The 42,372-nt window shown below is 60.9% G+C and carries 34 protein-coding genes and 6 pseudogenes; 13 read left to right on the top strand and 27 right to left on the bottom strand.

Translation table 11 applies throughout. The features are described from left to right. Window positions 1-523 precede the first annotated feature (523 nt). Window positions 524-1,305, bottom strand: a pseudogene (locus SB772_RS37635) (patatin-like phospholipase family protein). Window positions 1,306-1,996: 691 nt separating this feature from the next. Between SB772_RS37635 and SB772_RS37630 the strand changes: the two are divergent. Beyond that, window positions 1,997-2,402, top strand: a pseudogene (locus tag SB772_RS37630) (IS6 family transposase); the annotation flags it as partial. 131 nt (window positions 2,403-2,533) lie between these two features. On the opposite strand, the gene SB772_RS37625 reads toward SB772_RS37630, so the two are convergent. The 5 genes from SB772_RS37625 to SB772_RS37605 form a co-directional block, all read right to left on the bottom strand. Next, window positions 2,534-3,901, bottom strand: a complete 1,368-nt coding sequence (locus tag SB772_RS37625) for an MFS transporter (RefSeq protein WP_410838183.1) — start codon at window positions 3,899-3,901, stop codon at window positions 2,534-2,536. A 136-nt stretch (window positions 3,902-4,037) separates the two neighbouring features. Continuing rightward, on the bottom strand, window positions 4,038-5,687 hold the full coding sequence (locus SB772_RS37620; RefSeq protein WP_410838182.1) for a 3-(methylthio)propionyl-CoA ligase: 1,650 nt from the start codon (window positions 5,685-5,687) through the stop codon (window positions 4,038-4,040). A gap of 334 nt (window positions 5,688-6,021) precedes the next feature. Next, complete coding sequence (locus SB772_RS37615; RefSeq protein WP_410838181.1) at window positions 6,022-6,501, bottom strand: 2,4'-dihydroxyacetophenone dioxygenase family protein; 480 nt, start codon at window positions 6,499-6,501, stop codon at window positions 6,022-6,024. Window positions 6,502-6,613: 112 nt separating this feature from the next. Further along, window positions 6,614-7,576, bottom strand: a complete 963-nt coding sequence (locus SB772_RS37610) for a TauD/TfdA dioxygenase family protein (RefSeq protein ID WP_410838180.1) — start codon at window positions 7,574-7,576, stop codon at window positions 6,614-6,616. A 312-nt stretch (window positions 7,577-7,888) separates the two neighbouring features. Then, a complete protein-coding gene (locus SB772_RS37605) occupies window positions 7,889-8,923 on the bottom strand; it encodes an AraC family transcriptional regulator (protein WP_410838179.1) in 1,035 nt (344 codons plus the stop codon). Between the two features lie 157 nt (window positions 8,924-9,080). Here SB772_RS37605 and SB772_RS37600 point away from each other — a divergent pair, with 157 nt between their 5' ends. The 5 genes and pseudogenes from SB772_RS37600 to SB772_RS37580 form a co-directional block, all read left to right on the top strand. Then, a complete protein-coding gene (locus tag SB772_RS37600; protein ID WP_410838178.1) occupies window positions 9,081-10,067 on the top strand; it encodes an alpha/beta fold hydrolase in 987 nt (328 codons plus the stop codon). 209 nt (window positions 10,068-10,276) lie between these two features. Beyond that, window positions 10,277-11,560 carry an MFS transporter gene (locus tag SB772_RS37595; RefSeq protein WP_410838177.1) on the top strand — a complete coding sequence of 428 codons (1,284 nt, stop codon included), beginning with the start codon at window positions 10,277-10,279 and terminating at the stop codon, window positions 11,558-11,560. A gap of 363 nt (window positions 11,561-11,923) precedes the next feature. Continuing rightward, window positions 11,924-12,781: a TauD/TfdA dioxygenase family protein gene (locus tag SB772_RS37590; RefSeq protein ID WP_410838176.1), complete on the top strand. Its 858-nt coding sequence runs from the start codon at window positions 11,924-11,926 to the stop codon at window positions 12,779-12,781. A gap of 125 nt (window positions 12,782-12,906) precedes the next feature. After that, window positions 12,907-13,491, top strand: a complete 585-nt coding sequence (locus tag SB772_RS37585) for a hypothetical protein (RefSeq protein ID WP_410838175.1) — start codon at window positions 12,907-12,909, stop codon at window positions 13,489-13,491. Between the two features lie 254 nt (window positions 13,492-13,745). Next, window positions 13,746-13,852: pseudogene (locus tag SB772_RS37580) on the top strand (transposase); the annotation flags it as partial. A gap of 177 nt (window positions 13,853-14,029) precedes the next feature. Here SB772_RS37580 and SB772_RS37575 read toward each other — a convergent pair. From SB772_RS37575 to SB772_RS37490, 18 genes and pseudogenes are all read right to left on the bottom strand, one after another. Then, window positions 14,030-14,707 carry a glutathione S-transferase family protein gene (locus SB772_RS37575; RefSeq protein WP_410838174.1) on the bottom strand — a complete coding sequence of 226 codons (678 nt, stop codon included), beginning with the start codon at window positions 14,705-14,707 and terminating at the stop codon, window positions 14,030-14,032. Window positions 14,708-14,976: 269 nt separating this feature from the next. Continuing rightward, window positions 14,977-15,810, bottom strand: coding sequence for a poly(3-hydroxyalkanoate) depolymerase (phaZ, locus tag SB772_RS37570; RefSeq protein ID WP_410838173.1), 834 nt, complete (start codon window positions 15,808-15,810; stop codon window positions 14,977-14,979). A gap of 73 nt (window positions 15,811-15,883) precedes the next feature. Beyond that, entirely contained in the window at window positions 15,884-16,309 is a 426-nt protein-coding gene (locus SB772_RS37565; RefSeq protein ID WP_410838172.1) for a phasin family protein, read from the bottom strand. A gap of 65 nt (window positions 16,310-16,374) precedes the next feature. Then, window positions 16,375-18,081, bottom strand: a complete 1,707-nt coding sequence (locus tag SB772_RS37560; protein WP_410838171.1) for an alpha/beta fold hydrolase — start codon at window positions 18,079-18,081, stop codon at window positions 16,375-16,377. Window positions 18,082-18,127: 46 nt separating this feature from the next. Further along, complete coding sequence (locus tag SB772_RS37555) at window positions 18,128-18,592, bottom strand: MaoC family dehydratase (protein ID WP_410838170.1); 465 nt, start codon at window positions 18,590-18,592, stop codon at window positions 18,128-18,130. 23 nt (window positions 18,593-18,615) lie between these two features. Next, window positions 18,616-20,259, bottom strand: a complete 1,644-nt coding sequence (locus SB772_RS37550) for a fatty acid--CoA ligase (protein WP_410838169.1) — start codon at window positions 20,257-20,259, stop codon at window positions 18,616-18,618. A 118-nt stretch (window positions 20,260-20,377) separates the two neighbouring features. Further along, window positions 20,378-20,654, bottom strand: a pseudogene (locus SB772_RS37545) (hypothetical protein); the annotation flags it as partial. A gap of 91 nt (window positions 20,655-20,745) precedes the next feature. Then, on the bottom strand, window positions 20,746-21,006 hold the full coding sequence (locus SB772_RS37540; protein WP_410838168.1) for a hypothetical protein: 261 nt from the start codon (window positions 21,004-21,006) through the stop codon (window positions 20,746-20,748). A gap of 192 nt (window positions 21,007-21,198) precedes the next feature. Next, on the bottom strand, window positions 21,199-23,001 hold the full coding sequence (locus tag SB772_RS37535) for an acyl-CoA dehydrogenase (RefSeq protein WP_410838167.1): 1,803 nt from the start codon (window positions 22,999-23,001) through the stop codon (window positions 21,199-21,201). Between the two features lie 99 nt (window positions 23,002-23,100). Continuing rightward, window positions 23,101-23,478, bottom strand: a complete 378-nt coding sequence (locus SB772_RS37530; RefSeq protein WP_410838166.1) for a BON domain-containing protein — start codon at window positions 23,476-23,478, stop codon at window positions 23,101-23,103. A 35-nt stretch (window positions 23,479-23,513) separates the two neighbouring features. Then, complete coding sequence (locus SB772_RS37525) at window positions 23,514-24,665, bottom strand: porin (RefSeq protein WP_410838165.1); 1,152 nt, start codon at window positions 24,663-24,665, stop codon at window positions 23,514-23,516. Between the two features lie 245 nt (window positions 24,666-24,910). After that, the gene (locus tag SB772_RS37520; protein ID WP_410838164.1) at window positions 24,911-25,267 is read right to left on the bottom strand and encodes a Rieske (2Fe-2S) protein; all 357 of its coding nucleotides are present in this window, start codon (window positions 25,265-25,267) and stop codon (window positions 24,911-24,913) included. Further along, window positions 25,267-25,968 (bottom strand): DsbA family oxidoreductase, encoded by a 702-nt coding sequence (locus SB772_RS37515; protein WP_410838163.1) that lies wholly within the window; start codon window positions 25,966-25,968, stop codon window positions 25,267-25,269. Before SB772_RS37515 ends, SB772_RS37520 begins: the two co-directional genes overlap by 1 nt. Window position 25,969: 1 nt before the next feature. Further along, window positions 25,970-26,530, bottom strand: coding sequence for an RBBP9/YdeN family alpha/beta hydrolase (locus SB772_RS37510; RefSeq protein WP_410838162.1), 561 nt, complete (start codon window positions 26,528-26,530; stop codon window positions 25,970-25,972). Between the two features lie 18 nt (window positions 26,531-26,548). Continuing rightward, window positions 26,549-27,312 (bottom strand): annotated as a pseudogene (locus SB772_RS37505) (TauD/TfdA dioxygenase family protein). A 10-nt stretch (window positions 27,313-27,322) separates the two neighbouring features. Continuing rightward, complete coding sequence (locus tag SB772_RS37500) at window positions 27,323-28,303, bottom strand: quinone oxidoreductase family protein (protein WP_410838161.1); 981 nt, start codon at window positions 28,301-28,303, stop codon at window positions 27,323-27,325. Between the two features lie 225 nt (window positions 28,304-28,528). Further along, on the bottom strand, window positions 28,529-29,851 hold the full coding sequence (locus SB772_RS37495) for an MFS transporter (RefSeq protein WP_410838160.1): 1,323 nt from the start codon (window positions 29,849-29,851) through the stop codon (window positions 28,529-28,531). Between the two features lie 59 nt (window positions 29,852-29,910). Beyond that, window positions 29,911-30,966, bottom strand: a complete 1,056-nt coding sequence (locus SB772_RS37490; RefSeq protein WP_410838159.1) for a 3-keto-5-aminohexanoate cleavage protein — start codon at window positions 30,964-30,966, stop codon at window positions 29,911-29,913. 273 nt (window positions 30,967-31,239) lie between these two features. Here SB772_RS37490 and SB772_RS37485 point away from each other — a divergent pair, with 273 nt between their 5' ends. The 7 genes and pseudogenes from SB772_RS37485 (at window position 31,240) to SB772_RS37455 (ending at window position 36,989) form a co-directional block, all read left to right on the top strand. After that, window positions 31,240-32,241 carry an AraC family transcriptional regulator gene (locus SB772_RS37485; RefSeq protein ID WP_410838158.1) on the top strand — a complete coding sequence of 334 codons (1,002 nt, stop codon included), beginning with the start codon at window positions 31,240-31,242 and terminating at the stop codon, window positions 32,239-32,241. A 198-nt stretch (window positions 32,242-32,439) separates the two neighbouring features. After that, the gene (locus SB772_RS37480) at window positions 32,440-32,604 is read left to right on the top strand and encodes a hypothetical protein (RefSeq protein WP_410838157.1); all 165 of its coding nucleotides are present in this window, start codon (window positions 32,440-32,442) and stop codon (window positions 32,602-32,604) included. 335 nt (window positions 32,605-32,939) lie between these two features. Continuing rightward, a complete protein-coding gene (locus SB772_RS37475) occupies window positions 32,940-33,512 on the top strand; it encodes a DUF2254 family protein (RefSeq protein ID WP_410838156.1) in 573 nt (190 codons plus the stop codon). Next, window positions 33,463-34,123, top strand: a pseudogene (locus tag SB772_RS37470) (DJ-1/PfpI family protein). Before SB772_RS37475 ends, SB772_RS37470 begins: the two are co-directional and overlap by 50 nt. A 589-nt stretch (window positions 34,124-34,712) precedes the next feature. Further along, entirely contained in the window at window positions 34,713-35,762 is a 1,050-nt protein-coding gene (locus SB772_RS37465) for an SAM-dependent methyltransferase (RefSeq protein ID WP_410838155.1), read from the top strand. Between the two features lie 334 nt (window positions 35,763-36,096). Further along, window positions 36,097-36,363, top strand: coding sequence for a hypothetical protein (locus tag SB772_RS37460; RefSeq protein ID WP_410838154.1), 267 nt, complete (start codon window positions 36,097-36,099; stop codon window positions 36,361-36,363). An 80-nt stretch (window positions 36,364-36,443) separates the two neighbouring features. Beyond that, window positions 36,444-36,989 (top strand): hypothetical protein, encoded by a 546-nt coding sequence (locus SB772_RS37455; RefSeq protein WP_410838153.1) that lies wholly within the window; start codon window positions 36,444-36,446, stop codon window positions 36,987-36,989. Window positions 36,990-37,608: 619 nt separating this feature from the next. Here the strand turns inward: SB772_RS37455 and SB772_RS37450 are convergent. The 3 genes from SB772_RS37450 to SB772_RS37440 all read right to left on the bottom strand — a co-directional run bounded on the left by SB772_RS37450 (window position 37,609) and on the right by SB772_RS37440 (window position 42,237). Beyond that, complete coding sequence (locus tag SB772_RS37450; protein WP_410838152.1) at window positions 37,609-39,165, bottom strand: phospholipase D family protein; 1,557 nt, start codon at window positions 39,163-39,165, stop codon at window positions 37,609-37,611. 940 nt (window positions 39,166-40,105) lie between these two features. Continuing rightward, a complete protein-coding gene (locus tag SB772_RS37445) occupies window positions 40,106-42,025 on the bottom strand; it encodes an AAA family ATPase (protein ID WP_410838151.1) in 1,920 nt (639 codons plus the stop codon). 74 nt (window positions 42,026-42,099) lie between these two features. Then, window positions 42,100-42,237, bottom strand: coding sequence for a hypothetical protein (locus SB772_RS37440; protein ID WP_410838150.1), 138 nt, complete (start codon window positions 42,235-42,237; stop codon window positions 42,100-42,102). Between the last annotated feature and the right edge of the window lie 135 nt (window positions 42,238-42,372).

Here is a 42,372-nt window from a genome sequence, read left to right as displayed (position 1 = left end):
CGGCACGAACACACCGCTTGTCGCCGACGATCCGCGCTACGCGAATCAGGCGAGCTAAGTCGCATCCTGAAGTGGGGCCGCGTTTCTGAAGCCTGAGAACCTTCACAGCTGCCGGTGCCCATTTGCGAATTGCGGAAGCGGCCTCTCGCGGCGGCCATGATCGGCAAAACGCGAACGGTCAGTATGGCCGATGCGCGGCTGACACGGACCTCCGCGAAGGGCCGCTGTCTGACCGGAACAGCCGCTCGAAAGACCGCAAGACGGCGATGGCGAGCGGCGGCAATTGGCCGGCAGTACGCGTTCGTACAAACCGCCGGAAAGCTGCCATTGAGAATTCCAACGTCCTCACGGCGGCACGTTCATCGAACTGGTGCTATCGGCCACTTCCAGCCGTTCGCCTGTGGTCTAAGACGGACATTCGAATGTCGGCTCGATTCACATAGCGGACCATTGGCAGCCAGTCATGCGCGTCGGGTCACTGGCCCCTGGCACAAAGTAGCTCGTCAGTTTCTTGCTTGCACCGTTAACGCGCGGCGTGCTCATGCTCGCGCAGCTCGCCGGGAATCAAATCGCGCTCGAGGCCACCATCGCTGAGCCATGCGCGCGTCTTCTGCGCAGCTCGGTCGATCAGTTGCGCGCACTGCGTATAGTCGTAAGGCGAGACATCGAGTGGACACAACGGCGGAACGACATAGATCTGCGCACGCGTCGAATAGAACTCAAGGTCGCGCACGAGCTGGCGTGCGATGACGAGCGTCAGCGCATGCAGGGCCTGCGCGATCGCGCTACGCGGCGGCGCATGCAACGCACACGCGAAGCCGGCCGACAGCACGATGATGCGCGTCGCACCGAGCGTGACCGCCACCGAGATCGGCGTGTTGTTGGCGACGCCGCCATCGATGAGATCCACACCGTCGATACGCACCGGCGGGAACACGCCAGCACGGCGCTCACCACAGGACCGGTAGAAAGAACGATTTCGTCGCCGGTAAGCATATCGGTTGCGGCGATGTGAAGCGGCAAGGTCGCCTGCTCGATCCGCTCATACGACAGATGCGTCTCCAGCAGCTGACGCAACGCGTTCGCCTCAACGAGGTGCGCACGACTGCGCAGGAGCATCGCGAGCAGCCCGAGCATGGAAAACGGCATGATGTCCTGCCGCCGGATCTTGCACCAGAGCGCTTCGAGCATTGCTACGCCACCGCCGTCCGGTTGTCCCGCGAAATACGCTGCGTTGATCGCGCCTGCGGAGGCGCCCACCACGCAGCCCGGATGCTCACCACGTTCGAGCAGTTCGCGCAGCATGCCAACCTCGATCGCGCCAAGGCTGCCACCGCCAGCGAACACGAAGGCGGTCAAACCCGAAAGATGGGAGTTCAAGGCTTATTCGAAACGTCTGCCCGCGGTCAACGCCACTTGCGCCGGCAGCAGCATGCTGAGGCAACCGCATACAAGCGCCTGTATAGCGCATCCAACACAGCCTCAGCAATTCACCGCCGCCGCGACGTCTTTGTCCTTTGATCAGATCCAGCAGTTCAGTCTGCATGGTATGCCCCTCTCAAGGTATCCACCAAACGTCTGTAAGATCAGACGAGATCCCTTGGTTTTTCTGGTAAGCGTACATCCACATTAAGGTGCTGCGCGGCCTCAAGTGGCAATTCGCGACCGTCCGGGGATTTGCCCGGCGCCGAAGGCGCGGTCGACCGTCGGACCCAGGAAGCTGTCATTGAAGTGGACCCGGTTCCAGTGGCCGGAGCGGGTCGTCATGCGCCGACCGCATCCGGCAGTACGCGGCCAACATCGGCCATTCGCCGGCATTTTCATACAGCCATACAAACGTCGCCTCAGCCTTGGCAACGGACATTTGAGCGGCAATTGCGCCGCCGCCGCGACCGCAGTACCGGGCCCGCTTAAGGCGATCAGCCACACTGAACGAACAAACAAGGTATTGTCACGTTGTAGGCGGGTTGATGGAAAAGCGGCGACAATCGCGCGCATGAAACGAACCACTTTGCCGCAACGCGCGCCAGCCACCGACACCAATTCCTACGCCGGCTACCAGTTTCCGCCCGATGTGATCAGCGACGCGGTGTGGCTGTACACCGTTTCCCGCTGAGCCTGCGCATGGTCGAGGAACTGCTGGCCCGCCCGTGGCATCGATCTGACGTACGAGACAGTGCGACGCTGGTCGGTAAAGTTCGGGCTGGGCATTGCCCGGCGTATCCACCCCCGCCCCGGCGCGAGGCGACGAGTGGCACCTCGATGAGGTGCTCGTCAGGATCAATGGCAATAAGCACTGGCTGTGGCGTGCGGTGGACCAGCATGGAACGGTGCTCGACATGCTGTTGCAAAGCCGGCGCGACCGGCACGCGGGCAGGCGCCTGATGTGCAAGCAGCTAAAATTACTGCGTGTTCGAGCGCATGCTGGTTGATAACTTGACAACACCGCTAATCGAGCTGGCGCGAGCGTGAACACGCGCGCGCAGATCCATGCCGGATGAACTCGACACGCTGGGCGCCGTATGTGATGCGGTTAGACCGACCCGTTCAGGTGCGGGGCCGCGATGCGCAGCGTGCTGACGACCGCCGCGGCAGCCGCGAACGCGGCGGCGACATACAGCGCGATCGTCGGCCCGTGCTCGGGTGCGACGCCGAAGATTAGCGCGACGAGCGCCGCGCCGAGCGTCTGCCCGGTCAGCCGCGCGGTGCTGAGCATGCCGCCCGCGCTGCCGCTGCGCTTGCGCGGCGCCGACGACATTATTGTGCGGTTGTTAGGCGCCATGAACAGGCCAAAGCCGGCACCGCACAGCGCCATGCGCCAGACGATGTCAACCGTGCCCGGGTGCGCGTCAATCGTCGCAAGCGACAGCGGTCCGCCCGCGAACAGCGCGAGCCCGATGCCGCCGAGCACGCCGGCCGAGTAGCGGTCGGACAGCGCGCCGGCGAGCGGCGCGGCGACCACGATTACGAGCGGCCAGGGCGTCATGTAGAAGCCCGTCTGCACCTGCGAGAAGCCGAGCGAATTCTGGAGCCAGAACGGTAGTGCGACGAACGCGAGCATCTGAGACGTGAAGGAGGCGATCGACGTGCAGATTGACAGCGCGAAGACCGGGATGCGCATCAGGTCGACGGGCAGGAGCGGCGCCGGTTGCGATAGCTGTCGCTTCACGAAGAAATAGCCGACGACGGACGCCATCATCAATTCGGCAACGATGAACGCGCCGCGCTCGCCGTAGCCGAGCCCGTCCGCGGCCATGATCAGCAACCCGAACACACATGCATTCATCAGCGCGCTCAAGACATCGTACGGCGCGTCGTGCAGCGGAACGGCGGGCAGCGCGCGCAGACCGCCGAGCACCGCGGCGATGCCGATCGGCACGTTGATCGCGAAAAGCCAGGGCCATGACGCGACCGACAGCACTGCGGACGCGACCGTTGGCCCGATCGCAAACGACAGTGCGACCACCATCGCATTGACCGACACGCCCCGGCCAAGCATCGATGACGGATAGATTGTCCGAACCAGCGCCGCGGTAACGCTCATGATGCCCGATGCGCCGAACCCCTGGATCACGCGCATCGCCGCGAGGGTCGGCAGCGAGCTGGCGAGTGCGCAGCCGAGCGACGCGACGGTGAACAGCGCGAGGCCGGCGATGTAGATGCGCCGGTAGCCGACGCGATCGCCAAGCGACGCGAGCGGCAGCAGGGTGATCGTGATGGCGAGCTGATATGCGTTGACGATCCAGATCGACGCGGCATCGGATGCATGCAGGTCGCGCGCAATGGTCGGCAACGCGACGTTGGCGATCGCGCCGTCGAGCACGGCGAGTATGGTGCCCAGTGAGACGAAGACGATCGCCCAGTAGCGTTGCGGAAGCGACAGGCCCGTATCGGTATTCATGAGGGGGACCGTGCCAATCTGGGGCTGGAACTCGGCCATGGGGCTTCCTTGTGGTGACGGTGCGGCAGGTTGAATCGCGCGCTTACTTTTTTCCCGTCGGCCTCATCGACACGACTGGACCGATTCCACACAACGCTCAGTTCGCAGCCCTGGCCATCAGATGATCGCCAAACTGCTCCCGCAGACGGTTTTTCAGGACCTTGCCGGTAGCGCCCAAAGGGATCGCGTCGACGAAGATCACATCATCAGGCGTCCACCATTTCGCGATCTTGCCTTCATAAAAGGCGAGCAGTTCTTCCCGCTTCAGTTCTGCTTGCGGTTTCCTGACGACGATCAGCAATGGACGCTCGTCCCACTTCGCGTGTTTCGCGGCAATGCATGCTGCCTGAGAGACTGCCGGATGTGCCATCGCGATGTTTTCCAGGTCGATGGAGCCAATCCACTCGCCCCCAGACTTGATGACGTCCTTGCTGCGATCGGTGATTTGCATGAAGCCATCGACATCGATGGTCGCAACATCGCCGGTCGGGAACCATCCTTGGCCTTCGTCATCGAACTGCAGCGGACTATCCCCTTCGTTCCTGAAATAGTCGCACACCACCGTTGGCCCACGCACCAGCAGGTCACCAGAACTCGCGCCGTCCCAGGGCAACTCCATGCCGTCAGCGCCAACGATTTTCATGTCGACGCCAAACACCACACGGCCTTGTTTGGATTGCACGGCATGACGCTCTTCCCGGGACATCTTGATATGCCTGGCCTTCATGGTGCCGATGGTTCCCATAGGGCTCAGTTCAGTCATCCCCCAGGCGTGCAACACCGCTACGCCGTATGTTTCCTGGAACTTGCGCAACATGGCCGGGGTACAGGCCGCGCCACCAATGATGGTGCGTCTCATGCTCGAGAATTGCTGATCTGTTTCCTCGAGATGGCCAAGCAGGCCTTGCCAGACAGTCGGAACGCCAGCGGAGAGCGTAACCTGCTCGGCTTCGAGCAGTTCATACAACGATTTGCCGTCCAGAGCCGGCCCGGGGAATACGAGTTTGGCCCCGACCATGCACGCGATGTACGGAAGTCCCCAGGCATTGACATGAAACATCGGCACAACGGGCAGGATCACGTCGCGTGCCGAACAGTTCAGCGCATCAGGCAGCGCCGCCGCATAGGTGTGCAGCAGCGATGAGCGATGGCTGTACAGGGCTCCTTTCGGGTTGCCCGTTGTACCAGAGGTGTAGCAGAGCGTACTGGCGCCGTCCTCGTCGAGAATCGGCCAGGAGTAAGCGGACGAACTCTGCTGGATCAGATCTTCATAGCACAGCAGGTGGTCAATGCCGGCGTCTTTCGGCATGTGATCGTGATCGGTCATGGCGATGAACGCCTTGACCGTCTTGCAGCGGCCGGCGACGGCCTTGATCAACGGCAGGAAGGTCAGGTCGAAGAAGATGTACTGGTCTTCGGCGTGATTCGCGATGTAAGCGGCCTGGTCTTCATGCAGGCGGGGGTTGATGGTATGCAGAATGGCACCCATACCGGAGACGCCGTAGTACAACTCCAGGTGACGGTAGCCATTCCATGCCAGCGTGCCGATCCGGTCGGAGGGCATGACACCGAGGCTGGTCAGCGCATTGGCCATCTGGCGCGCGCGACGGTGGCAGTCACGGAAAGTGTAGCGATGGATATCGCCCTCCACCCGCCGGGACACGATCTCAGTATCGCCATGATGGCGGTCGGCATGCACAATGAGTGAGGAGATCAACAACTGCTTTTGCATCATCAAGCCGTTCATGGCATCGTTCCGTTCGTAATGTCTGTGATCGGGGAGCGGGCAGATGGCCGTACCCCTCTGTGAGGTTCCGCTTCAGGGCCGCGAACCCGGACCACGTGTTTCCCCTCTCCTGATTTTCGCGATCAGACAACGGCTCTGGCGGCGGGAGAGATCGCGATGCGACATGGGCTGCGTGGTCGGTGCACGTAGCCATCTTCCCGCCGCCTGTGACCTGCGATGACCCTGCGTGGTGCTGGAGTCCTGGTATGGCCGGACCGTCTATTGCGTCTTGCGGGCGACGCACTAAGTGTCACAAGGACCCCGGGGGATATCGGGAATCCCCATGAGTTTCAGATCAGTTGAATGCCGTGAGATCTTTCGGCTTGATGTCATGCTGCTCGCAATAGGCAAGATAGCGCTGCAGCCCGGACTTCCAGTTTTCGATCGCTACGATATTGTCGTTCCCGTCGAGGAAAAGGAGATCGCCAGTCACCTGAACCAGCGTGACCACATATCCGTCTCCGCTTCCCGTGCTGACGACTTCAGGCGTGTGGGTCGACGCGGCGGTCTCGTACACGACGCTGCCGGGTCCGGCGATCCAGTCGTGTTCCTTGTATTTCCACTTGCCTTCGATCGTGTAGACCAGGACCGTACCGGTGTGGTGGTGCCTGGGCAGTTGCATGTCGATCGGTGACTTCATCAGCACGATCCATTCACCACGGATCGGGTCAAGCTTGAAGTACTTCAGCAGGACGTTTTCTGCATAGGGCGTAAACGGTACCCACGGTAGCGATTCGCCATCGATGAGTGAGGTGTCGACCTGTTCGTAACGCATATCTGTCTCCATTGGTTGTAGATGTGGTCGAAAACTGGAAAACGTGCCAAGGCTGGCCCGCCCATGAGAGACAGGCGGGCAGCCCTGGATTTGTCAGAGCGAACCGTTCGGTTTAGACCAGCGCGGTGCCCGCGAGAGTGGCGCGCAGCATCTTTCGTGGCGAGTTGTCGTAGTCCGCCACTGCGTAGTGCTGAACCTGCAGGTTGTCCCACATGGCAACCGTGTTGGTTCTCCACTTCAGACGTACCTGGTATTCCGGAATCGCGGCCTGAGAGGTCAGATAGTTCATCAGATGATGGGCCTCCGGCATGAAGTCCTGGCCGTACCGGATGTCTTCGAAGTTGAAGAAATTCGAGAAATGGGTCGTGAATGTCGAGTTGACGAACAACACCTTTTCGCCCGTCTCGGGATGGATGAGCACAACCGGGTGCTCAGCGGCGGGGCTCTTCGCGGCCATCGCGTGACGTTCTTCGATCGGCAACTGGGCGCCGAACGTGTGCTCGGCACTGTGTTTGGCGTACAGGCCGTCGATCCGTTGCTTGATGGCGTCGGGCAGTTTTTCGTAGGCCATCACCATGTTGGACCACATGGTGTCTCCGCCAGATTCCGGACCTTGTTCGCAACGCAGCACCGCTCCGCGGGGCGGTGCCTTCTTGAAGGTAACATCGGCATGCCAGAGGTTTTCGCGGCTGGCTTTTTCGACGAAGCTCCTGGGCTTGCCCGGGTCGAGATTGCGGTACAGCATCAGCAGCTTGTCCGCCTCCAGATGGCTCGGGGCAAGGGGATGGGCTTCCAGTTCGGCGAATTGCGCGGCGAAATTCTGTTGCTCCATCGGCGTAATGCCCTGATCGCGGAAGAACAGGACTTTGTGCTTGAGCCACAGCGCCCGGATTTCGGCGATGGCGTCAGGGTCCAGAGTGGCATCAGCGAGGCTGATGTTGCTGAGTTCGGCGCCGATGGCGGGCGTGCAAATCTCCACCTTGATCGAATGCTGGCGCACTGATGGCCGGACAATGGCCGGTGCCACGGGCGTGGCTTGCGAAGTGGTGTCCTGGATTGCGGCGGGTGCTGCCATTGATGTCTCCAATCTGTGTTTATACGGCGGCGAGCCATGTGAGTCCAGCAGATGTAGCTCGCCCCTGTCAGCAGGAGAGCAGGGGCACCGTTTCGTCGGCCATGGGATCCAATACTACGCATTTCGGCCGCAAGGCCATTAGCATGGCCGGACATTTTATTTGCATATTGGGACAGGAGGCCAAGCCGATAGCAACAACGCTCGCGTGCTTCCGGGCGGCCATGCGGGTCGGTGACGTCAGGAACGTGCAGGGTGCGGCAGGCCAGGATGATGGAGCGGCGCTCGAGCCGACTCCGAACCTGCCCATACCTCCTACGTGTGCGAGAAGGGCCCGGCTGCCGCCCGGCTCTCCCGGTATTGGGCGGCCCAATCCGAGGGTGTCTTGCCAAACTGGCCGCGGAACCAGCGCGAGAAGTCACCGGCAGAGGAAAAGCCGAGAAGTTCGGCGACGTCATACAACCTGCGTTTGCTGTTGGCCAGATACTCCTCGGCGAGTTCAGCACGTACACCATTGATGATCGTGGTGACACTCTCACCCTCCGCCGCGAGGTGCCGGTTAAGGGTGCGTCGATGCATGCCAAGATGCTGGGCGACCTGGTCGACGGAACAAAGTCCGCTTGGCAGCAGCATCCTGACGATCTGGCGCGCCCGCTGCGCCGGCTCGTCGCGGAGGTTGGCCAGCTGCATGTCGAGCGATCGCTTCACCTCGCGATGCAGCGCCGGGTCTGCCGCAGGGATGGGCAGGTCCAGGTCGCGCCCGCGGCAAACGATGGCATTGCGTTCCTGTGAAAACTCGATAGCCGTACCCAGCACGCGGTGGTGCACTTCAAGACCGGCGGGGCGCTCGTGAGTGAAAGTGACCCTGACCGGCCGGAAGGTATCGCGGGTCAGCATTCTAAACGTCCGCAATACGATGGCGGTCGACATTTCGATAGCCTGGCGCGAGACGCCATGGCCCCGCATTTCCACGCCCACATGCAGCAGGACCATCTCGCCCGCATCGTCAAGCCACAATTGCACGCCGGCGTTGTGCAGTCGCATATAGCGGACGCAAGATTGCATTGCGGCGCGCAGCGTTGGTTCTTCCCGGATCAGCAGCGCCAGCATGCCCAGATTGGCCAGGCTTCTCGTTTCCGCGAGCAACAGTCCGAAGGCCTCCTGGCCGGACAGGCGGGCCGACTCCGCCAGCAGCCACCCCACCGAATCGGCACTGATCATCAGATTCGGATCGTCGAGGACCCGGGCCGGCAGCCTGGCCATCCGCAGCATACGAAACGGGTCGAGCCCCACTGAACGGGCCACGTGTTCATAGTCGGTAAGGCTGGCACTTCGCGTCAGGGTATGCACTGACTGTCCCAATTTCACAAGAGTATGTCCTGACAAGCTTAGTACGAAACAGCCTGCCAGCGCTACCTTATCGGCCGGGAACTTGAAAAGAGGGAGATGGACAATGGATATAAGCGCTGCACGGCGCATCGGTCAGCCACGCGCCGCATCGCGGCAAGTGGACGCCGACGACCCCGCCGCATTCAAGCACTGCTTTGCCGAAGTCAACGGCATTCGCATGCATTACATCGACGAGGGGCAGGGCCCGCTCATCATTCTGCTGCATGGTTTTCCATACCTGTGGTACATGTGGCGGCGCCAGATCGGGGCGTTGGCCGAGGCCGGCTTTCGGGTCGTCGTCCCCGATCAACGGGGATTTGGGCAAACCGATCGGCCAGAGGCCATTGAAGCCTACGACATGAGCCAGTCAGTCGGCGACATGGTTGGCTTGATGAAGGCCCTGGGTGAAACGTCCGCGGTGATCGTCGGACACGACCTGGGCGCGTGGGTGGCTCAAGCGGCGGCTATGATGAGGCCGGATCTGTTCCGCGGCCTCGTGATGTTCAATACCCCGGTGCCACCGCGCGGAAAGGTCAAACCAACCGTCGGCCTGCGGGAAATGGCGAAAGGCAGGGTGTACCACCACCTGTACTTCCAGCAGATCGACAAGCCGGATCGCGAGTTCGCCAGTGATCCGCGCAAGACATTGCGCAGCATCTACTACTCGGTCTCCGGCAGCGCCGTCGGCGCCGAACGCTGGCGCCTGTTCGTCGAAGCCGGCGAGCCCATTCTCAACGCCTTCACTGAGCCGAAGGAGTTCCCGTCATGGTTGAGCGCACGGGCGATCGACTACTACGTCGATGAATACACGCGCACGGGATTTACCGGCGCCATTAACTACTACCGCTGTCGCGACCGGAACTGGGAAATCACAGCGTTTCTGGACGGTGCGGTGGTCCGCCAGCCGAGCCTGTTCATCGGTGGCGCCGCCGACCCTTCCCTCGAACCGGTTGAAATCCGCAGTGTCTACGACGGACTCGACACCTATCTGCCCGGACTGCAGAAGAAGGTGCTGCTACCCGGCGTGGGCCATGCTGCGGCGGAAGAAAGCGTTGATCAGGTGAACGAATTGCTCATGGAATTTCTCGAGCAGTTCAAGAGCTAGTGTCCAGGTTGTCCGGCTGCGATGCCCAGATCGGGGCGTCCAGCGACGTGACAGCTTGAGCACAGGGCAGGTTTCACTTTCCCTCAGAGCCCCCGGGATGAATGAGCGGCCGCGGGAAAGCCTGGCACACGCCACCGCGGACGCCAGAGCTGAAAAGAGAGAGCTGCGCATAGATGGCATTAGCAGCAGCAATAACAGGAGACAGAATTATGGCAGTGAATATGCAAGAAACAGCGTGCTATGACGGTGAGCGCGCGCAGCGCATTCGCGGCTATGCATGGGTCATTTTTGCGCTGACATTCGGACTGCTCTTGTCCGACTATATGTCGCGGCAAGTGCTCAGCGCGGTCTTTCCGCAAATAAAGGCGGACTGGGGACTGTCCGACACTCGGCTCGGAGCGCTCAGCGGCATTGTCTCGCTGGCTGTTGGCATCCTGGCGTTCCCGATCGCGCTTGCCGCCGACCGGTGGGGTCGTGTACGCAGCGTGACTATCATGGCGGCGATCTGGAGCATCGCGACCTTGCTCTGCGGCCTGTCGCACAACTACTTCACGTTGCTGTCGGCGCGCTTTCTGGTCGGTGTCGGCGAAGCCGCTTACGCCAGCGTTGGCATGGCCATTCTCATCAGCATGTTTCCGCCCCGGCACACCTCCACGGTAGCTGGCGCATTTATGGCGGGCAGCATGGTCGGGTCGGTAATGGGGATCGGCCTTGGTGGGTCACTGGCAAGCCACTTTGGTTGGCGCAGTGCGTTCGTTGGCATGGCAGTCTTTGGTATCGCGCTGACCCTGCTCTATATGATGGTCGCCAGTTCGGCGCGGATCGAAGGGGAGAAAGGCCAATCAGCCGGCATCAGGCAAACTGAATCGCTGCCGACAGTCCGCGTCAGGCAGGTGTTCAGAGACCTGTTCTCTTCCCCGGGGTTGATCTGCGTCTATATCGGCAGCGGGCTGCAGCTCTTCATCAACGGTGGCCTGCTTGCCTGGCTGCCGAGTTTCCTGAATCGGGTTTATGACATGCCGCTGAGCAGGGCGGGCGGCGTCGCAGCCATCTTCGTCCTTTGCGGCGCATGTGGAATGCCCCTGTGCGGCGCACTGTCCGATCGCCTGGGACGTGATTCGCCGCGACGGAAAATGCTCCTGGCGATCACCTTTAACCTGGTCTGCGGAGCATTGCTGTTCGCGGCATTTCAGTTTCCCGCCGGTTCAACCCAACTCACTCTCATCGCATTGGCGATGTTCTTTAGCGCTGGCGTTATCGGCCCGGCCGGTACGATGGTCGCGAATCTGACGCCCAAGGCGATTCACAGTGCAGCCATGGCCACGCTCGCCCTGGCCTTCAACATTCTTGGGCTGGCGCCAGGTTCCATTGTGACGGGCGCACTGGCAGACCGACTGGGGCTGGCGCCCGCCTTGCAGCTATTGCCACTCGTCAGTATCGCGTCCACCGTCGTCCTGTTGATTGGCGTGCATCATCTGCGCGGCGCGCGATGACACGAGTCTGCGGAAATTCTCGTTGACGCTTGCCAGTTTCAAGGGGTCCGTCGCAAAAAAGCGGTCAACCATGATGTACGCGTAGACCGCATTAAACGTGTTATCGACGGAACCTCGAAATATCGGGCCAACACGCCGTTGCAGTAAATGATATGAATCTTCTCACCCATCGGGTGCGCCCATGGGGCTTTATATGCCGTTGCGCGGCCATCGCAATCGAATTTGGAAATCGGCGATCAAGTGATCAAGTTGGCCCACTCAATCAGATTTGGATAATCTATCAGGACACGGCATTCAACTGGTCTGGATTTCAACCGCGAATTACTGCCGCGTAACGCTTGAAATGAATTGCAAGGAAACGAAATGCGAATCGACCCTCTGACCTGTGCCATCGGCGCGGAACTGCTCGACGTGAATCTCGGCGATGCAGTGCGCGATGACGGCCTGTTCAACGAAATCTACGCGGCGCTGCTGAAGTACAAGGTCCTCTTCCTGCGCGACCAGGACCTGGACAAGCTCTCGCGCAAAGATCACATGGCCTTCGCGATGCGCATGGGTCAGCTTGAAACCCACCCGATGGTCCCCAGCCACCCGGAGGCGCCAGGCCTGGTGCAGATCTACAAAACCCCGGAGAAGCCGGCGGATCGCTACGAGAATTCCTGGCATTGCGACACCACCTTTCGCGAAGCGCCTCCGATGGGCGCTGTACTGCGCTGCATCGAATGCCCGCCGGTCGGTGGCGACACCATGTGGGCCAACATGGTCCTGGCCTACGAAAAACTGCCGGAATCCGTCAAAAAGGAAATCGACGGCCTGATCGCCAGCCACAGCTTCAATTCCTCTTTCGCCGCCGCCATGCCCCAGGAAAAGCGCCTGGCGATGAAGGCGCAATACCCGGATTCCGAGCATCCGGTCGTGCGCACCCATCCCGAAACCGGCGAAAATGTCCTGTTCGTCAACGCCTTCACGACCCACTTCGTGAATTACCACACCACGGCGCACGTGCGTTATGGCCAGGACCACAGCCAGACCGGCGTCGACCTGCTGCAGTACCTGATCAGCCAGGCCTACATCCCCGAGTACCAGGTGCGTTGGCGCTGGAAGCCATATAGCGTGGCAATCTGGGACAACCGCTGCACCCAGCACTACGCGGTGATGGACTACCCACCCTGCCACCGCAAGATGGAGCGCGCGGCCATCGTCGGCGACAAACCCTACTAACAGGTTCATGGAACTTCCATGGAAATCGGGAAACCGGCGACGCCGCTCTCTCCTGTGCCATTTTTCCGTTTTTGGAGAGTCTCAATCTCCATCGGGCATTCGCCTCCCGTGCGGTATCGCCTTTAGTGGCTTCGGCGCGAACCGGCAAGGGCGGCTCAGATGCACAGGCCGCACAGAACGGTGCCGTCGTCGTGGACTCGGGCGGTGGTGCGCAAATGCGCGACGGCGTTCCGGTCGCGATGCAGAGCGAGGCGCCTGCGTCCGCATTCGTACCGATCGTGGCCGCTGCGGCGGCGCCATCCGTGCCGTCTACCCCAATCGCGTTTGCACTGCACGTACGCCTGCCCAACGGCGTCGGACTCGATTTGCTTTCGAAGGGTCAGTCGGTGCCGCGCGAGGGCCGGCATTGGGTGGACAACTTCCATATCTGCGCCGGGTCCCTTCCTACTGGCAGACTGCCGCCATATGGGGAGTCTCGTGTTGTTGCCACCCCGATTTCGCTCGTGAACCGTATCCCCGGCCTTAGCCGTGTGGTAGCTGATCCCCGCCTCGACGAGGCGCTGCAGGTGTCCGCCCAGACCGACCAGATCGTCGACGCTTCTCCTGATAGGGATGGTTCCTCGATCATTCTGAATCATCTCGTCGAGCACGGTGGCAAGCCGGTCGTGAATTGCCGTCTCGAGATCACGCGTCGCGGGACGCGGCGTTGAGCCTTCGTTTCTTGGGATTAGCCGTAAAGGTCGGGAGGCGCGGACTATCCTGGGGCGGGTTCGAACCTGCCGTTTCATTCTGTTCTCAACGTGGGACCCATAAAGCCTGCAGCTACCCGGTGCGCTGCGATACGTCGATCTGGTCCCGCAGCTCGTTCGGAGGGCGGAGAGTCGAGTCGATCCCCCTTGCGACGAGGTCCACACGCCGATACAGTTTTTCATGCAAGCGAATGGCCGACGCGGTGCGCGAATGACAGCAGCGGTCTCTGGAGCCGATTTTCCGGTCGGTTCTTCGACGCTTTGCGGGTCAAGATCCGCAACGCCGGCATCGTGTTGTAACAAGGCAGTCCACCTGGTACTGGTGTCGGCCGCGGTACACGCGACGTTCCGATGCTCTGAAGCTGCGCAGCATGCGGGACGTCCTGACTGGAGCTACGCAATATCATCAAGGCGAGAAGCCACTTCCCGCCGGACGGAGCCAAGCCTTGGCTGACCTGGCTGGTGCGACTCAACATCGTCTGGCCGCATCACGCTGGTGCTACGTTACGCTTGGCATAGTGTCTGGTGCAGGGACCAGCGACACTCCTTGTGCCACTGCGCTTGCCGACTGGGCCTGGAGTGCGCGCATGTAAGCATCCCGTTGCTGCAGGCGCGACCAATAGGCCGATACTGCAGGAGTAAACCGTGGCGCGAGTCCAAGATGTCGTGCAAGCATCAAGGCATACCCGACTGAAACGTCAGCGGCCGTAAAGCGACTGGCACACAGGTATTCCCGCCTGGAGAGCACAGGCTCCAGCGTCCGCAATCGCGCCAGAAACCATTTTGCATAGTCCTCGGCTACGACGGGTTGCCGACGGTCTTCAGGCTCGAAGCGTGAGTATCGTAGAACCAGCGTTTGTGGGAACGTAAGCGTTGCCTCTCCGAAATGCAGATAATTCAGGAACGCGCCGAAGTCCTCTTCATCGGGTTCAACTTGCAGTGAAGTCGGGGCACTGATTGCGCAGAGGTACTGGCAGATCGCGGCCGACTCCGACATCCGCGTCTTGCCGTCGATCATCAGCGGTACCGTTCCTAACGGATTGACATCCAAATACGCACGCGCCAACACGCGAGGTGGAAAAGGCATTATCACGAGGTCATACGGCTTTTGGAGCTCTTCCAGCATCCAGAGAGGACGGAAGGAGCGCGCACTCAGACAGTGGTAAAGGGTGATCATAACGCTTGCCGAGGATAAAACGCAGTTGAAGAGCGGAACGCCAGCAGCGCTCGCGCCACTTTGGACGCAAGGGGGCGGCCCAGGTAAGGGGAGGTGAATTCCCCAGCCGAAACGGGTTTTTCAGGTCGATGCCTTTTTCTATTCCCCGCCCATAAGTAGGTATAGCATGTCTTCCGTGGCGGCATTGCCTGACGTTCCCTTGGCGTATGGGCAACCGCCTGATTCCGCAACGAGCTGTCAAAGGCCTTCGTCGTTGTCAGTGAGGCAGCTCAACTCGTCTCCTGCCGGAGGAATTTTCGCACCACGGGAGCAACTTCCGTTGCGCGGGAGATGAGGAACAGATGGCCGTCGTCGATGACATACAGCGTCGCATGTCGGATCCGGGCCGCGAGAATTTTGGCATTGGCCAAGGGAACGATTGGGTCATCGTTGCCGTGCATGACAAGCGTCCTCTGGCGTAGGCTGCCGAGCCAGGGCAAACTGCTCCAGCCCCAGGCAGCGAGCAGTTGATACAGGTACCCGCGACCCCGCGGCGGACTGATATGACGGGCGTGCTCCTTCAGCAACGCCGGGTCACGCCGGTATGCTCCGCCATATATCTCGGCACCGATTTTCTCGAGGTATGCCGTGTCCGTGTAGCGGCGCGGGCCGATGAGCTTCGCGAGCACGGATACCTTGGCTGGCACCATGACGACGCCTGGCGAGGTCGCCGCGAGGATCAGCCGGCGGCAACGTACGGGATACAGATGCGCGAACTGCTGCGCGAGAGCACCGCCCCACGACACGCCAAGCACATCGACGGGGCCGTCGTAGCCCAGCTTCGACAACAGCTTGTCGGCGAGTACGGAGAGCGTCGAGAAGCGATACGGCAGGCGCGGAACCGGCGATCCGCCAACGCCGGGGACGTCGAAGATGACGACGCTCACATCTTCCATAGCCGAGATAAACGGCTCGATCAGTTCGAGATTCGCACCGACGCCATTGAAGATGACCAAGGGCGGGTAATCGTCGCTGCCGCGCCGGACACCGACACGCAGCGTCTGACCATCCAGATCGACTGTCTGAATGTGCAAGCTGCAGATAGACTCAGGGGTATTTAGCATTTCTTTTATCCGGGTGACTGTCGTGTGCGCCGCCGCACGGGGCGTCGGCGCCTGTTCGCATTGCGATGCCGCCTTATTTGCCGGGTTGCAGGAGTGCCTTCAGTTCCTCGACGTTCTCGGCGACGCGCTTGCTGACGATTGCATAGCTGTCGGATTGCGTCATATGAACCGTACTCGTCACTTCCTGCGCGTTCGACAAGATCGTGCTCAGCGCCTGTTGAACCAGTTCACCCGCGTTTGCAAGAGGCTTGCGCGCCGAAGTGTCCGGTTGCTTCGTGACCAACGATTGCAGGCCTGTCACCGTCGAGTTCAGCATGTCCGCCTGCTTTTGACCGAGCGACTGCATGCCCGCGAGCATGGTCGCGTTGATCGCGGCAAATGCGCCGATGTCCTTGCGCCGCCGCTCCAGCATGGCGGCGAGGTCGAAGCCGGGAACCTTGAACTTTCCGATAAGCCCGGTGTAGTTTGCGAAAAGGCTCCTGGTGTTGCTTGATTCCATGTCAAAGTCTCCAAACGGGTTGGTTAATAAAAGTCGTAGTGCTCAGATCCACTTGACGCCTGGCGTCACGTTTCAGCGACGTAGGTGCCAGGGGCGTCGGCAATCGGCGGGTGCCGTTCGTTGCCAGGCGAATCTGGCGCAGACCGGCGTTCGCCGGAACGCTCGGCAAGCCACTGTCGCCAGTCGTTCCACCATGAGTCGGCCTCAGGCTTGGAGGTGGCGAGCCATTCGTCGGCATTCGCAGGCAATTCAGGGTTGAGAAAGAACTTCGCCTTCGGATTGCCCGGAGGATTGATCAGGCTCTGGATGTGGCCGCTTGAACTCAGTACGAAGCGCGTCTTGCCGCCGAATGCGCGCGCCGTGTTGTACACGCCCTTCCATGGCGTGATGTGATCGGTGACGCCCGCCACGACATACTTGTCGCATTTCACCTGCGAGAGGTCGATCGGCGTACCCAGAATGGTGAGCGCACCAGGCTTGCTGAACAGGTTGTCCGAGAAGATGTCGAGCAACTGTCCATGGAACTTTGCAGGTAAGCGTGTCGTATCGTTATTCCAGTAGAGAATGTCAAACACGGGAGGAGCGTTGCCAAGCAGGTAGTTGTTGACCCAGTAGTTCCAAACCAGGTCGTTGGGCCTCATCCACGCGAATACGCGCCCCATGTCCTCGCCTTCCAGTATGCCCTTGGCGATGGTGGTCTGCTTCGCCGCCATAATGTTCTCCGGCGTAGCAAAGAGGCCAATCTGAGATTCAACCGTACCATCCAGCACCGCCACCATCAGCGTGGCTGCATGCACCATATCGTCACCGCGGCTCGCCAGATGTCCAAGGAGCGCAGACATCGTCATCGCACCCGAGCAGGCTCCGTGCAGGTTGATGTCCGTACTGCCAGTGGTGGACCGCACCGCGTCGATGGCTTCGATCAGCGCGGCAACGTAGGTATCGAGGTCCCATTCGCGCTGTGCAACGGTTGGATTGCGCCAGCTCACGACGAACACCTGAAATTCGCTGTTCACAAGATGGCTGACCAGACTCTTACCTTCGGAAAGGTCGAAAATGTAGTACTTGTTGATCTGCGGTGGCACGATCAGATGTGGGCGGGCATAAACCTTTGACGTCGTCGGTGTGTACTGAATCAGTTCAAGCACCTCATTCCGGAAGACGACCGCTCCTCGCGAGGTAGCAACGTTCCTGCCGACCTCAAAAGCGGTCTTGTCTACCTGAGCGGGCATTCCGCGATTCTTCAGCGTGTCCGTCAGAATATTCTTGAGACCCGCAAGCACGCTCATACCGCCCGAGTCGACGATTTTCTTGAGCGCTGCCGGGTTGCCGATGAGCGTATTCGTCGGCGCCAGTGCATCGGTCAACAGCGACATCAAGAACTGCGCACGCTCCTTGCTCCTGTCGTCCAGCGACGAACGGCCGACGAAACCGGACAGCGCATTGCGCCACGCGAGATATCCTTGCATCGACATCCTGTACATAGGGTTGTTCTGCCAGGCAGAGTCCACGAAGCGCCTGTCGCCTTTCTCAGGCGTGAATGTCGTCTTTCCTGACAAAACCGCAATCAGTTCGCGCACCAGTTCCGCTTCCTGTTTCACGAGCAACCCGGGATGCCCGAGCACCTGCTCGCCAATCTGCCGGGCGGTCGCAAGAATGTCGATTGGACGCAGCCCGACGAACGGGTTGGGACCCGGTACGTTGGCTGCAGTGTCGGCCTCGAGGTCAGACTGCTCGCCGTCTGACGGAAGGATTTCGTTGATTTCTACCATTTCAATGTCCTCAAACTGTTCCTGGTGCTATGGCATTGGGCCAGCGTTACGCGACCAGCATCACAAGCGTCTCGGCGACGACGGCCGGCTTGTCCTCGCCCTCGATCTGCAACTCGTTCATTGTCTTGACGAGAACACGTCCGTTCCCCTTCACTACTGTCGACATCAGGGTCACCCGGTTTCGCACGCGCGCTCCCGCTTTCACAGGCGTCGCGAACCGTACCTTATCCAGCCCGTAGTTCAGGCCAGCCGACGCATCGTCGGGAATGAGACCGATCTCGATCGCGAGCGGCGCAAGCAAAGCGAGCGTCAGCTGGCCATGCGCGACGGTGCCTCCGAAGGGGCTTTCCTTTTCCGCCCGTTCCACGTCGACATGAATCCACTGGCTGTCGCCCGTACATTTTGCGAACTCATCGATACGCGCCTGATCGACGACAAGCCAATCGGACACACCCAGCTCCCGTCCGACAAAATTGCCGATGGTGGCAATGCTGTACCCCTTAATACTCATCCCGTTTACTCCTTGTAATTCGTTCAGGCGAACTGTTCGCGCAACCATTTCTTGTTCAACTTGCCGACGCTTGTCTTCTGGAGCGCATCGACGAATTTGACGATTTGAGGGACGGCGTACTTCGATATCTGTCCGGTCGTACTGAAGGTCAACACGTGCTTCCGGATATCGTCTTCCGTCACTTCGACATTCGCCTTGAGCACCACGATCGCCGCGGGACGTTCGCCCCACTTGTCGTCCCGTATTCCGATTACCGCGACCTCGGCGACGCCCGGATGCAACGAAATCAGATTTTCGATCTCGAGTGACGAGACCCACTCACCCCCCGACTTGATCACATCCTTGATGCGGTCAGTGATTTGCACATTGCCTGTCGTGTCGATAGTGGCAATGTCCTGGGTATGCAGATACCCGCCGGACCAGAGCTCGATGGACGCCTCGAGATTGTTCAGATAGCCTTGTGTGAGCCACGGTGCCCGCACGACGATCTCACCACAAGCCTTGCCGTCGTGGGGAAGCTGCTCCATGTTCGCGTCGACGATGCGCAGGTCGACAAGCGGTACAGGAAAACCCGTCTTGCAGCGCAAGCGCACCTGCTCGTCGATGTCCAGCGATTCGGCGCCAGGCTCGAGCTGCGCGAGAGTCAACACCGGACAGGTCTCCGACATGCCATAACCCGCAAAAACGTCGATGCCACGATCGAGCGCGGCGCGGGCGAGGCCCTGCACCAGCGGGCCACCGCCAATGACGACCTTCCACCCGCTCAGGTCGGTTGATTTTGCCTGCTCGCAGTTGAGCAGCATGTGCAGGATCGTCCCAACACAGTGAGAAAACGTGACGCCTTCATCGCTAAGCAGTTGCACCAGCCGCTCAGGCACATAACGGCCCGGATAGACCTGTTTTACACCCAGTACCGTTGCGATGTACGGCATGCCCCACGCGTGAACATGGAACATCGGTGTGAGTGGCATATACACATCGCCGCGGTGAAAGCGCTGTCCCGACACGGGGCTCGCCAATGCACCCAGCACGCTGAGGGTATGCAGCACCAGTTGCCGGTGCGAAAAATAAACACCTTTGGGCTGGCCAGTAGTACCGGTCGTGTAGAACGTGGTCGCTCGCGTGTTCTCGTCGAAATCTGGAAACTCGTAGCTTGTAGCGCTCGCGGCCAGCATCGCCTCGTATTCCGCGGCGAACGGGATGGTGTGCGCGCAAGCCTCACTGCCAGGCTCGTCGATGTAGATGAAGGTGGACACGGTTTCGAGCTGATCCTTGATCGCCTCGACTATCGGCAGGAAATCCGTGTGAACGAGCAGTATCGCGGCGCCGGCATGGTTGATCGTGTAAGCGATCTCTGCGTTTGAGAGTCGCACATTGACGGTCTGCAAAACAGCACCCATCATCGGGACCGCGAAGTAACACTCGAGATAGCGATGGCTATCCCAGTCCATCACTGCGACAGCGGTGCCATGCTGCGCACCGAACTTGCTCAGGCCATTGGCGAGCCGTCCAATACGTTCATGCAGCGTCGAATAGGACATGCGCATCTGCCCGCGGTAGACGATTTGCTGGTCACGCGCCTGAACGAGCGATGTGTGTAGCAACTGCTTGACCAGCAACGGATAGTCGTAGGCGGATGGTGTTGTATCAGTGAACTGGTCGTGCATTTGCGTCTCCGTGGCACAGACAACTGTTGGCGGCCTGACTCGCCACATTGGCCGGTGGCGTCTGCATTAACAAACCTTTCTGGTGCAGATGGCGGCAGGATCCACTTGCATGAATGACATTCGATTCGATCAGGACCGCGCGGTCCGCGCCGATCGCCAGCACCGTACGAAGCGTTTCCTGGCATTGCGCAACGCCCGCCGACACGGCGATGACTTCCGTCGCCAGGCCCGATTCCTTCAGGCGCACCGCCTGTTCAACGGCTATTGTGTTGAACGGATTTGATCGACATCTTCACATTCGCAATGTCGACGGTTGCTGCGGCATAGAAGTTTGGTGGCGACACAACGCCCGTGTTGTCCGGCTTCACGCGGACCTTCGCGTTTTGCTCAACCACTTTCTTGCCTTTTCCTGGTAAACCTGTTCGTTATGCCTGTCTCAACTGCGCCTATCCCAGCGTCCGCGTGGCGCCGCAAACCAGCTATCGCTCAAGCATCGAACGCGGCCTGAGTGATGACAATCGGTGAAACCCGCGATTCCATGACCCGACGAGCCACCACCTCCCTGAGGGCGGGTTGCCCCAGCACAAACGCTTCTCGCCGGGAGATCACGTGGTCAACCGGTGTGGCGGCACTCAACCCAGGTGCGGTCAATATGCAATTGATCGGCGTACCGTCTACAAGTGCATCGAAGCATATGGGCCCCTCGTCAAAGCGAACCGTATCGATGTGGGGAAACAGAATGTTCATGGCAACCTCAAAATATCAATCTTCCCGGTCAGATTCACCTGGCGATTTTGCACATCGTGTCTATCGGATGTTTTCAGACACCGCCGCAACGCCTTGTCGGTTGCCGATCATCACCACGTCAAAATTCCATCGACTCGGGCGGGCCGTAGAGCCCAATAAAACCTGCTTTGGTTACAAACCAGTCTCAACCTTTCAGAACTGATCTTCAGTCAGAGCCAGCAAGCCTTCATCGCATTTGGCATTGACGATCGCGACTGCGAGCGCGACGGCCTGCGGCAGAATGTGTGTCGCAAAGCAATGCGCGGTCGCTGCCTTCGCGTCATAAAACGAAGGGTCATCGTCGCGCTTATTGGTGGCAACCACCAATGCACGGGCGAACTGCCAGCCCGTCAACACAATGCCTGCCAGCTTCAGATACGGGACACCAATGGAAAATACTGCATTGGGATCACACTTCGCATGCTCAAGCACGAACTCGATCACGTTCGCCAACGCAGTCCGCCCGGCCACGAGATGCCGATGCAGCACCTGAAACGCGACACTTGTCTCATATGCCGCGTGCTCCCAGAGCGCCGCGACGCTTTCGTCAATCTGACTGAGCAGCACTTTGGCCACGGCACCACCGTCGCGCAATGTCTTGCGGCCGATGAGGTCATTCGCCTGGATTGCCGTCGTGCCTTCGTAGATGGTAAGGATGCGTGCGTCGCGGTAGTACTGGGCGGCGCCCGTTTCCTCGATGAAGCCCATACCTCCATGCACCTGCACCGCGAGGCTCGTCACCTCCAGCGACAGTTCCGTACTCCAGCCCTTCACTACCGGCACGAGGAACTCGTAGATCGACTGATGATCCGCGCGTACCGATTCATCAACGTCCCGATGCGCAATATCCCCATGAGCAGCGGCGACGTAAGCGAGCGCCCGGGCACCTTCGGTTAGCGCTCGCATTGTTGCGAGCATCCGGCGCACGTCCGGGTGCTGGATGATCGACACCGACTGCTTCGCCGAACCGTCGACGGGACGGCTCTGCACACGCTCCTTCGCGTACGACACTGCTTTCTGATACGCGCGATCGGAGATGGCGACGCCCTGCATGCCGGCCCCGAAGCGCGCCGCATTCATCATGATGAACATGTACTCGAGGCCGCGATTCTCCTCGCCGACCAGATGTCCGATGGCGCCGCCGTGGTCACCGAACTGGAGCACCGCCGTAGGGCTCGCCTTGATGCCAAGCTTATGCTCGATGGACACGCAATGCACGTCGTTGCGCGCGCCGAGCGACCCATCTTTGTCGACCAGAAACTTCGGCACGATGAAAAGCGAAATACCCTTCACGCCGTCCGGCGCGTTCGGCGTTCGCGCCAGCACCAGATGGACGATGTTGTCGGCCAGGTCGTGCTCGCCCCAGGTAATGAAGATCTTCGTACCGAAAATCCTGTACGTGCCGTCGCCCTGCGGCTCGGCACGCGTGCGCACCAGCGCGAGATCCGAGCCCGCTTGCGGCTCCGTCAGATTCATTGTGCCTGTCCATTCACCGGAGATAAGCCGGGGCACGTAGGTCTGCTTCTGTTCTTCGCTGCCAGCGGTCAGCAATGCCTCGATAGCGCCATCCGTGAGTAGCGGACAGAGCGCAAGTGACAGGTTCGCGGCATTCAGCATCTCGATGCACGGTGTGGCAAGCAACTTCGGCAGCCCCTGACCACCATATTCGGTCGGGTGCACGACACCTTGCCAACCACCTTCGGCGAACTGGCGGAATGCTTCCTTGAAACCCGGTGTCGCAGTGACCTCGCCGTCCTTCCAGCTGCTCGGGTTTCTGTCGCCTTCGACGTTCAGCGGTGCAATTACGTCCGCGTTAAACCTGGCTGCTTCGTCGAGCACTGCCTGCGCCGTCTCTGGCGTGGCGTCTTCGAAACCAGGCAGTACTGATATGCGATCAAGATTCGCCAGTTCATTAATTGCGAACAGCATGTCCTTGACAGGGGCCGTGTAGCTCATCGTATGTCTTTCCAATAGGGTCTATTCAACGGCCAGGGTAGTCGGGACGGGCCCGACTCAAAATCGGCCCAGCAGCACTCTCGTGTCGACGGCAGCACCCTACATGCCGCCAAACGGTTTTTCTACGGTTAGCTTGTTGGTGACCGACGTTACGCCTGGAACGCCCTTCGCGATTTCCGCGACCGTGCCCACCTGGGAACCGTCCGTGACCGTGCCATTGAGCGTTATCGCGCCGTCCTTTGCGATGACGCTGATATTTCCGGCACTGATCTCCTTGTGCTTGGCAATGGCGTTATAGACCTGCCGGCGCAGGGCACGATTCGCCTTTCTTCCGGTGGCCGGTGCCGCTGAACCCGACGCCGCCATCGCGGATGCGCCCGGTACGCTGGCCGCTTCGCGGGTCTGCGACCATGCGGTCATGGACGTTGCAACAATTACGGCTACGACAGCCAGCCTGAATGTCCCGATGTTCTTCATTGAATACTCCGGTTGCCAGTTAAGGGGTTGCGAAATCAGAACGTATGACGGATGCCGACCATTGCCGCCGTGGTGGACACCCCCGGCGCAACCGGGGCTCCATAGATGATCGTCTGGTTCATGGTCCCCTTGTTGTCGACATACCCGACTTGCGCGTATGCCTTGGTCCTCTGGGACAGGTTGTATTCAGCACCCACTGCGAATTCGCTCGAGTGGTTCGCTGAATGGTTCCGGTCCCTCAGGTAGTAGTAGCCCGACGTGATCTTGAAGCGCGGGTTGAACTGGTAGCCGAGGCCACCTGATGCCATTTCGAAGTCCGCCGTGTTGCTGTTCGCGGGGTTCTTGCCGATGCCATACGAGCCGGATATCGAGAATCCGGCGATCGTGTACATCGCACCGAAATAGTAGAAGCGGTTGTTCGCGAGCCCCGTCGCGGGCACAGCCGGCGCTGCCGGATAGGTCAGCGGGAACGGATTGGTGTCGTGTCCGTTGTAGTACACGGCGGACAGATTCAGACCGTAATTCGAATACTTGAGCACCGCCGACTCGCGCGTGCCGCCCTGGAAATGGCCGGCGACACCGCCCGGCGCGTATTCGAGCGCGAGCGACGCGCCATAGAATTTCGGCGAATTGTAGACCAGCGCGTTACTGTCATACAGGGCGCCGATCGGGGCGTTCGTGCTGGTGCCGGGCCAGCCGGCCGCCTGATTCACGCCCAGCCACGCAGTCAGGATACTGCCGAAATACTGTGCGCCGCGGACGTCGGTTTCCGCCATCGCATAGATCATCGGGATGATCTGCCGACCGGCGTCGATGGTGCCGAACGGGCCGGATACTCCGATCATCGCGAACTGGTTGAAGATCGCGGTCGTGCCCGGCGTGTCGGACAAGCCAAACCTGCCGTTCGCGGTATTGAATGTACCCTGCAGCTTGAAGTTGACCTTGTAGCCACCGCCGATGTCTTCGCTTCCCTTCAGGCCCCAGTAGCTGGCGTAGATGCCGCCGTCCTTGAGCTGATAGAGGTGCCCGAGGTTAGGCGCGTGCGGCTGGAACGTTGCCGCCGAGGTGCTTTGATACAGCAGTCCAGTGTCGAGCACGCCGTAGAGCGTGACCGACGATTGGGCATGGGCGGCGGTGGCGAACATCACCAGCGCTGCAGCGCTGCTCAGCTTCACTTTGAATGTCATTCTGTCTCCTCCAGATTTGGGCGGGCCAGGCGGACCCGGCGGCCTATGGTTTGTTGCTCGAATGAAACTGTGTTGCTGCCAGGGCTGCGTCTCAGGCCGACAGGTAGTAATCCCAACTGCTCCTGTAACCGGTGCTTGAGAACTTTACCCGTTGCGCCGAGCGCGATCGAGTCGACAAACACTACAGAGTCGGATTTCCACCACTTCGCAACCCGGCCCTCAATGAAGGCGTCCCGCGTCCTGGATCACGTTGCCGCACTACCTGCTGGCGCATGCGAGAGGCTCGAGCCCGGCTCATCGAGACTGACGACCAGAGTCCCATCAATTGTCTGGACCGGGAAAGTCGTCAGGGCCAACCCGCCTGCCCCCGGCATGCATCCAGTCCGGAGGTCAAAGCGCAGGCCGTGCGCGGGGCAGCGCAGTACGCACCCCTCCAGCTGGCCGTTCGCGAGCGAGGCACCGTTATGGGGACACGAGTTGTCAATTGCGTAGATGGTGCCGTCGATATTGAACAGGACAATGCTGCGGCCATCGATGAAGGCCAGCTTGCGCTGGCCCGGTGCGAGTTCACCGGACATTCGGACGGGTATCTGGCGTGACATCACCGGTTTTCCTGATCGCCGGTCGAGCGCAACATGGCATCCACGATTGCGCCGGGCGAATACGCCCCAGACAGCGACAGGGCCGAATTGATCACAAAATGCGGTACGCCCCTGACATCGTCAGCCTGCGGCGAACGTGGGATCTCCATATTGTCCCCACGCCGCGACGCCGCCAGATGTTCAGCGAGGCCCGCCGCGTCGAGACCGCACGCGAGGCCAATCCGCTGAAGCACATCAGGATCGCCAATGTCTTCGCCGTCCATGAAATAGCCGGTGAACAGCCGGTCGATCAGCGGCGCAGGCTGGAATCCCGGGCTTGTGCTGACGGCCCAGGACACGAGGCTGTGCGCCGCCCGCGTGTTCGGCATCACCTCGATCCTGTCGAACGCCAGTTGAAGTCCCGCTGTGCGAGCGGCCTCCTGAACCTGGACGCGCCGTGCCGCGACTGCGTTTGCGCTCCCCAGACGGGCCACATAGAACGCCTGATAAGGGACGCCACCTACGGGCACCTCGGGCAACAACTGATGCGAGTGCCACCGCACCTTGACGCTGACTTCCGGACACAAGCTGGCGAAGCGATCGACGGCCGCATCGAGGTTGCGCTTGCCAATCAGGCACCATAGGCAGACGAAGTCGAAGTGGACATCGACTGCCACGGACGCCATTTCTACCGGATTGCCCTGCGTCGTTGCGTCGTTCATGTCAGAGAAGCTCACGGATCAGTGTCTCCGCTTGCGGCCACTCGCCATAGCCGGCCGCGGGGTTCAGGTGCCCGACTTCGCCCAGATCGACGAGATGACTGCCCCAGTCCGCAGCCATTGCCGCCGCACGATCGAACGTTGCCAGCGGATCGTTGCGGCTGGCGCCGACGATGCTCGGGAACGGTAACAGCTTACGCGGGCACGGCAGCCATCCATTCTTCTCGAGCGCATCGAGCGTTGGATAACCGGCGGGCATCGGCGTTGCCAGATCCGCCGGCGTGGCAAGCAGCGCACCCTGAATCGGCCGCTGGTGGCGCTGCGCCCACTGCACGGTAATCATGACGCCGGCGCTGTGAGCCACCAGTACGATCGGGCCATCGATCCTGGCGATGGCCTCGTCCAGCGCCGCGACGCGCGCCGCGCAGCTGAACTTGTCGTGCTCCAGCGGCGGCACCGAAGCCGCTTTGGGAAGGCGTGCCTGCAGCAGCGTCTGCCAGTGCTCGGCCACATGGTCACGCAGGCCGGGCACGATAAGTATCGTAGGTGCTGTATCGAGAGTCACTATGCTGATTCCTTCAGATTAATACGGCCTGTCGCCGATAATCCCGGCGCGCTCCATCTTCCGATGGCAAGGCGCGTAGTCCATCACCGCATAGTGCTGCGTGCTGCGGTTGTCCCAGATCGCGATGCTGTTCGGCTTCCAGCGCCAGCGCACCTGGTACTCCGGGATGTAGGCCTGGCTGATCAGATAGCGCAGCAGGTCGCCCGCGCCCGGATTGGCGTCCTGCCCGAAGCGCACCCGTGCCGGCGTGTGATAGTTGCTGAAATGGGTGGCGAAGGCATTCACGAACAGCACCTTCTCGCCGGTCTCCGGATGCGTGCGCACGACAGGGTGCTCCGCATCGGGATACTGGGCCTTGAGCGCAAGGCGTTTTTCGATCGGCATGGCGGCGCCGAAGCTCGCCTCGATGCTGTGGCGCGCGCGCAGATCTGCGATCTGCGACTTGATGTGGTCCGGCAGGTTCTCGTACGCGAGGACCATATTGGCCCACATCGTGTCGCCCCCAACCGGCGGGCATTCAATGCAACGCAGCACCGCACCGAACGGCGGCGCTTCGCGCCAGGTGGCGTCGGCGTGCCACCCGTTTTCGTACCGGTCGTTCGGTTTATCCGGGGTCTTGTAGATGCGCACGAGGCCCGGGTGCTCCGGATCACTGCCGGCGACGGGATGATCTTCCAGCTCACCAAAGCGACGCGCAAACGCCACATGTCGTGAACGGCATCGGCCAGGTTCACGCCGACCAGCTCGGCGCCGATTGCACAGGTCAATTGTTCAACTCGCATGGCTTGCCCCTCAGATAACAAAGACCGACGAGCCGGTCGTCTTGCGCGATTCCAGGTCCCGGTGAGCCTGCGCGGCATCCTCAAGCGCGTAACGCTGGTTCAGTTCGATCCTGATGCGGCCCGCGGCGATATGGCCGAAGATCTCGCCGGCAAGCTCATTCTTTTCGGCGGGGTCGGCGATATAGTCGGCAAGCGCGGGGCGGGTCAGGTAGAGCGAGCCCTTCATTGCGAGAACCTGCGGATTGAACGGCGGAATCGGGCCGGAGGCCGTGCCGACGCAGATCATCAGGCCGCGGCGCTTGAGCGAGTTGAGTGACGCCTCGAAGGTATCCTTGCCGACGCTGTCGAACACCACGTCTACGCCGACGCCGCTGGTCAGTTCGCGCACGCGCTTCGCAACGTCTTCCCGGCTGTAGTAGATGATGTGATCGCAACCATGCGCGCGGGCCACCCCGCCCTTGGCCTCCGTCGAAACCGTGCCGATCACGTTCAGACCCAGCAGCTTCGCCCATTGCGACACGATCAGGCCGACACCGCCGGCGGCTGCATGCAGCAGGATGGTGTCACCGGCCTTGAAGTCGTGGATGCGGCGCATCAGGTAAGACGAGGTCAGGCCGCGCATGGTCATACCGGCAGCCGTTTCGCAGCTAATCGCATCCGGCAGCTTGATCAGCGGCGCGGCCGGCATCAGGCGTTCGGTGCTGTAGGCGCCCAGCGTATTGATAAAGCCCGTGTAGGTCACACGATCGCCGGGCGCAACGTTCGTCACATCGGGGCCGACGGCCTCGACCACGCCCGCGGCCTCCACGCCCATACCGGCAGGCATCGGGACCGGGTACAGTCCGCTGCGAAAGTATGTGTCCGCGAAATTCAGACCGACAGCCTCATGGCGCAGGCGGACCTGCCCGGGGCCCGGTTCGCCCACTTCAACGTCGTCGTAGCGCAAGACTTCGGGACCACCGGTTTCGTGGAAACGCACTGCTTTTGCCATGTTCAATCTCCTATCCGTTGCTCAGGCTGAAAACTGGATTTCGCCTGCTGTGGAACTGCTCGTTCTGCCCCAGGCATCTTTGGCAGATCAATGTTGTTGTGTTGCGGCCCATGGTGCCGCGAGACACGCTCATGCTGCGAGAATGTGGGCAGGATCGCTGGACGCCCGAATCGGTTGTAAAATCTGATCAAGTTGTCATATCAAGCATATCGCCGGCAGGCGGCCTCAGCATGCGGCTTGCTCACGCGCAAGGGTGTTCAGGCGGTCCAGATCGTCGGCGTAGTTGCGCTTGCCAATGAGAAATGCGACCGCCCCGATGAGCCCCGCGAAAGGAATGAGTTGCAACGCACCGAGCAGACCGATGCGGTCCGCGACCAAACCGGTGAGCACGGCAGCGGGTGCCATACCCAGCAGATTGTTCGCCAGCGTCAGTGTCGCGAACGCCGATGCGTGAATGGACGGCGGGGTGAGGTTCGCCACCATCGCACCCGAGGGGCCGCTCGCGCCTGCGCTGAAGAACATCCCCACGCCGATCACAACCAGCTGCAACGGACCCGCAGGCATGCGGAAGCCGATCGCGAGCAATGTGAAGCACATGAGGCAGAACGCGATCGCGGTGAGCCACTTCCTTTCGCGTGTATTGTTGCTGAGTCGGTCCGCCAGATTGCCGCATACCACCATGCCAAGGCCGGTCACCAGTACGAACACCGCCGCGCTCACTGCAGCCTTGCCCGTCGCCATCCCGTAATAGCGGTTCAGGAAGCTCGGCATCCACGCCCAGAGGGCGGCGGGAACCATCAGATGGATCCCGCTACCGACATAGGCACACACGACAGATTTCGTCGAGAAGAGCCCCTTCATCAGGGCACGGAAGCTCATGCGCACGCCGAGCCCTTGCGCCTGCCTGGTCACGCTTTTCGGCTGCAGCGACACAAGACGCTTTTCGGTGACGACAAACCGGTAGAAAACGACCAGCAAGATGCCCACGGCCGCCATCGCGCCGAACGCGAGGCGCCAGCCCATATGAGCGGCCACCGCACCGCCGAGCGCCATTCCCAGAACCGAGCCAAACGCCCCGCCCGCCATGAACGTGCCGGTGAGCGTGGCGCGCAGGCGCGCCGGAAAGATGCTCAGAACAACCGCAATGCCCACGCTTCCGTAGGCGGCCTCGCCGATGCCGACGAAGGCTCGTGCGATCAGCATTTCCCCATAGGTTGTCGAGATCGCGCAGCCCAGTGTCGCGAGACTCCACATCGCCGCCATCAGGACGATGCTCTTCACGCGGCCCCAGCGGTCGGCGAGCACGGACAGCGGAAAGGTGAGTACTCCAACCATCAATGCGACCACACTGCTAAGCGAACCCAGCTTTGTGTCGGAAAGATTCCACGTGGCCTTAAGCAGCGGAAAGACCGCATTCAACACCTGCCGCGACATGTAGTCGGAGAGCAGCAATCCGACCGTCAAGGCAAACACCACCCAGGCATAGGGCCGCACGTCCGTTTGTGTTACCGACACATCGCCCATCGTGGGCTCAGCATGCATGAGCATGATTTGTCTCCTTCGCGTCAAACCCGACGTCAGTTGAAACGTCGGCCGGGCGCAATCCATCACGCCGCGCGCAGCGGCAGGTTCTTCACGCCTGCCGGGCGGTTCGGCGCCATACCGTTCGCCGCCAGCGTCTCGTCGACTGTCTCGTACTGCACGCCGATCTTGTAGATCTCGCGTGCTTCCTTGCCCGTGGCGATTTGGCGGCCCAGTTCACGCGCGATGCGCACGCACTGCTCGATCTGCTGCACCGAGGTGAAGCGCTTGCCGTGCTGGTCGATGATCGTGTCCTCGATGCCGCACCGCGGATGCAGGCCCATCGACATCGCCATCATGTTGAACGGCAGCACATTCTTCAGCAATGACTCGGCGGTGAGCGTGCAGCCATCCGGCGCGCGATGCACGAAGTTGAAGAAGTTGAACGGGTTCGGGCCGTCGAAGCCGCCGCCGATACCGATCCAGGTCAGATTCAACGGGCCCTTGTACGCGCCCTTGCGCACGAGGCGCTCGAGCGTTTCGAGCGCGTGAATGCCAGTGAGCTGGAAGTGCGGCTGGATGCCCGAAGCCTGCAGGCGGCGCAGATGCTCTTCGACCCATGCGGGGCCAGCCGGAACTGTCATTTCACTATAGGCGGAAATGAACGCAGGGTTGGCAAGCGAGGTGCCTTCCAGATACTCCGGATAGAGCAGCTCCATGATGTTCATCTGCGTGGTGTTGATCGCGACCGTCACCTGATCGGGCTTCGGATCGAGATCGGCCAGCATATGGCGGGTGTCGTCGGACAGCCACTTCGCGGCCTGCCCGTCATCTTCCGGTGCAAACGAAATCGAGCCGCCGACCTGAATGATCATGTCGGGCACCGCGGCACGCACGCCTGCGATCAGTTCATTGAACTTCGACAGACGCTTGGAGCCCTTGCCGTCCAGTTCGCGCACGTGCAGGTGCAGTACCGTGGCGCCGGCGTTGTAGCAATCAACGGCCTTCTGGATCTGCTCGTCCATGGTCACGGGGATGTCTTCCGGGAAGTCCTCGGGCATCCATTCCGGGCCGTACGGTGCGGTGGTGATGACTACCTTGTCCTGATTCTCAGGGTGAAGCGAATCGTCGAGAAACTGCATTTTTGCCTCCAGATATGGGTGACGGTGTTCCGGTGCCGAGAGGTCGTGTGATAAGTTCCCCGAAACGCAACGAACCCTGCTCGCACAATACGACAATCCCGAGTTACACTTTTGTGGATAGGCGCCGCCTTTTTGGTGATCGATGCCACTCCGTGTAAACACCGGTATGCGTTCATAGCAGGCATTTCATGTGGCTGCCTGGCAATGCTGGAAGGGGCGAGATCATGACCGGACGGGGAGGCGCACCCTGTTGGAGCCTGCGGAGCGAAAGCGATGGAAACGATGCTGCGCTCGGTAGCGATGAGCGGCTATTTCGATGTCGCGCGGCGGCTCGGACTGAATCCGGTCAAGCTCGCGCAACAGGTCGGGATCGATCCCGCGGCGCTGGCGAATCCGGATGATCGCGTTTCAGCTGCCTCATGCAGCCGGTTACTGGAACTCTCGGCCGAAAAGGCGTCGTGTCCGACTTTCGCGCTGCAGATGGCTGAAACCCGGCAGAAATTCGGTACCGGCGTAATCAGTGTACTGCTCGCGCACAAACGCACGCTGCGCGAGGTTTTGCTGGCCGCAGCGCAATTCCGGCATCTGCTCAACGAAGCCTTGGCCGTGTACGTCGAGGACGCAGGCGAAACGGTCACCATCCGGGAGGAGCTCGTCTTCGATCCGGGTACACCGACACGGCAGGCGATCGAGCTTGCAGTTGGTGTCCTCGCGCGCCACTCCAGTGCACTGCTCGGCAACCACTGGAAACCGCGCGCCGTCCATTTCGTTCACGCTGGGCCCGCTGACCAGACGCTTCATCGCCGCTTCTTCGGCTGTCCGCTGCAGTTCGGCAGCGACTTCAATGGGGTCGTTTGCGCAGCCGCCGACCTCGACTACCCGAATCCGGCCGCTGATCCCGAACTGGTCCGATATGCCGAAAGCCTCGCCACTCCTCTCAACCTGACGGGTGCAGATTCGATCGCGCTGGAAGTGCGCAAGGCGATCTACCTGTTGCTGCCCGTCGAGCAGGCTACCGTCGATCTGGTTGCCCGTCATTTACGTCTGAGCGTCCGCACCATGCAGCGGCAGCTGGGATCGGCCGACACCAGCTTCTCGGCACTGCTCGAGGAAGTCCGGCGTGAACTTGCCGTGCGCTACATGAGCAACCCGCGTTATCCGATCGGTAGAGTCGCGGTACTGCTCGGCTATAACCAGCAGGGCTCATTTACGAACTGGTTCGCTTCGCGGTTTGGCATGACACCGCGGGACTGGCGTAACGGCAGATTGAAATGAGGAATGGCTGTTGCACTGCGTAATCTGCCTGAGAAATGCCTGTTGGTCTGCCGCGGCGTCAGGCAAATGCGCTGACTTTGGGAACGCCGAAGTCGCAGCCGGGCGCGCCCCGGTCGGGAGGCCTCCTTTGCATGCCATCTGGCGACCGGCGAACACCTTAGTCGCCGCTGCAACGTGAATCGTAGGGAGGGAGCAAACATGGACTGGAATCGCTGGTACAGCTTGAAGAGCTACCTGAGATCTTCGCTGTGGGCTGTGCCGCTCATCGCAGTCGTGATCTATGCCGTGGCAAAACCTCTGACTGAAATGCTGGGAAGGTGGATGATCAGGCAAGCCATCCTTGATCCAAAAACCGTTTTCTAGGGCTGTCCATGACGGGGGCCCGGTCGTTGCTGCTACGCCGCGGAATCTCTGCGTCCGGTAAGCCTCGTAGCACGCGTCGGGAAGCACGGGATGGCCGGCCATTGAAAGCGTTTATCCCGCTCCGACGACGGGTGCAACTACTCCGCCGGAAGGTGACAAGGAGCGAGGTGTACCGGATCGCATTGTTCGTCATCGGGGCAAACCTGGCATCGTTCTGGCCGTGAATCCGGAAGGGCTGGTGGCCAAGGCGCGGCGCACTAGCTCAATCATCGAATTCGTACCGCAAGCGGGTGATTCCGTCGCGGTGGACAAACCCCTGTATTATCGGTACGGGAATGCTGGCGCCACTCGATGAGCGGAGGCTCCGCACACTGGTCGCTTTCGGGACGGAACGCACCATGGAGCAGGACCCCATGTTCGCGTTTCGCATCCTGGTCGATATTGCGCTGAAACCGCTGTCGGCGGCGATCAACGATCTGACCACGGCCGTGCTTGCAGTCGACCAGCTGCACCGACTCTTGCGTGTGGTGGGCAAACGGTCTTTGCACATCGAAGAGATTGTGGATGGGTCAGGGCGGGTGCGGATGATCCTGCGGACGCCCGATTGGGAAGACTTCGTGTATATCTGTTTTCGCTTTACCCGGACGGGCCATACTACTCGTCGCTCATGCTGCCATGTCGTGACGCGAAGGCAACCACGTTTATCGATCGCAGCTCTCGACGCATGGCATCTGGCGGAAACTGCGGGATGTATGGCAGTCCCACCATACGGTATTTGCGGGCAGTTTGTCTGCCCATCCCAATCTCGCCTGCTATATCTCTGGCAGCTTTTATTCACCTGCGCAACGCGGTCCTGCGATGACGCTTCGTATTGGCTTTCTCCTGTTCCCGCAAGTACTGCAACTTGACCTGACCGGGCCGCATGACGTTTTTGCATCCATCTGGTCTTGGAAAAACCTCGCGCCGCTGAAGGCGAGCAGCGACCTCACGCTGACGCCGGACACGACGTTCGACAGTTGCCCGCCGCTCGGCGTGATATGCATACCTGGCGGTGCCGGGGTTGCAGATCGGATGGGAGGACCAAGAGACGGTCCGATTCATCCGGCAGCAAGCAGGGAAATGCGCGCTTTGTTACGTCCGTCTGTACAGGTGCTCTTGTACTGGAAGCGGCCGGTCTGCTACGTGGGCGCCGAGCGACGACGCACTGGGCGTTTCACGAATTGCTCGGCCCGTTGGGCGCAATTCCCGTGCACGATCGGGTGGTCCGCGACGGCATTCTGGTGACTGGTGGTGGCATTACTGCGGGAATCGATTTTGCGCTGGCGTTGGCGAGTGAGCTGGTCGGCGAACAGGAGGCGCAAGCGGTCCAGCTGGAGTTGGAATATGCGCCCGCCCCGCCGTTTGACGCGGGTAGCCCGGACACTGCACACAGTCCGTTGTAGCGCTGGTGCGACAGCGAACGGCAGGCTCGCTAGCGCGGCGCGAACAGATCGTTGGGCGCATTGCCTCATCGCTTTGAGGCTCGCTGGCTAGCCGGAAGTACTGACGGAGTTTGCCGACGTATGCGTCTGTGAGTTCATTCGGGCTAGTGGCGGGAATGACCGCGATTGGGCCGCCGAGTCCCGATTCGAGGCCGAGCATGCTCGATGGCGGAGATTCGCAAGCGCCGCGTTTCTGTTTCTGTTACGGCAGGCAGGCACGAGCGCGTACTTGCCTGCCGCTGCAGATAAACGGATGACTGTTGTACCGCTGAAAGCGGCCAAACAGGTGGCGGGGGTTCTAAGTCCGTAGTGGGTCGAAAAGGAGCGTTCGATAGCGGTCGTTCAGTTCGCTCAAAACGGGTAACTGCAGTTCACCAGTGCCTATACTGCATTGCAGTTCTGCCGATCCTCTTCAGTCGTCGCATTACCTGCGTACATACATACATACGTACTACGTACGTACGCTCCTTGAGTGGCGATACGGGAGCGCTCCCGAGACGGCGAGTGCGCAGCGCCGTGAGGCAGCTCTGTCCGGACAGCGAATAACGTAGGCGGTCTTCGGGGCGTTGCCACAATCGCCAGCCGGAGAATGCCTTTGTGAAGGAGGCAAAGGATATGTCAGGCGCCATGGAGGGCGACGGCGCGTACAACCGTCACGCCAGGTTGCAGGCTGGGGGCGGTGCCCTGGCGTTGAACGCTTTGAAGCAGGCGGCTGCAAGCGTCGTGTTGGAGACGACAGGCCAACCGATCGTCATCGCCGAATACGGGGCGTCGCAGGGCAGAAATTCGCAACTTCCGATGCGCGTTGCGATCGCCGGGTTGCGCGCCCGGGCGGGCCCGGATCGTCCCATTCTTGTTTATCACGAGGACCTGCCAATCAACGACTTCGGCTCTCTTTTCAAGGTGCTGGAGACGGACCCGGACAGATATGTCCGCGACGACCCGCACGTCTACCCATGCGCGATCGGCCGGTCGTTTTACGAGAGCGTGCTTCCCCCGGCCTATGTGCATCTTGGATGGAGCGCGTACGCTGCGATGTGGTTAAGCCACGTCCCGACGCCGGTCGCCGGCCATATCTACGTGCCCTGCATGAAGGGGGCCGCGAGCGCCGCGTTTCACGAACAGGGGATAAAAGACTGGCAGAAGTTTCTGTCGTTGCGCGCGGCCGAATTGCGGCCAGGCGGGCGTCTCGTCGTTGTACTCCCGGGAGCGGATGACGACGGGCGCACAGGATTTGAACCGCTTATGAACGACGCGAACGATGTGTTGACGCAGATGGCAGACGAGGGCGCCCTTACAGCAGACGAACGGGCGCATATGGTGCTGTCGACGTTCGGTCGACCCTTGCGCGAACTGCTCACGCCTTTCGCGACAGACGGCCGGTTTTGCGAGTTATCCATCGAGCATTGCGAGCGGCTTCCCTTGCCAGACGCTGTGTGGGGCGAGTTTCTGCAAGACGGGGATGGCGAGCGCATGGTGAGCCGATATGCTGCGTTTTACCGCTCGACTTTTCTGCCGTCGTTGTTCCTCGCGCTTGCTCAACCAGACGACGCACAAAGGAAAGGCGAACTGAGCGACCGGTTCGAGCATCGGTTGAAGGAAAGGCTGGAAACTCGCAAGGAGCCAATCCATTCGCAGGTTCAAACGTTAGTTTTTGCGCGCGATCGCGTCCGGTAGGTTCGCTCGTAACGCCGAAGCCCACTAAGTACGCTCTACGCTACGATACGGCGCCTTCAGACTCGTATCGTCCTGCGTTCGCGCAAACCTCTCGCTTCGGGACGGTCCTGGTTGCACTGCGGCCGCCTGGGATAGTGCGTCAAGGCGGTTGCGGGTCATCTTGCGCCGGACGCATCGGGCAAGACTCGGCCACTTTGAGACATTCGACACCGCTGTCAAAATCGCCGACAATCGGCGCGAACAGCATATTTATGCATGAGAGAAAAATGGCTCGCTGGTGCACAGAAGATATTCAATCGGCATGTAGAAGATGGGGCGTCACTCGGGGGGGAACATGACAGTACAGGGCGCAATTCTCAGGTCGGCGGCGTTGGCGATTGTGCTGTATGCGATGAATCGTCTTGGACAAAGACGGGCGGCGGACGTCACGCCCAAGTCAAAGGATGTTGCTACTCAGCGTGTCGTCGGCTTGCTCACTGGTTTAGTGATAACAACGCTGGTCGTCTATTCCCTCCGGCATCAAATAGCCGCGACCATATTCACTGATCGCCTCGCCACGCGTTTCAACCAAAATAAAGCGGCGGTGATCCACGGGTCCTGAACATCTGCGCTCCGAAAAGCCCGGAAGGCCGCTAAGGGTCGCGCGCTGTCGATCGTCACTGATACGAAAATACAGAGCATATGGACAACGATAAAACACCAGAGACTGAATTCCCGTTGATCGGCCGATTCTGGCTTGGCGCGCTGATAGGCGTCCTTTGCGCATTGGTGGCGGCGTATATGTTCATGCACGGAGGGCGGCCGTGGATCGGAAACACGGGTTGGGCGTGGCATGCGGCGGGCGTGAGTTACCGGACGCGCGAAGTATTGTATGGGGCGATTTTCGCAATGCTTGCCGTCGCCTGTTTCGGCTGGTGCCTTTTAGGGCCATGGCTTGCCCGTCGAATTCTGATGACAGGACAGGGGCTAACCGTCTTCGAGCCGCCGATCCTGTCAAAGCCGCCGGTGATGATTCCGTATCCCGCGATTGGCAATCTGCGGCGTTACCAACAGTCTTCGCCGACACGGCGCGGGAACTATTCTTCCAAGGCGCTGGAGACGATCGGTTTCACGTTTCAGGGGCGGCCTTACGGATTTCAACGATACCGGTTCCGCAACGATCAGGAGTTTGAGAGCTTCTGGCGGCTCATGACTGAGCGCGTGCGGTCAGTCACACGTGCTGAGTGATGCAACAAGCGTCAGTTGCAAATGAACGCGAGGTGCCCAGCCTGATTGCCCATTATCTGGGGAACTGGAAGGTTTGACATGGGTGGAGCGCGGCCAGAAATCACTCGTGTGGATGTCCGCAATTGAGAAAGCTGAGAGACCGCTCCGGGTCGACAGCAGTCCTAGGCTTCCTTCGCGAGCGGCCAGTAGTGGCAATCGGACGCTGCTGCGCCAGGTAAAGGAGCTGCTCGAGAGCGCGGGCGCATCCGACGTGGTGATTGCAGATGAGATCATTGCGAATGCGCTGGTCGGCAAGCTTACGACCCAAGTGGAGGCAACGACATGAAACCCGCCGCTCCGACGGAGGCTCATCTGCATCGCATGTCCTTCCTACAGGGACTTTTGCCCGTCAATCCCGCGCAACTGCCGCACGACATCATCGCGGGGATCACGCTTGCGGCCCTAGGCATTCCGGTCCGGCAAGCATTTCGCGCGGCTGCCAAATGCGCTTCGCTTTCCGTTCCGCCCGGTCGATCTGGACGGTTTGGAGCAGGCGCGCGCTGCTCGCGCAAGCGGCGACCGCGCACGCCCCCGCTGACCAGCGCGCGCGATCCCGATAGAAGAACTCCACGGCCAATCTTCACAATTGTGACTCAATGGGTAGCAAGCCCAGGAACCAAACGCCGGCCCGCCGCCAGGCGGACACGCCCGGCTCCGAGTCGAGCTCCACCACCGTTCCGTCCGGTTCGGTTTCCATCCAGACGAGCCGGGCGTTGCCGTTCGCATCGGCACGCTGTTCGACGCGCCAGGCGATCCGGTCGAGCTTAGGCTGGAGCTCGTCGATGACCTGCCCGGCGACCTGCTCGCTGTCGCAAAGCACGCCGATCTCCGTATTGAGATTGCTCGAACGCGGGTCGAGATTCATCGAGCCGATAAAGATGCTTTGACGGTCGAACACGTATGTCTTCGCGTGCAGCGAGGCCTTCGATGAACCGAACACGAATGTTTGTTTCCCTGGCGCGCCATCCGGGGCAAGCGGCCTGAGTTCGTAAAGGCGCACACCCAATGCAAGAAGATCCTTGCGGTAGCGTTTGTACCCGGCGTGCGCGGCGGCAACATCCGTCGCGGCAAGCGAGTTCGTCAGCACGGTGACGTGCACGCCGTTCTCGGTCAGGCCGCGTATCCATGCCACTCCGCTTTCTCCGGGCACGAAGTAGGCCGAGACGATCAGCATCTCGCGCGTGGGCCGAACGTTCAGCGCCCGGAAACGCGTGATGAGGTGGCCCTGCGGCTCGCTCGGTGCGCGCGTGATCTTGGCGGGATCGTCGTAGAGCAGCGTCGCCGTGCCCCAGAAGAACTCGGCGTCGCGCGCTTGAACGACCTGAGACAGGCGCTCTCTCGCCTGCACGACGTACGGCGCGTCATGCATCGATGCGACGTACTGGTCCAATTTCGCGCGATACCCGGCCAGTTCGGCCGGCTCCGCCGGATGGCCGATCAGCCGCTCGATCGGATAGGCCGCCTCGGAATTCCAGAACTCGTCAAATGCATTCGACACGTTCCGCACGATCGGACCGTGCACGAGCACATCGAGATCACCGAAGGCCACCACGCTCGATGCGCCGAAGTATTCGTCGCCGATATTTCGCCCGCCCAGAATGGCGCCTTGATTGTCGGCAATCAGCGCCTTGTTGTGCATGCGCCGGTTGACCCGGGAGAACTCGAGCAAGGACGCCAGCGTCTTGAACCGGCGACTCGCGACCGGGTTGAAGAGCCGTATCTCCACGTTCGGGTGCGCGTCAAGCGCGAGCAGCAGGCGGTCGTCGGCGTTCGTGCCGAGGTCGTCGAGCAGCACGCGGACTCTGACGCCGCGATCGGCGGCCTTGAGCAATGCAGCCGCAAGTTCACGCCCCGTCAGATCGTCGTGCCAGATGTAGTACTGCAGATCGAGCGTGCGGTCCGCCATTTGCGTGAGCACGACACGCACGACTAGCGCATCAACGGCATTCGGCAGCAGGTGAAATGCGCTGAGCCCGGGATGCGCCCGCTCCTCAGGCGAGAAGTCCCCGCGAAGACGCGTGTCCTCGGTGTTCTGCAGCGCATGGGTTTGCCGCCGGCCCTCCTGCGGCGGGAGAGCGGCGCACGCGGCCAACAGGGCGATCAGAACAGCTGCGAGAAGACTACGAAACGTTTTCAATTTCGCGTGCTCCACAAGGCAGCAATTGGATTTCATTATGAGCGCCCGCGCTTGATACCGGCCATTGCAGCGAGCGAATTATGAGCGTTCTGCGGACGATTTCGCGATATCGGGCGGCTACGCCACGAAATGATTTGGCCGGGAGAGACTGAGAGGTAGGTGACCGATGTACCCCTCTGGGAGCGGTCGTACAAGTAACGACACGACAAACGACGACTTCGGGTCGCAAGTACGCATCCGCTAGTGGTGAGACCGGTCATTCGCGTCCGCCGACGCGCGAATGACAGGAAAGCGATCCGTAGCCGCCTGATCAACGCCGATACCCGAATGACGGCAATGGCCGAGAACCTGTCCGTCGTGTCTAAGCATCGTTGACGGGTTGGCAGCTCGACATTGACCGACGGGAAAATCGACGTTCGACCGGCATCGGGTTCGCCGGCCTGATCATCGCCGCACCCGCTGGGTCGAGCGCGCACGCGCCTGAGGGGCCCGGCCAGCACCCTGACGTGGTCGGTAAACGGGACCTTACGTGGCGCATCTTCACGCGTTGCGAGTGCAAAGGCCCGCGGGCGCGCTCTGAGTTGCTCAGATGTCTCTACTGGCGGCCGCGCCGCTCCTTTACGTCGAGTCATTGGTGAATCCCGCATCAGTTCTCGCAACTCGCCCTGCCACGATTGTGGCACAGTGGCGAGGCACTCCCCACTTGTGGGCGTCACGTTAGATCGCCAGCACTGCTTCCTGCAGGGGCAGGCAGTCGTCATCTGTCATCTCAACTCCTGGAGGGAGCGCGGGGCTTGGCTGATAGGCTTTCGGCCTGGCCGGCCTGTAATCCTGGTACTTATCACAGCGGAAACGCAATGCCGATACGAATCCGTTGTGGGCATGGAGACGCCTAGGCTGTCAGAGCTCACTGTTCTATCGCGAGTGTGCCTCAGACGGTTCAACCGACGGAAATATCCAGTGTTGAGAGCGCTGCGCGCACATCGGCAGTCGTAATGGTGGAGGCTCCCGATTCGATATGGCGTGCCGCGGCCTCGTCGATGAGCCGCTGCAATGCGGCGTCCGTGTCGGCGATCGAGCAGCCCTCAAGCGCCGTGATTACGCATTCCACGGTGTGCCGCGAAATTGCAAAGATGTCTCCCGCCTTGAGCTTCAGCCGGGAGCGGATATATGCCGCGAGCGACTCGCGTGACGGCACGTCAAAGCGGATCTTCTGCTCGAGGCGGCCGCCACGCAGCACCGCCGGATCCAGCGCCTCCGGATGATTGGTAGCCGCAATCACAAGTACGTCAGGCACGCGGCCATCGGCGCCGTCGATCGAGGCAAGAATGCGGTTCGTGACGGATACAGCCGCCGACATCCGTCTATTGCGGAAGACATCATCCGCCTCGTCGACGAATACGATGCACGGCCGCAGGTCCTTCGCCTGCCGGTATAGCTGGCTCCACGCGGAATGGCTGGCGAGAAGCTCGGCGCCCGTTGTCTTGAGAACCTCCCATCCGCTGGCCTTTGCGATGGCCATCGCGGCCTGCGTCTTGCCGGTGCCCGGTGGACCATACAACAGTACGCCGCGGGGAAGCGCGCCGCCGAGCTGTTCCATGCGGTGAACATGGCGCAGGCGCAGCGCAAGCCGTTTAAGTTCATCACGCGAGCCCTCGGGCATAATGATTTCGTCTACCGTCTTGACGTTCTCCGGCAGGTGCCCCTTCGACCCCTGGATGCGACGCATGGCCTGTATGGCAATATCGAACGAAACGGGTTCGTTCCCGAAAAGTCCTTCGCGCCGCATGTCGGCAAGTTGAGGTCCCACGGCCATCAGACGAGCCGCACTGAACCCTTCCCAGCGGGCCGCGACGCTTTTGAGCACGTGTGCACTGAGCGCCTTCGGTCCGAGCGCACGGAAGACGGTACGCGAAAGCAGCGCCTCACGTGCTGGCGCGTCTGGCGGTGGCACCTCGATCTTGAAGTCGAAGCGACCCTCGCGCACCGCGGCCCCGTCGAGCCAGTCGAGATCGTTGGTGGCGGCGACCAGGATAATTCGGGTGCCGCGCAGGCGGACGATCTCGGTGAGCATCGTGTTCGTCAGATCGCGATCCATGTGGTGGGAGTCGTGCCTCGCCTTGATGAATCCGTCCACCTCATCAATCAGGAAAACAGCCTGACCTAGCTGGGTGGCCTGCGCAAAAGTCGCCTTCAGGCGCTCAGGTGTTTCATTGATCCACTTAGAGGCGATGTCCTGATAGGCAATTGAGAAGAAGGGGATCCGCAACTCACCAGCGAGTGCTTCTGCGAACATGGTTTTTCCGTTTCCGGGTTTGCCGGACAGGAGGATGCCGTTTCTCGCCTGAGCGGGGTTGGCAAGGATGTCGCGCGCCGCGTTGAGTAGCCGGTTCTTTGTGTCAGCCATGCCGGTGATGGCGTCAAAGGCGAACCGGGCGCGCAGTATGCGGTCGTCCAGGGCGTACGCCCGCTGGGGCGCTGGTTGACCTGGTGCATCCTGTGCCCCAGAGCGTGGGACGGGCTGTTGTACGGGGCGCTGGGTGGATTGGCCGGTCTCGCCGTACCCGCGCCCGGCACGCAATGCCATCCACAGTACGATTCCGACGCCGAGCAGGCCCGCGCTCGGCACGGAATACTGACCGATCGCAAGCATAAGGATGGCGACGGTCCCGGTGACCATCAGCCAGCGGGCGGCGCGGACAAAGTGGTGAAGCGCGAGCGTCAGGCCCGTGCAGGCCAGCATCGCGAGCAGCCGGTGCCGGTCATGGAGGTGAAGAACCGATCCAACGCCGGCACCCATGAGGGTGCCAGTCAGAATCGGAGGGAACAGACGGGCCGTGAATACGATGGCATCCTTCATGGATGACTCTCCGTACAAGCAGTTGGGTTACAGGGACGAGACTGAATTTGGGCGTGGAAGAAAACCCGGAACGCCTAGCGATACATGGGCATGATCTCGTCCTCGATCATGCTGTACAGGTCGTCGCGGATGAACTGCGCGAACTGCGCGCGTTCGAAGAAAACCGCGGTGAGGAGAAGGGCCGTGAATCCGATTGAGCAGCCCTTGATCATGTCGATGACCCCGAGGGCAAACCCGTGTGCCAGCGCCGGACAGGCATCCTGAAGTCCACCTAGATGCTATGTGGGAGGGCAGCGACAGAAAGCCCGACTGGAGTAAAACGGGACTTGCACACTCGTTTTCTCCGA

The organism is Paraburkholderia sp. SIMBA_030 (assembly GCF_046535245.1).
Taxonomy (GTDB): Bacteria; Pseudomonadota; Gammaproteobacteria; order Burkholderiales; family Burkholderiaceae; genus Paraburkholderia.
Note: the sequence above shows the minus strand (reverse complement) of the source record. Positions and strands in the feature narration are given on the sequence as shown.

What these genes read in the sequence shown, in the direction of transcription:
- SB772_RS37625 (WP_410838183.1), bottom strand. Translation starts at nt 3,901, where the DNA reads ATGAATACCGATACGGGCCTGTCGCTTCCGCAACGCTACTGGGCGATC.
- SB772_RS37530 (WP_410838166.1), bottom strand. Translation starts at nt 23,478, where the DNA reads ATGAAGAACATCGGGACATTCAGGCTGGCTGTCGTAGCCGTAATTGTT.
- SB772_RS37520 (WP_410838164.1), bottom strand. Translation starts at nt 25,267, where the DNA reads ATGTCACGCCAGATACCCGTCCGAATGTCCGGTGAACTCGCACCGGGC.
- SB772_RS37495 (WP_410838160.1), bottom strand. Translation starts at nt 29,851, where the DNA reads ATGCTCATGCATGCTGAGCCCACGATGGGCGATGTGTCGGTAACACAA.
- SB772_RS37595 (WP_410838177.1), top strand. Translation starts at nt 10,277, where the DNA reads ATGGCAGTGAATATGCAAGAAACAGCGTGCTATGACGGTGAGCGCGCG.
- SB772_RS37560 (WP_410838171.1), bottom strand. Translation starts at nt 18,081, where the DNA reads ATGGTAGAAATCAACGAAATCCTTCCGTCAGACGGCGAGCAGTCTGAC.
- SB772_RS37610 (WP_410838180.1), bottom strand. Translation starts at nt 7,576, where the DNA reads ATGGCAGCACCCGCCGCAATCCAGGACACCACTTCGCAAGCCACGCCC.
- SB772_RS37515 (WP_410838163.1), bottom strand. Translation starts at nt 25,968, where the DNA reads ATGAACGACGCAACGACGCAGGGCAATCCGGTAGAAATGGCGTCCGTG.
- SB772_RS37525 (WP_410838165.1), bottom strand. Translation starts at nt 24,665, where the DNA reads ATGACATTCAAAGTGAAGCTGAGCAGCGCTGCAGCGCTGGTGATGTTC.
- SB772_RS37500 (WP_410838161.1), bottom strand. Translation starts at nt 28,303, where the DNA reads ATGGCAAAAGCAGTGCGTTTCCACGAAACCGGTGGTCCCGAAGTCTTG.
- SB772_RS37615 (WP_410838181.1), bottom strand. Translation starts at nt 6,501, where the DNA reads ATGCGTTACGAACAGGTCGACACCTCACTCATCGATGGCGAATCGCTA.
- SB772_RS37485 (WP_410838158.1), top strand. Translation starts at nt 31,240, where the DNA reads ATGGAAACGATGCTGCGCTCGGTAGCGATGAGCGGCTATTTCGATGTC.
- SB772_RS37575 (WP_410838174.1), bottom strand. Translation starts at nt 14,707, where the DNA reads ATGATCACCCTTTACCACTGTCTGAGTGCGCGCTCCTTCCGTCCTCTC.
- SB772_RS37620 (WP_410838182.1), bottom strand. Translation starts at nt 5,687, where the DNA reads ATGAACGGCTTGATGATGCAAAAGCAGTTGTTGATCTCCTCACTCATT.
- SB772_RS37440 (WP_410838150.1), bottom strand. Translation starts at nt 42,237, where the DNA reads ATGATCAAGGGCTGCTCAATCGGATTCACGGCCCTTCTCCTCACCGCG.
- SB772_RS37455 (WP_410838153.1), top strand. Translation starts at nt 36,444, where the DNA reads ATGGACAACGATAAAACACCAGAGACTGAATTCCCGTTGATCGGCCGA.
- SB772_RS37480 (WP_410838157.1), top strand. Translation starts at nt 32,440, where the DNA reads ATGGACTGGAATCGCTGGTACAGCTTGAAGAGCTACCTGAGATCTTCG.
- SB772_RS37535 (WP_410838167.1), bottom strand. Translation starts at nt 23,001, where the DNA reads ATGAGCTACACGGCCCCTGTCAAGGACATGCTGTTCGCAATTAATGAA.
- SB772_RS37550 (WP_410838169.1), bottom strand. Translation starts at nt 20,259, where the DNA reads ATGCACGACCAGTTCACTGATACAACACCATCCGCCTACGACTATCCG.
- SB772_RS37475 (WP_410838156.1), top strand. Translation starts at nt 32,940, where the DNA reads ATGCTGGCGCCACTCGATGAGCGGAGGCTCCGCACACTGGTCGCTTTC.
- SB772_RS37460 (WP_410838154.1), top strand. Translation starts at nt 36,097, where the DNA reads ATGACAGTACAGGGCGCAATTCTCAGGTCGGCGGCGTTGGCGATTGTG.
- phaZ (WP_410838173.1), bottom strand. Translation starts at nt 15,810, where the DNA reads ATGCTAAATACCCCTGAGTCTATCTGCAGCTTGCACATTCAGACAGTC.
- SB772_RS37445 (WP_410838151.1), bottom strand. Translation starts at nt 42,025, where the DNA reads ATGAAGGATGCCATCGTATTCACGGCCCGTCTGTTCCCTCCGATTCTG.
- SB772_RS37490 (WP_410838159.1), bottom strand. Translation starts at nt 30,966, where the DNA reads ATGCAGTTTCTCGACGATTCGCTTCACCCTGAGAATCAGGACAAGGTA.
- SB772_RS37465 (WP_410838155.1), top strand. Translation starts at nt 34,713, where the DNA reads ATGGAGGGCGACGGCGCGTACAACCGTCACGCCAGGTTGCAGGCTGGG.
- SB772_RS37540 (WP_410838168.1), bottom strand. Translation starts at nt 21,006, where the DNA reads ATGAACATTCTGTTTCCCCACATCGATACGGTTCGCTTTGACGAGGGG.
- SB772_RS37565 (WP_410838172.1), bottom strand. Translation starts at nt 16,309, where the DNA reads ATGGAATCAAGCAACACCAGGAGCCTTTTCGCAAACTACACCGGGCTT.
- SB772_RS37555 (WP_410838170.1), bottom strand. Translation starts at nt 18,592, where the DNA reads ATGAGTATTAAGGGGTACAGCATTGCCACCATCGGCAATTTTGTCGGA.
- SB772_RS37590 (WP_410838176.1), top strand. Translation starts at nt 11,924, where the DNA reads ATGCGAATCGACCCTCTGACCTGTGCCATCGGCGCGGAACTGCTCGAC.